Below are 57,671 nucleotides of genomic sequence, written 5' to 3'. Positions count from 1 at the left end.
CCTGGAGTGCCCGGGCCGACGCCCGACTCACCACCGCGGAACACCGCACGGATGCCGCGCTGCTCGACCTGGCCAAGCACCAGACGGCGCTGCGCGGGGCGCGAGTGGCAGGTTCTGGCTATGCACCCCTGGCATCTTCACTTGACCGACAACGTCGCCTCGGTATGTCGGCCCAGCTGGCCTCCGCCGCATCGATGATTGTCCAGAGTGTCGTGGTACAGACGGTCTTTGGCGCTGTGGTCACCGTGGCCGTATGGCGCAGTCTCGGCGGTGTGGACCCGCTCGTGATGATCGGTCTTATCCTGATCGTCACCCAGGTAATGGGCCCCCTCCGCACACTTTCTGAACTCGGCACGGCGCTGCGCCGCATGGATCGTGAACTCGACCAGGTGGTCAATTTGCTAGACGAGCCGGGGCTACCGGAACCCGAGCAGCCAGTCCCAGCACCGACGCATCCGCCGGAGATTGCGATTGACGCAGTGCGCTTCGGCTACGGAGACGCGATGGTGTTTGATGATCTCAATCTGACTGTTGCGCCGGGATCAGTTACTGCCATCGTCGGGCCATCCGGGTCGGGCAAGACCACGCTCACTCGCTTGATCGCCCGCTTCCATGACGTGGACGCAGGGGCCGTGCGGCTCGACGGCGTGGATGTTCGCGACATGGCCAGTGCCGATGTCCTCGGGGCAACGTCGTTGGTGTTCCAGGACGTCTATCTCCTTGACGACACCCTGCGCGCGAACGTGTTGCTCGGTCGTCCAGAAGCCACGGACGCCGAGGTGAACGCCGCCGCGAAAATAGCTCGGGTCGACGAGATCGTCGATCGCTTGCCACAAGGGTGGGCGACCCGCGTCGGTGAAGGTGGCAGACTGCTCTCGGGCGGCGAGCGGCAGCGTGTGTCAGTGGCCCGCGCTGTGTTGAAGCGAGCGCCTGTGTTACTGCTGGATGAGGCGACCTCATCGCTCGACGCGTCCGCCGCCGTGGCTGTGCAGGAGGCACTGCGCGAACTCAGCGGATTGGCGACAGTGCTAGTAATCGCGCATCAGGAGCACACGTTGGCGGCTGCCGATCAGGTCGTTATGTTGGACGGCGGGCGCGTGGCCGCAGCGGGGACGCATGAGGATTTGCTAGATTCGTCGCCGGCCTATGCCCGGCTGTGGGCTCGATAGTGATAGCTAACTCGGTAACCCAAGTCAGGCGTGCCGAACGCCCGCAATGGGGGACCGAGCGGTCTTCCAGGGCTCGACACATCATCGACCCAACGGCCAACTACCAAAAGAAAACCAACATAGAGCACTTCGCCCCACGCCGCTCACCACCCACCTGCCGGAGTAACCCCACCGCCTAAAAGTGTCAACAATGTCATGAGACATCTTGGCAAGCAGGTTGCGAGACAGCAGCCCCCAAAATCGGCGCTGGGAAGCGGAAACGTCCCACAGCACACTGTCAAGAATGCTGCGAGACTTCACATCGTGCCCCCAGCAGGGCTCGAACCTGCGACAAAAGGATTATGAGTCCTCTGCTCTAACCGACTGAGCTATAGGGGCAAGGATTTGGCACTGTGAAGTGGTAATTAAGCACTATGAACCAATGCCCAAAACCTCATAGCATCATAGCAATCTGCCACCGTGCGGTGATAAAAGCCCTATAGCCAGCGACTCTGGGAGCAGTTACACAGGCCCAATGAATCTGTCCCTCGTTCTCAATGACCTCATCTCCCGGGCGGGATGAAGCAAGCTGCCTCCCCATCCTCAACGAACCAAAGCCCCCGCAAAGTTACGACTTTCGGTTGATGAATCAGTGCTTGGACACTTCTAGCATTAATCCTATGAGTACAAAACCTTCCTTGAGCAGCGCCGACGTCTCAGTCGACGCACAAACCGGTGCCACAGCGAAAGCGAAGGGCACCCCCGTCATGGCAATCGCCAACGAGGATCAGATTGCTGAGTTCGGGGCCTCGCCACAGCGGTGGTGGGGGTTGCTCGTGCTCGCGGTTGGCCTCGGCATGATTGTCCTGGACGGCACCATCGTTGGTGTTTCATTGCCGACCATCATTTCGGAGCTGGGCCTTGACATCGTGGGCGCGCAGTGGATTACCACGATCTACTCGGTCGTTTTCGCCGCACTACTCCTGACCTCTGGCCGAGCTGGCGACCGCTTCGGCCGTCGAACGCTTTTTCTCGTCGGTCTGGTCATCTTCACGGTCGGCTCCGTCGTGGCCGCACTTTCCACAGCCTTGGCGCCACTGGTCATTGCCCGCGTCATCCAAGGCATTGGTGGCGCGTGCATTCTGCCATCAACACTGTCCAGCGTGAACGCACTATTCCGTGATAAAGATCGTGCCACCGCATTCGGCATCTGGGGTGCGGTCATGTCTGGTGCTGCAGCAGTCGGCCCACTCCTGGGTGGCGTGCTTACGCAGTTTGCTGGTTGGGAAGCTATCTTCTGGGTCAACGTGCCCATCGCCGTCGTGCTTTTCGTCCTTGCGCTGCGCTGGGTGCCGAACACCGCAGGCGATACCAATGGCGCGGGTCGCTTCGATGTCCTTGGCCTGGTGTTGTCTGGAATTGGCTTTGGTGCCGTGGTCTTCGGCATCATTCAAGGCGCCAAGATAGGGTTTGCTTTTCCCTCCGCACCCGTCGTCACGCTCTTAGTTGGTGCGGTGGTGCTTGTCGCTTTCGTGCTGTGGGAAAACAGTCGTCGGAAGAACGCGGATCCTGCGCTGTTGGACGTGTCGATGTTCTCCTACGCCACGTTCAGCTGGGGGAATACCACGGCGATGCTTGTCGCGGTGGGTGAGTTCGCGCTGGTCTTCGTGCTGCCGCTCTACCTGGTGTCGGCGATTGGCTTATCGACGATCGCAACCGGCCTGGTCCTGGCAGCAATGGCTCTCGGTGCGTTCTTCGCAGGTGCCATGGCGCGTCATCTGGCAGCTCGGATTACCCCGGCCGGTGTGGTGATTGTGGGCCTTGGTCTCGAGGTCTTTGGTTCGCTGCAGTTGGCGGCCGAAGAGCGCGTTGACCTGCCGCTGTGGCTGGTTGTGTTTGCATTGATTGTCTACGGTCTGGGTCTTGGTCTGGCATCGGCGCAGCTGACCTCGTTGGTGCTTGGTGATATTCCGGTGCGGCTGTCGGGGCAGGCATCGGCAACGCAGTCGACGATTCGGCAGATTGGTTCGGCGCTCGGTGCTGCGCTCGGTGGTATGGCGCTGACGATTGGGCTGGATCGTGAGATCGCGAAGCTGTCGCCGGGCCTGGAGCAGATGGGGCAGGGGCTGAAGGATTCCGCTGGCTCGATGCTGATTGGTCTGCGTGCGCAGGGTGCTCCCGACGGTGTGTTGGTGCCGCTGACAAATGCGTTTGCACATGCCACGCAGTTTGCGCTGTATTCCGCTGTCGGCGCGTTGACTATTGGCTTCCTCTGCTCGCTGAAGGTACTGCAGTTGCGCAGGCAGGCTGAGAAATCGAATTAGCGATGTGGAATATTCGGGTGAGGGGCCGTGTTGGAAATTGGTGTCACAACATCAATCGTGGCAGTCTTATCGTTTGTCTCTTAACCGGACTTGCTAGATAGAAATGACCAACATGAAAATGCTCACAAAGCGGCGTTGGCTCGATTACGGCCGAATCTCCACTTCCTCCTGTCGCTAAACACTTCGGAGCTTCCGCCTCGCTGCGCCTGTCTCTTCGAGGCTGAGCTCAGCGGCCTCGGATCCCGTCGCGCGCATTTGTCAGACGGCATAAGGCGCGGCACAAGTGTTTTCAGAGAAAGAAATATCCAGGAGGAAAAGTGAATAAATTTAAATGGGCGACCGGCTTCGGTGCCCAAGTTGTCTATGGCCTGATTATTGGTCTCATTTTGGGCTTCATGGCCCGCAGTACTGGCGATGACTCCTCGTTGCGCACAGCGCTCGACGAGGTCGGCAGTACCTACGTCACGCTGTTGAAGCTGCTCATCCCACCGCTGGTGGTCACCGCAGTCGTAGTGTCGATTGCCAACCTGCGTCAGGTCGCAGGTGCAGCCAAGCTGGCTGTTTCGACGCTGATTTGGTTTGCCATTACATCCTTTGTATCGGTGGTTATCGCCATCGTGCTGGGCTTGGTCATCAAGCCAGGCGTTAACTCTGGCGTGGATGCCTCGGCAGCTCAGGAGCCGAGTTCCGTGGGCTCCTGGTGGGGATTCCTGCAGAGCATCGTCCCGCAGAACTTCCTCGGCCTTGGCGTGAAGATCAGCGAATCTGACGGTGCTGTATCCGGCTCGCTGAACTTCAACGTCCTGCAGCTGCTGGTCATCGCGATTGTATTCGGTATCGCTGCAGTGAAGGTTGGCCCGAAGGCCGAGCCATTCATCGAGTTTTCCGGCTCGCTTCTGACTATCGTGCAGAAGGTCCTGTGGTGGGTCATCCGCCTGGCACCGATCGGTACCGCGGCTCTGATCGGCCACGCTGTCGCTGAGTACGGCTGGGAGGCCCTCGGCAGCCTCGGCAAGTTCGCCATTGCCATCTACATTGGCCTGTTCCTGGTCATCGCAGTTGTCTACCCAGTTGTGCTGAAGATTCATGGCATTAGCCCAATCGACTTCTTCCGTCGCGTCTGGCCAGTGACCTCGCTCGGCTTCTTCACCCGTTCGTCTATGGGCGTCATGCCGGTCACTGAGCGCGTTGTCTCCCGTCGTCTGGCAGTACCGGATGAGTACGCCTCCTTCGCCGTGCCGCTGGGCGCCACCACGAAGATGGATGGTTGCGCCGCCATTTACCCGGCTATCGCGGCTATCTTCGTCTCGCAGTTCTACGGTGTGCCGTTGGACTTCACGGACTACCTGCTCATCATCTTCGTCTCCGTCATCGGTTCGGCAGCAACTGCTGGCACCACCGGCGCTACTGTCATGCTGACCCTGACTCTGTCGACCCTTGGCCTGCCACTCGCCGGCGTCGGTCTCCTGCTGGCTGTCGAGCCGATCGTGGATATGGGCCGCACTGCGGTGAACGTCACCGGTCAGGCTGTGGTCCCGTTGGTCGTCGCAAAGCGTGCGGGAATCTGGGACAAGGACGAGTGGGACGCCAGCGCCAACGCCGACCTGTCGCCAGCCGACGAGTCGGACGACGAGTCTGCAGACGCGCCTGCTGAGAAGTCCGAGTCCGCCGAAAAGTCCGAGTCCGCCACGCTTGCGTAGTCTTGAGGACATGACTTCTTGGAAGCCCTCTGTTCTTGCGCAAGTTGATCAGTGGCCAGTTGACACGGTCGCGGCTGCCGTGCGTGCCGATGATGGCAGTTGGCACACCCACGGAGATAGCGGTCGCGTTTTTGAGCTCGCCAGTGTGACCAAGTTGCTAGCCGCCGTGGGTATGCTTGTGGCCGTCGAAGAGGGCGCGGTGGAGCTCGCCCAAGAGCTCACCCCACCCGGTCACGGCGCGACTGTGCGTCACCTACTGGCGCACGCCGGCGGGGTGGGGTTTGCCAGCCGTGAGCTGGAAAAAGAGCCAGGGGAGCGGCGTATTTACTCCTCCGCGGGTTTTGACATCATCGCCGATGTAATCGCCGCGGAGGCAGACATGCCGTTTAGTGAATACCTGCGCCAGGCTGTGTTTGAGCCGCTAGGGATGGCGGATTCCGTGCTGGATGGATCGGCAGGGCATGGCGCGCGTAGCAGCGTCGCTAATCTCATGGCCTTCGTCGATGAGATTCTCGCCCCGACTCTTCTGCATCCCGATACCGTGACTGAGGCGTTGACGGTGCAGTTCCCGGGGCTGAATGGTGTTGTGCCTGGCTATGGTATGCAACGTCCGGCCGATTGGGGCCTGGGTTTTGAGATCTTCGGACACCCCGATTCCAAGCAGGGGCTGTGGTTTGGCGCCTCGATGCCCAAGGATGTCGCAGGCCACTTCGGGCAGGCGGGCACGTTCCTGTGGCTGCATCGTCCAACCGGACGGGCGGCGATCGCGCTGACCGACCGAGATTTCGGCGAGTGGGCTAAGCCGCTGTGGACGGATTTCAATGATGAACTCTGGCGTGAGCTGGAAGAACACGCTGAAGATTAAGGGGATATGAGCTAAGTCGGCGTCGCTTGCGGCGCCGATTTTTCGTCTCAGCGCTAAATCACATCTGGGGGATTAAGGACAACTTGAGGGTTGCCAGCAGCCGTCTCGGAAATAACAATCATAAACACGTGCAACGCAAACCTCAGAAGTGTTGTTTTACCGCAGTGCTTTTTCTGCAGTGTGGCAAGTGTCGTTGGATGAGTTCGTAGGGGAAGACGAATCTCGTCTTACACCAATTGACCGCAACTTTTCCGAGGACCTTCGTCTATGCGCACCCAACTTTCAGGCGTTCTGTGGATTCACAGCATGCCAGGGCCGCTGCAACCACACATCACGTGGGCGCTGGCCCGACTCAGCATGCCCGATGGCACTAAGCCAGGCCGGGATATTTGGCGTGCGACCGACCAGGATGCCACTTTGTGCGCCGAGGTGCCTTTCACTGCAAGTGCTGACACCATCGCCACACTGGTGGACAACCTGGCTAGGTGGCCGCGCCTCTATTTCGAGCTGGCGCAAGACCCAGCCGTGGATGATGACGGCTACGCCATCGACGGTATGCGCTACTGCCATACCCCGCAGCTGGGGACTTTCGCCGGACAGACCGATGCCGCCGGAAACATCGTGGTCAACGAAGACGCACTGCGTTCCATCATGGCGCGCGGCGGCGATATCAAAGGTGCCCTCGACGCGGCCATCGGTGGGCCGTGGGACCGCGTGTTAGAGCCGATGCGCATGATGACGGCAGGCTACGCCCCCGAAGACTGCTTTACGACGTCCACCCCTGCCGGGACCGACAGTGCCAGCGGCAACTCGACCGCTGGCAACGCAGACCTTGGTGGGGTAGAGGCAGCTAACGTGCTGCAGCTCTACCCGCGCCGGGCGGCGATGTAGTCAACTACATCGCCGAGGGTCTTAAACGAGGAAATGTCCTCGTCCTCAACGCGGGCTCCCAGCTCTTCTTCGCAACGGACGGCCAACTCTACGACGCTTAGGCGGTCAAAACCGTAGTCGGTCAGCGGGGTGGAGAGCTCTAAGGACTCCACCTCGTCGTTAGCCATCTTTTTGACGATTGCCGCGACCTCGCCGTGAAGACCTGCGGGCAGGTCAGCGTCGGCGGAACTCTTCTTCGGGCCCCCGTTCGCTGCATTAGGTGAGGCATCGCCAGCGTCACCGGCGCCGGTGACCTGTGTGCCCAGTAGGGCGCTGAGCTGATCTCCAAGGCTTGAGGTCATTATTCAGCGTCCTGGATGGTTGCAGTTGGGTCGGTAATCTGCAGCTCTTCAGCGGCTTCCTGGGCGACATCCATGTCGAGCTTGCCAGCGCGTGCCAGTGCGGACAGGGCCGCAACAGCGACTGACTCGCCGTCGGAGTTGAAGTAGCGGCGAGCGGCCGGACGGGTATCCGAGAAGCCGTAGCCGTCGGTGCCGAGGACGGTGTAGTCACCCGGAACCCACTTGCGAATCTGCTCCGGGACCGCACGCTGGAAGTCGGTCACTGCGATGAACGGCCCATCGGTGTCGGACAGCTGGCGGGTAACGAAGGCGTCGTCGACCTCTTCAGTCGGGTTGTGTAGACGCTCAGTGTCACGCTCGTGCCCATCGCGGGCCAGCTCATTCCACGATGTCACCGAGTAAATCGAGGAAGCCACGCCGTAGTCTTCCAGGATGTCCGCGGCGCGCAGCGCCTCCTGCATGCCAATGCCGGAAGCCAGCAGGTTGACATGCTTGTCGCCCTCAGCCTTGCGGAAGCGGTAGATACCGCCAAGCAGCCCCTCGACATCGAGGTCTTCCGGGACGGCCGGCTGCGAAGTCGGCTCATTGTAGATAGTCAGGTAGTAGATGATATCTTCGCCGCGCTCTGGCCCGTACATGCGGTCGATACCGTCGCAGACGATGTAGGCAATCTCGTAGGCAAACGCCGGGTCGTAGGAGACCACAGACGGGTTCGTAGCCGCCAGCAGCTGGGAGTGACCGTCCATGTGCTGCAGGCCTTCACCGGTCAGCGTCGTGCGACCAGCTGTAGCGCCGAGCAGGAAGCCACGGGACATCTGGTCACCAGCGGCCCAAATGGAGTCAGCCGTGCGCTGGAAACCGAACATCGAGTAGAAGATGTAGAGCGGAATCATGGCCACGCCATGGGTGGCGTACGCTGAGCCGACAGCGGTAAACGAGCCCACAGAGCCCGCCTCGGAGATGCCCTCGTGCAGAATCTGGCCGTCCTTCGCTTCCTTGTAGGACAGCATCAGCTCATGGTCGACCGGAGTGTAATTCTGGCCGTGCGGGTTGTAAATCTTCAGCGTCGGGAACCAGGAGTCCATGCCGAAAGTACGGGCCTCATCAGGGATGATGGGCACGAAGCGGTCCTTGAGTTCTTTATCGCGCATCAGGTCCCTGAAAACACGCACCGTCGCCATAGTGGTGGCAACCTTCTGCTTACCTGATCCCTTGAGCAGGTTCTTCAGGCTCTCAGGCTTTGGCACTGTCAGAGGCTCGTAGCTAGTGCGGCGCTCCGGCACGAAACCGCCGAGCTCCTTACGCCGCTCCAGCATGTACTGCACTTCCTCGGACTCCGGGCCCGGGTTGTAGTACGGCGGCAGGTAGGGATCCTTCTCCAGCTCCTCGTCGGAGATTGGAATGCGCTGGTTATCGCGGAAAAGCTTCAGGTCGTCGAGTGCTAGCTTCTTCATCTGGTGGGTCGCGTTGCGGCCCTCGAAGTTGTGGCCAAGGCCATAGCCCTTAACCGTGTGCGCCAGGATGACAGTCGGCTGATCCTTGGTCTCCAAGGCCTTCTTGTAGGCAGCGTAAATCTTGCGGTAGTCGTGGCCACCGCGACGGAGGTTCCAAATCTCCTCGTCGGTCATGTCCTCGACCAGCTTGGCAGTGCGCGGGTCACGGCCGAAGAAGTGCTCTCGCACCCAAGCGCCGTTGTTAGCCTTCAGCGTCTGGTAATCGCCATCGCAGAACTTATTCATCAGGTCGACTAGTGCGCCGTCCTTGTCCTTGGCGAAGAGCTCGTCCCATTCGCGGCCCCAAACGACCTTGATGACATTCCAACCAGCGCCGCGGAAGAACGACTCCAACTCTTGGATGATGCTGGTGTTACCGCGCACCGGACCGTCGAGACGTTGCAGGTTGCAGTTAATGACGAATGTCAGGTTGTCCAGGTTGTTCAGCGCCGCATGCTGAATGGCACCACGGGATTCCGGCTCGTCCATTTCGCCGTCACCGAGGAAGGCCCAAACGTGCTGCTGGGAAGTGTCCTTGATGCCGCGGTCGTGGAGATAGCGGTTAAAACGGGCCTGGTAGATAGCGTTAATTGGTCCCAGCCCCATAGACACCGTCGGGAACTCCCAGAACTCCGGCATGCCATGCGGGTGCGGGTAGGAGGGAAGGCCATTGCCCTCACCGAGGGAGACTTCCTGACGGAAACCGTCGAGGTCCTCTTCGGTCAGGCGCCCCTCTAGGAATGCACGGGCGTACATGCCCGGCGAAGCGTGGCCCTGGAAGAAGACGTGGTCACCGCCGCCTGGGTGGTCCTTGCCGCGGAAGAAGTGGTTAAAGCCGACCTCGTAAAGCGGTGCGGCACCCGCATAGGTGGAGATATGTCCGCCCACGCCGATACCTGGACGCTGTGCGCGATGGACCATAATTGCCGCATTCCAGCGGATCCACTTGCGGTAGCGGCGCTCAATGTCCTCATCGCCTGGGAATTCTGGCTCCATCTCAGTCGGGATGGTGTTGACGAGGTCTGTCGAGGTCAGCGGCGGTAGGGCCACGCGCTTTGCCGTGGCACGTTCCAGCAGCCGCAGCATGAGGAAGCGTGCGCGTTCCGGACCTGCCTCTTCCAGCAGGCCGTCGAGAGACTCAAGCCACTCCTTGGTCTCTTCAGGATCTGCATCCGTGAGATAGGAGGCGACCCCATCACGGATAAGGGCAAAATTTGACTCATCAGAGTGGGCTTGTGGCGTACCTGACGATGTATCGGACATTGTGAGCTCCTTTCAGTCCCTGAAGGAAAGGCAAAGGTTATTTTTCTCCACTCTACTTCTGAATCGTTTGTTGTGCCCCCAGCCGTTTCTTACACACGCTTTCACTGAATAATCCGCTTGGCTTTACGACGAACATTGCGAAGAACACTGCGAAAACTGCACCTTTTTGGGGAAATTCTTATTTTGCAGCTGTGAAAAATGTATTTGAGCGGTAAAATTCCTGCACATAGTTCGAAAAATCGAGCTGAATAGTTTTTCTAGAGGAGGAAAAGGGAAGTGGTCAACGCCACAGGCGCTGCTCATGAATATGCGAGCAGGCTCGGCATCAAGGAAGGTCAGCTAGTCCAGGAGGTTGGCTGGGATACAGACTGTGACTCAGCAATCAGTGAGTCGGTCGAGAATTTCCTGGATGCAGACCTGCTCGACGAAGACACGGATGAAGTTGTCGACGTCGTATTGCTGTGGTGGCGTGAAGAAGACGGCGACTTGGTCGATGGTCTTGTGGATGCTTCCCGCCCTTTGGAGGATGAAGGTCGCGTTTGGCTACTCACGCCGGGCGCTGGTCAGCCGGGTGCCATTGATCCTGGCGTGATTGACGAGTCCGCACAGCTGGCAGGTTTCTCCAACACCTCGGCGCTCCGGCTGGGGGATTGGCAGGGCAATTGCCTGGTGCAGCGCTCTAGTTAGCCGGCTTTAGCTGTCTCGTTTGAATCGGCTACTAGCTGAGCTGTTGAAACAATCTACATAAACGCTGTTTGTAGTGCGCAATTGGCAATCTATGTTTGCCGTGTGTTAGAGTTTCGCAGCAGCGCGGCGATAGCTCAGCGGTAGAGCTCTGGTTTTACACACCAGCGGTCGGGGGTTCGAAACCCTCTCGCCGCACAGACATAATCCGCCCGGATTCTTGTAATGGAGAATCCGGGCGGATTTTGTTTGTGCTAAACTTCCGGTCTGTGCGTTTTACAAAATCGCTTGCCACCATTGTTTTTGTCGGATCTCTGCTCGCGGGCGCTCCCGCCTACGCAATCGGCGGGGATGGTAAACCGATAATCGATTCGGCCACCTGTAAAGCAATGGTCAAGGCTGCAGATGCGGGAGAGCCGGTGGATAATCCGTCGATTCTCCATCTCTCGGATCAGATGCCTTCCTACATTGCCGACGGCACTTTGGATTACGTTGTTGCCCCGGATTTTCCGTACCGCGCACAGCTAGATGCTGCTACTCAAGAGTGGAATGAAAAGCTCGGTGGCAAGGTAGTGCTTCGGGAAGTGACCAAGGACAAGGCTGATTCGGATACTGTGAACGTTCGCTATGTGCCAAGGCCGGACTCGCGAGTCTTAGCTTCTGCATCGGAAATTAGTAAGGAGATGACGGTTTTCGTTACTTCCACTCTCTATCCCGATGCAATTCGCAGCACTCTTGCCCACGAGTTTGGGCACTTGCTCGGTATCCGGCACACTTGTGATTACACCTTGATGGCTGCATCGCAGCACCGCCATCCGGCAGCGCATGTCACTCCGCTCGATGTCGCAGCCGTTCTGCAGGGACAGTTTGATTAGATTGCGTACACATGCCAGAAGTCGACACCTCTGGCGGCGTGGTGCGGCTATCGCAGTGGGGTATGCACTTGACCGCATTTTCGCAGACCCCACCAATCACCATCCGGTGGCCCTCTACGGGCAGGCCGTCAGCAAACTTGAGCGCCGAATCTACGCCGACTCCAAAGCGCGCGGAGTGGCGTTCACCGCAATCGCCGTGGCCACACCGGTAGCGCTTACCGCCGCAGTCAGCACAGTCGCACCGAGTCTCACGCTGGCTGCCGCCACGTGGGCTTCGCTCGGCGGCACCACTCTCCGCCGTACTGGCGAGCGCATGACTGACCGACTCACCTCCGGCGACATCGATGCCGCCCGCGAACTTGTGCCGTGGTTGTGTTCGCGTGATCCGGAAGCTCTCGACGCTGATGGCATCGCCCGAGCGACCGTCGAATCGCTCGCTGAAAATACCTCCGACGCAGTCACCGGCACTCTCATGTGGGGTGCCATTGCAGGCGCTCCTGGTGTGGTCGCTCATCGAGCGGCTAATACCCTCGACGCGATGGTGGGGTACCGCAACGCTCGCTATCGACAGTTCGGGTGGGCCAGTGCACGGCTTGACGACGTCGCCGGGTTCTTCCCCGCGAGACTTACAGCTGTCGCAACTGTGGTTGCAGGTCCGGACCGTCGTCAAGCATTGGTAGCGTGGCGACGAGACGCCGGCAACCACCCAAGTCCAAACGCGGGCGTCGTGGAGGCAAGCGCTGCAGGCGCGCTGGGGCTGCAGCTGGGCGGCGCGACGGTGTATCCCAGCGGAGTGGAGATGCGCCCGGTGCTTGGCAGTGGTCGGAGGCCTGCGGTGGCCGATGTGCGGCGTGCCGCAGGGCTGAGCAAGCGAGTGCAAAACATTGTTGCGCTCAGCTGCGCCGGAGCAGCAGTAATTGCCGGATGTATCCGACGCGTGAAAGCGCGAGCTGAGAGTTAGAAACGCTCGTCGTATCGGTTATCGCGATAACCTGCGGCGCGGTGGCCAGTGTTGCCGTAGCGTTGCGCCATGCGCTGACGGTGCAGCTCGGCGGCGCGATCCTCGTCGGACTTAGCCGGCGGAGGCGTCGGAGTGGCGTCGTCGTCCGATTCGGGTGTTGCGGCCTCGGTGGCATCAGCGTCATCTACTGGTTCCGCGGCTTCGGCGTCGCGGAGGTTCTTGGCCATCTCCTCCTGCTCCGCGCGGTCTCGTCTGCGCTCGACGATTTCAGCGCGAATGAACCAGACGACGGCAAGCGGCACGAGAGCGCCGAAGAAAATCCATTGAATGCCGTAGGAGAGGTAGGGGCCGGACTCCAGAGTGGGCAGCGGAATGGCCTCGATGACGGCATCGGATTTGTCCGAGAGCTGAAGCCAATCGGGGTTGAGTTCGGTGTCGACTAGCTCGGACACTTCCTTGGTATTGATTCCGTAGACCTGCGGCGGGGTGCCGGCGATTGGAGCGGTCTCGGCGGGAATCTCGTTTCGGCGGGTAAAGGCCGAGATAGTCAAGGTGCCCTTCGGGGCTGGCTCAACATTGGGGGTGCTGGAGTCTGTAGGGCGTACAAAGCCACGGTTGACCAGGTAGTTTTCGCCATTGTTAGCGACGAAGACATCGAGTACCTGGACAGCGGGTGCGCCATTTACTGGGCGGTTACGCAATAGTACGCGGGTATCCGGCAGGAAGGACCCGGTGGCGGTAACGCGACGCCATTCGTTGCCCTCGACGAAGCCTTTGCCCTTGGGCATTAGCTCATTGACATCTACGGGGTCGAGCTCGAATGAGTGCTCAAGCTGCTGATTGCGATGCTGCGTCGCGGTGTTCTTACCCAACTGCCACGGAGCCAGAACAGTAAATGCGAGATAGGAAAACGCAATGGCGACAATCGCAGTGAGAACCCATCCAGGGGTCAGAAACTGGCGCACATTCTTAAACACATTCATTGAGCTTACCCGGTGCTGTGGCTGGCACTAGAGCGGATGGCACTGTTGCGGCGGGTGGGCAGTGGCACCTGTTTTAAAAGTGCATACCAAATGAGCACAGTGCTGATGAGGCGATGAGGGGGAGGAAAAGGCTGATTGCCGTGAGGGAAATCTCGCTTTCACAACGATTCACCTGCGCGGAGATTGAGTGAACTTCGGGTAAAGTTGTTTGAGCGTATTTGACGGGGAATCTACCCGGGATAGATGGAAAGAGAGGTGTCGTGGTGGGCACGCAAACAGCGAAATCTTCGCCTTCACGCCGCTTCAGCACAGTCTCGCGCCAGTTCATCAAGTTCGGTCTGGTCGGCGGCACAGGTGTGGTTGTCAACCTGATTGTCGTGATTATTGCCCGCAAGTTGGGTCTCAGTCTGGGCACCAATGAGCACGACGTGTTTATGAACTTGTTCGGAACGCGGTGGAATATCCGTTACTCCCACGTCTATGCAACTCTGGCGTTTGTCGTGGCTAACATCTGGAACTTCCAGCTCAACCGGTCCTGGACTTTCCGAACTGACAATCGCCCGAACTGGTTTAGGCAGTTCTTCCCATTTTTATTTGCAGGTATCTCAGCGCTGATTGTGAACCTGGTAGTCATCACGCTGCTGACTAACCCCACCTCGCCGCTGGCACTGCCGGTGGATATTTTCGACGACTCCACCGGCTTTAGAAACCGCCTCTACTGGGCAAACCTTATCGGCGTTATTTTGGGCACGCCCGCTAACTTCATCTTGAATAAGATTTGGGCGTTTCGAAACCGGGGCAATGCCAGCAAAACAAAAGAAAAGGTTGTTTTGAAACCTTAGCGCTCAGAGGCCAGCGCCAGAGTCTCACGCAACCATGCGATGATTCCCGGCGTCGCGGCCTCAATTTCGTTTCGAGTGCGGACGAATCCCTCCGGACCTCCGTAGTAAGGATCGGCCACGACGGCCCCCTTCGGGGATGCCGGGTCGAAGGAGCGCATCAGGCGAATCTTCTCTTTTGGCACGCCAGCGTGGAGTAGACCATTGATGTGCGATTCATCCATGGCGATGAAAAGCGTTGCATCCATGTGCTCATCGCCCAGCTGTGCCGCGGTGTGGTTCGGATCGTAGCCAGCATTTTCCAGCTCGGCTTGTGCTCGCTCGTCGGCGGGTTCGCCGACATGCCAGCCGCCGATTCCGCAGGAGGCGAGCAGGACATCGTCGGCAAGCGCATTGGCTTCAACCGCGTCACGGACGATGATTTCAGCCATGGGGGAGCGGCAGATATTTCCGGAGCAGACAAACACGACGTACACGGACTCAGTACGATGCGACGAGTTCATAAGCATAATAGGCAAAACCAAACTTCTCGGAAAATAAAAATAGGATTGTCACTAATCGTTGACGAGTCTTAAAGATACAACATTTCCCGCACAACACGATTCAGGTCCTCAGGCGAGGACGCCACCGCCGCTGCCGATGCCCACTCAGATTCCGAGCCGTAGCCCCATTTAACAGCGATGGCGGGGATGCCGAACTGTGCGGCGCCCTCAAAATCATGGATGCGATCGCCAACCATTACGACCGAACCGTGCGGACGCACTGCTTCATCGGTTTCAATGCCCAACTCCTTGAGCGTGTACTCAATGACCTCAGTCTTTGTCTGTCGTGAGCCGTCGTCGCTGGCGGCGCCGATGAAGTCAAGGGCGTCGAGAACTCCGAAATTGTCCAAGGTTTTACGGGCGAAGTACTCGCCCTTGGACGTCGCAGTGGCTAGTTGGACACCAGCTGCCCGCCAATCGCGCAGGAGCTCCGGCCAGCCGGGGAACATCTCGGCACGCTGCCAAGCACCGGCGTGTTGATGCTCCATGTACACAGCGAAGGCTCGGTCGACTTGTTCGTCGGAAAGTCCGAGGGATGCGAGTGTCTCCACCATTGGCGGGCCGGGGATCGTGTTGATAAAGCTCTCGGGCGGAAGTGGGTGGTCAATTGCCTTCAATGCAAGGCGGAACCCATGTGCGATTGCGGGGAGAGAATCGGCGATGGTGCCGTCGACATCAATAAGGACAGTGGGGCGATGGCCAGTGGACATATTGTTCATCCTAAAAGGTCATTAGGCTGGATGGCATGTTAGACGACCCGCTGCGCTATCACGGCGATCAGGCCGCCCATGGCGCTGACCTGGACTTTGCCGTCAATGTTCACGGCACCACACCGCAGTGGCTGCAGGACTCGCTTGCCACGTCCCTCGGAGAACTTGCCGCGTATCCGTCTGCGCAGCTCGATGCCGACGTCCGCGCTGCCATTGCCGCCAACCACAATCGCAGCGCCGACGAGGTACTGCTTCTCCACGGCGTCGCCGAGGGCTTTTCGCTCTTGCCGCACCTGGGCTTGTCCGCCACCATTGTCCAGCCGCAGTTCACCGAACCTGAAGCCGCGTTCCACGCCGCGGGAGTCGGGGTGGATTCGCTGGTACTGCCGTCGCCGTACACGCTCACGCCTACGCTTGCCGACGTCCACGAGAACGCCTCCTCCCCGCATTCCCAGCAGCTTGACGGTCGGATGGTCATCATCGGCAATCCGACTAACCCCACCGGTGTTGCTCATTCAGCGGATGACCTGCGGGGGCTCGCCAGCCGTTGTGGGATCTTGGTCGTGGATGAGGCATTTATGGACGTCGCCGATGGTGAGATTATTCGGCGGTGCTCACTAGCTGATTGCAGGCCGGGGGAAGCGAACAGCATCCCCGATAATGTCATCGTTTTCCGCAGCATGACTAAGACCTGGGCAATCGCAGGCCTGCGCTGTGGTTACGCACTGGGAACCCCTGAGCTCCTGGCGAAGTTGGGGCGACTGCGTCCGCACTGGCCACTGGGCACGCTGCAACTTACCGCTATGGCGGCAATCGCGTGTCGCGAGGCAGAGCTGTTGCCACAAATCCGCGCTGAGATTGGTCAGCAGCGCGAGGCTATGACACAGCTGTTAGTAGCCGCCGGCTGGCAGGTGTTGGATTCCAAGGCTCCCTTTGTGCTGGCACGCCCGGGGGTTGCCCTGAGCACGCATGATGGTCCGGGCGCTGCGGAGGTTGACGTCGTCAAGCACGAGCGCCTGAGACAGCGGCTCGCTGCGCGCGGAGTAGCCGTGCGGCGTTGCGACACCTTCGCCGGTTTGGACGGTTCGTGGTGGCGGCTGGCTGTGCGGGACGAGACGAGTGTGCGGCGGCTTATTGCGGAAGTATCGGATTTGCTGTCGCAGAACTGATGGGGCGGGGCAGAGTTCACTACGCTGGAAGAGAAGCTGGAGAGAAATGCATGTTGAAGGGATGGATGTATGACGGACTCTGCGCAGACCCGTGCCGAGGGCAATAACACGGTGGTGACCGTTGCCGACGTGCGCGCGGCGATGGATGCGGCCTACCCGCCGGCACTGGCGGAGAGCTGGGATAAAGTTGGCCTGATTTGCGGTGACCCGCAGGATGAGGTGCGTCGTATCGCGTTGGCGCTGGACTGCACTGACGAGGTTGCAGATCGCGCGATTGCCTCCGGTGCTCAGATGCTTGTTGTGCACCATCCGCTACTTCTGCGTGGTGTGAATTCCGTGGCGGCGGATACACCGAAGGGTCGGATTATTCATAAGCTGATCCGGGCAGGTGTAGCTCTTTTTGCAGCGCACACCAACGCTGACAGCGCCCGACCGGGTGTCAACGACCAGTTGGCCACGGTGCTCGGAGTTGAACCGGGTGCGCCGCTGGCTCCGCAGCCGGCTCCCGGCTTGGATACCTGGACGGTGAAGGTTCCGGCAGATCACGTCGATAAGGTCGCGCAAGCCATGTTTGAGGCGGGCGCGGGCACTATCGGCGACTACGACAGCTGTGCGTTTCGCATTAACGGCCGCGGCCAGTTCCGCCCGCTGAGCGGGGCGAATCCCTTCATCGGTGCCGAGGGGCAGATTGAGTATGTCGAGGAAGTGCGCCTGGAGATGGTCGCGCCACGGTCCGTGCGCGCGGCGATTGTCAAGGCTCTCGTTGCAGCGCATCCGTATGAGGAGCCGGCCTTCGATATCGTGGACAATCAGGCTACCGGCTTGGATCCGCAGCAGGCTGTGGGCATTGGGCGAGTGGGCACGCTGGATACGCCGATGCCATTTAAAGACTTCGTCGCCCGTGTGGCTGAGCGCCTGCCTGCAACGGCATGGGGCGTGCGTGGCGCAGGCGATCCGGAGCGGATGATTCGCACGGTTGCCGTCGCATCGGGTTCAGGTGACTCTTTCCTGGACACTGTGGCAAAGATGGGCGTCGATGCGTTCGTTACCTCTGACCTGCGGCATCATCCTGTCGATGAGACACTGCGGACCGCGGACTTCTGCGTGGTGGACACGGCTCACTGGGCCAGCGAGTTCCCCTGGTGCTACCAGGCCGCAGACATGCTGGCCGAGAGGCTCGGGGTCGCGACCGAGGTCCTTGAGGTGCGCACCGATCCCTGGACAGTGGCAGAATCGTCGACACAGGCAAGGAAGTGAAGACCATGAGGCTTAGTCCACAAATCCAAGTTGCGATGTTGGAAAAGGCGGAAAACCAAACTCTGTTGGATGGGCTCACCGCCCGCCAGAACGTTCTGCCCGAGCGTGCCGAGTTGCAGGAGCTGCGCAAAAAGCACAGCCGTCAGGCCAGTGAGGCAGCGCGCTCCAAGCTCAGCGCCTCCGATATCGGCCGCGATATTGCCAAGCTGGAATCGGACATCAACAAGCTGAAGGCTCGCGAAAAGGCTGATCGTCTGTCGCTCGGTGCCGCAGAAGACGCATCCACGCGCCGTGACCTCGAGCACGACCTGCGCTCCACCAAGCGCCGCCGCGAACGCGCTGAACAGGAACTCCAGCAGTACGAGCGCATGCAGGAGGCCTATCAGGTCGACGCTGAGCACGAATACGACGCCGACGAGGCGCACGATGACATCGTCGCCGCCAAGCAAAGGCTTAACGACGCCGAGGTTGACCTCATTGCGCGCATTTCCATCGCTGAGACCCGAATCGAAGAGGCTGACAAACTTATTGATGGTTCGGCAGCCAAGCTGTACCGTCGTCTAGCGCTTGCTAACGGCATCCCCGTTGCCCGCTTAAACGGACGCACCTGCGGTTCCTGCTTCATGGAGCTCGATGTAGGAACCGTGCATGAATTCACCACGCTTGCGCCGGAAGAAGTGACGTTTTGTCCTGAATGTGGCGCGATGATTGTGCGTGCGGAAACGCTGGGAGCGGTGAAAGGCGCGTAAATGAGCCAGGCTGCAGACAAGCGCGATAGCGCGCCGGGCTGGACGGGTGCGACTACAGATCCCACGCGGTTGGTGCTGCTGCGCCATGGGCAGTCGCCAATGTCGATTCGCCGGGAGTACTCGGGAAGCCGTTCGAACCCCGACCTGACAGAGGTGGGCAGACAGCAAGCGGAAGCGGCAGCACGTCACCTGGCGGCGTTGGTCGATAGCGGCAACATGAGTTTCTCGGCGATTGTGGCCTCTCCACAGCGTCGTGCACAGCAGACAGCAGAGGCGGCAGCCAAAGCGCTCGGGCTGGACATCCACGTTGAAGAGGATCTGCGCGAGACCGACTTTGGGCAGTGGGAGGGCATGACTTTCTCCGAGGCTCACAACGCCACCCCTGAGCTGCACAGTTCCTGGCTTGCGGATCCGGCCGTGGCGCCACCGGAGGGGGAGGATTTCCGCACGGTCGATAGCCGAGTGAGCGCCGCGCGTGAGCGCATCGCTCAACAATTCGGTGCCTCGGATGTGCTGGTAGTCAGCCATGTCACGCCAATCAAGTCGCTGCTGCGCCAGGGGCTCGGCTGCGGCTTTGAAATCTTCACTCGCCTGCACTTGGACCTGGCCAGCCTCTCCATCGCGGAGTTCTACGCAGATGGGCCGACATCAGTGCGGCTGATTAACGACACCAGCTACCTGCGTGGTTAGCAGCCGAGCACGGCGGGTTATTTGAATTGCGGTTGTGGCGGGTACACTAACCATTCGAGCGAGCCGGCCGGGTGATCGCGGCAGTTAACGGAACCGGACGCCTCTTTTACAGAGTGTGTCCAGGCCGCTGTCGAGGAAAGTCCGGACTCCACTGGGCATGGTGGTTGCTAACAGCAACCCAGGGTGACCTGCGGGAATAGTGCCACAGAAAATAGACCGCCGGGCGCACAGCCGATGTCTTTGACGTAAAGCTGTGGAGATCCGGTGAGGGTGAAAAGGTGCGGTAAGAGCGCACCAGCGGGGCAAGTGATTGCACCGGCTAGGTAAACCCCACCAGGAGCAAGGCAAAATCGCGCATGCTTCGTCGTGCGCGTGCGCGAGTGTTTGAGGGCTGCCCGTCCGATACTCGCGGGTGTGCTGCTTCAGGCTGTCAGCAATGGCAGACCGAGATGGATGATCGCCACCCGGCGCTTTCCGAAAGGAGCGCCGAGGGACAGAATCCGGCTCATAGGCCGACTCGTTCACACAAGCTTTATTACTCGACCACCGCGCCGGCCGCAGTGTTCTCCACGCGGATGGTCTCGGAACCGCCGTCGTTAAGCGCGGAGGCAATCCGATCGGCGTCGTCGACGTGGGACCACATCACCAGCGACGCACCCGGGCATGGCGCACAACGGGCAATCTTCTCGCAGTCGATGGTGTCGGTCAGCTCGGAAATCTGCCCCAGCACAGAGCTTGCCGACGGCGCGGAGCCACGCTCACTGACATCGCGCGAAACCCCTGCGATGGCTGCTTGAATATCGCTGTGACGGATGTGGCCGATAACTGCGCGGGCACGGTCGGAGGATGCGTCGGCTTCGTCAAGCCACTGAATGGCACGGCCGATGGTGGGGATGTCTTCGTCGTCCGGGTGCACCTCGTGACGAGCACGCACCCAGTCCGCGACCCGCTCCTGTGAGTCGGGGAGGCTAGCGAGAGTCGGCACGCCAAAAGCGGCGCAGGCTTGCTGGAAGAACTCGTAGCGCTCCTCGTCGGGCGAACCGCCGGTGACATCGGGGGAGTAAGCGACGGTCAGTGCCAACGACTGCGGGAACGCCGTCTGCGTGACTGCCTCATCGGAGTGGTTGATGCATAGCAGGCTGTCCGGGCGGCTGCGCAGTGCCGTGGTGTAGGGGTACAGCGGCCACGACTGTCCCTTAATCTGCACCATGGTCTCGTGGAGAGCGGTGGCAATACGCGTGCGGGTAGGCACATCATCGCGGTCGCCAAAACGCGCATTGAGAGCCAGTGCGAGGGCACACTGAATTGCCGGAATTTCTCCAAAACCGCGACCTGGCGCGATAGTGGAGGCAATGGTGACTTTCAGGCCGTTGCTATTGCGCGGAACGAGATGCAGCGAGTGCTGCAATGCGACGATGGCAGCCGCGACAGCGGTCGGCACCTGGGAAAAAGCGGCGGGGACGCTATCCGGGAAATCCATCTTGGTAGTTTCGCGCTTGTACACGACAATGAGCTGCTGCTCGTCGATTTCCTCGATACCGACCGCAGCATAGGCCGGAATGGCGGTGGCTAGGAGCATGCCGCCGGAGGACGCGCAGTCCTCACCCAACAGGTTGATGGAACCCGGGGCGTATGCAACTGAAGCATTAGAACCGACGGCATCGAAGACGTCGTTTACGACAGCGGGTGCGGCGGGCATGGGTGAAACCTCTCCAGAGATCGGACTCATAGTGCTGGTGTGCAGTGTTCGCGTTCAACGCTTGTGTTCTAAGGTGAACAATTCCGTCGATAATACCCGGCTCGGGGGACAGTGACAAACCTATATACTGGGATTTTATGTCGCCGCAGCGCACATGGCAGGCAAATGGTTGCCTCTCTGCAAGTTTGCTTATGTGTGGAGTTGGCGGTGGCAGAACCGCTTGATAACTCGACATGTTCTCGATGTGGAAGAGGAGAAAAATCGTGAGCGACAACAGCAGTAAGTGGTACTACCAGCCGTCGACGGGCACGGTATTTCAGGGGAAGAAAACCGGTTGGGACGACCGAATGGGCCCCTACGATTCCGAGGAGGAAGCCCGCGCTGCCATGGAAAAAGTCGCCGAGCGCAACAAGGCGGCCGACGACTGGGATGAAGAAGATGACGACTGGGGCGTAGCTGAGAAATAAGGCTTTGCCTTTAGGCCTTCTTGCCCTTCTTAATCTTCTTTTCCATCTTGCGGAAGGCCTTGAAAACCTTTGCCACGGCATCGTCGTACTCAGTCAGGGCCTTCAGACCGTCGTAGTACTCCATCTGGTAAAGCACGCCGTAGCCGAAGGTGTCCCTGCCCGCACGGGAGGCACGCTTCGCGCGAGCCAGCACGAAGTCACGCGCAGTACAGGTGTCCTGGAAGTCACCGAGAACCGACTGCAGGTTCTTGCAGGCAGCATAGAGCTTCTCGGTCGGCAGGTCCGCGTTCTGAGCAGCTTCCGCGCTGTAGCGGAGCTTCTTCGCAGCCTTGCGGACATCGTGGTAACGCTCGTCCAAATCTGCCTCTGGCAGGTCAGCATCCTCGCGGCCATCGAGTACCAGGTTGTGGCGACGACGGAACTTCGAAAACGCGCTGCGCAGGTGATCGAGCAGCACCGCAGTGGTGTCGAGTTCCTTCGGTGCCGCTACCTTCTCCGGTGCGGCCTTGTCTGAGGTCGTGGAAGCTGCTGCATCGGCGGCTGCAGTATCAGCCTCAGCCGCGACCTCGGAGTCGGCTGCCGAAGAATCCTCTGCGGCTGCGTTCTCCGCGCCGTCGACAAGCGATTCGTCCTTCTTCTTAGACTTCTTTTCCCCAGCCTCGGCCTCGTCCGCATTTGCGGCAATTGGCGGATTGGCGAGGAACTCATCGAGATCGTCGAGAAGTTGCAGGTACTCGCTTGAATTGAGTGCGAAAATGACGCGCTGATGAGCGCGGTCGTAGTCCTTCTGGACATCCTCGACGAGATTCGCACGCAGCTCCTCGCCCAAAGCGGCGCTTTCGCGATTGGCCAGCAGCTCCTCCCAGCGCATAGCGACGACCTCAGCGTCACGAGCCACGCCGAGAACACCCGCCAGCTGCTTGAGGTTGCCCTCCAGTTCAGCGACCTTATCGCCCACAACAATGCCGTGGAAGGTCTGCATATGACTGCGCAGCTCACGAGTGGCGACGCGCATCTGATGCACCGAGTCAAACTCATCGCGGCGTACCTTCGGGTCGTACTCGACCATCTTGGCCACGTTAGCGGCCAGCGCATCGACCACAGTGCGCCCCGGAGTACCCTTCGGCAGCTTCGCTGGAACCGGCGGCAGGGGAGCGGAGTCGATGGAGTCACCCAACGCCGTCGCCAACTTCGAAGGGCTTTCCGACGGCACGGCGCCAGCCACCTCAGCGACCTTGGACATCGCTGCCATTACGGCCTTACCGTCCGGGTGATTTGCCCAATCCCCGAGCAGCTCAATCTCCCACTCACGCCAAGTAGTGGTTTCGCCGCCATCGAGGAAGGAAGTCGCCGTGACGTGATCATCCGCAAACTCCGCCATGGGCGTGCCATCGAGGGCAAACACCGTGGTGACGTGGCGCTCATTGTCTACCTGCGCGATTGGTTGCAGCGGGTGATTGCGCACAATTGCGCGGACGGGGGCAAGCAACTCGGTAGGCACGATGTAGTCAGCATCGCGGCCTTCACCGTTAACAGAGCCCTCTTCCAGGCCAACGCCATATTCGAGGCGACCGCCGGTACCCGGTGCCTTCAGATGCCACCCCTCATCGGGGCCGCCCGTTCGGCGACGCAGAGTGTGCTTGGACCGGGTCAGACGCAGGTCCGCCGTGTCCAGGTAAATCGCGGAGAGATTTCGCACCTCAGTGGTGGTGGAGCCAACCTGTGGAACGAAATCGAACGATGGGGCTACCACTTCTGGGGTAGCTGAGAACTTAGATTCCACCTCCAACGCCGCAGTTGGAGTTTTGGACTTAGAACCAGACTTAGATGCCATAACCACTAATTCTACCCCCGAATCGAAGAGCTAACCCGAAAAGTTCTGCGCCTCAGTAGGGAACTCGCGGGAGTGCACCTGGTCGACATACTGCTTCGCTCCCTTGGTCAGCATCTCGCCGACCTCTTTGAACACCGAACTAAACGACGGCCTGCGGCCATCGGCCGGAACTGCAAAGGCATCCTGCCAGACGAGAACCTGGCCATCGCACTGGTTACCAGCGCCAATGCCACAGGTTGGGATGGATAGCTCACGGGTAATCTCGGTGGCCAGATCCGCAGGCACCATCTCAAGGACCACGGCCGCGGCACCAGCATCGGCTACCGCATGGGCGTCGGCACGCAGCTGGTCCGCCCCCGCACCGCGCCCCTGGACCTTGAAACCGGACAGCGCGTTGACGGACTGCGGGGTGAAACCGATGTGCGCCATGACCGGAATGCCGGCGTTGACCAGCGCACGGATGCGCGGAGCGATGCGCACGCCACCTTCAATCTTAATCATGTGTGCGCCGGTTTCGCGCATCATCTTCGCGGCGGACAGCACGGCCTGCTCATCGGAGGCCTCGTAAGTGCCGAAGGGTAGATCGGCAACAACAAGTGCGTTGCCAGCGCCCCGGACGACACCGCGCGCAAGCGGGATCATTTCTTCCAGCGAGATCTCGGTGGTGGTGTCGTAGCCGTAGACAACGTTTGCTGCAGAGTCGCCGACCAACAGTAGCTCGACACCGGCGGCGGAAAAAGCGCGCGCGGTGGAGTAGTCGTAGCAAGTCAGCATTGCCCAGGGGCGAGACTCAGCCTTCCATTCGGCCAGATTATTCAGACGAATCTTTTTTCCGCTCATGTCAATAGAGCATGCCATAGTCACCCGCAATTCGAGGCCACGAGGGCAGCGGTTATGGCACGGGTGCGGCAGTTGGCTAGCCACGCCGGATGGTCAAAATGTGTACCGCGAATCCGGGCACCTGGGTAACGTTGAAAAGTATGAACAGTCAGCAGGAATTCGTCCTCCGCGCAATCGAAGAGCAAGATATCCGTTATATCCGTCTGTGGTTTACCGACATTTTGGGGTATCTGAAGTCCGTTGCCGTCGCACCGGCTGAGCTCGAGGGCTCCTTTGAAGAGGGCATTGGTTTCGATGGCTCCGCGGTGGAGGGCTTTTCCCGCGTCTCCGAGGCTGACACTATCGCGCAACCGGATCCTTCGACGTTCCAGGTCATGCCGCGTCTGCATAAAGAAGACACAATCACGTCCGCGCGCATGTTCTGCGACATCGTCATGCCCGACGGTCAGCCGTCGTGGGCAGATCCACGCCAGGTGCTGCGCCGCCAAATTAAGGCGCTTGCCGACGAGGGCTTCCACGCGTTCATCCACCCGGAGATTGAGTTTTTCCTAGTAGAGAGCCTGGCTACTGATGGAAAGCCGCCGGTGCCAACGGACAATGGCGGTTACTTTGACCAGGCGGTCTACGACCGCGCACCGCGCTTTCGCCAAGAAGCGATCACGGTGTTGGAAGACATGGGAATCCCTGTGGAGTTCTCCCATCACGAAAACGCGCCGGGCCAGCAGGAAATCGATCTGCGCTACGCCGACCCGCTGACTATGGCGGATAACGTGATGTCTTTCCGCTACATCATTAAGCAGATTGCAATGAAAAATGGTGTGCAGGCGACATTCATGCCGAAACCTTTCCAGGACTTGCCGGGCAACGGCATGCACACGCACATTTCCCTTTTTGAAGGGGACACCAATGCATTCCATGACCCGGATGATGAAAACCAGCTCTCGGACACAGCAAAGGGTTTCATTGCCGGCATTCTGACCCACGCCAGCGAAATTTCCGCTGTGACCAATCAGTGGGTCAACTCCTACAAGCGCACGGCATTTGGCGATGAGGCTCCGACGTCCGCGACATGGGGCATGGCCAACCGCTCGGCTCTCGTGCGTGTGCCCATGTACTCACCGGGTAAGGCACATTCGCGCCGGGTGGAAATTCGTTCCTTGGACTCGGCCTGTAACCCGTATCTTGCTTACTCGGTGATTTTGGCCGCCGGTTTGAAGGGAATTAAGGAGGGTTACCAGCTTCCGGAGCAGGCAGAGGACAACATCTCCGAGTTGACCAAGCGGGAACGACGTGCGATGGGCTACCGCGATTTGCCGACATCCCTGGAGGTGGCGCTGCAGGAGATGGAACGCTCCGATCTGGTGGCCGATGCTCTCGGTGACCATGTCTACGAGTTCTTCCTGCTCAATAAGTGGCGCGAGTGGCGCGAGTTCCAGCGTCAGGTGACGCAGTGGGAGCTGCGCACAACTCTGGATTACTAGTTTCCCCGTACCGCCCCCTTCCTTTTTCGTCTTTAATTTGTTTTTTTGGGTGACCAGTTTCAATGGTGATGAATCGACCTCGCACATCTCGCCAATCAGTGCCGCGGCCCGCAGCGCTGGGCTTGCGTAACGACGATCGGACGCGGGCTGACCTGGAAGATTTGGGGTGGTACAACGAGGAGTCCCTACATCTGTTGTGGGGTCTTGCCGGAACCAGCGACCCCAAGCTGGCGCTCATGGCGCTAGTGCGGCTGAAAGGCGCTCTCGACGAGCTGGAGCAGCAGGGAAAGCTGGAGGACTGGGCCACCTGGTCCGGTCTAGATGAGGCCATGCGCGAGCAGGTGCCGCTGCGTACGCGTATGTTTGCGCTGCTCGGAGGCTCGAGTGCACTGGGCGATCACCTGGTCGCACACCCAAAAAAGTGGGTTTTGCTCCAAGCCGAGCTTCCAACTGAGGCAGACATGTTCCGCGAGATGCTCTCCAGCGTCGGGGCTGTGCCAGAGGTCATTGAACTCACTGATGAGGCCAGTCTGGAAAAGAAGGAGGATCCGGAGTATCGCAAGCCCGTCGTTGCGCCCGCCACGCTTGAAGGCCCCGGTTTGTACCGTGCGAAGCTTACCGGCCGTGAGGCCGAAGTTGCGATGCAGTGCGCCTACCGCGACTTGATTATGCGTATTGCGTGCTACGACTTGGCTGGCACGTACCCACGGGGTCCTCGCCGTCCGGGACAGCCACAAGTCCCATTCCGTCAGGTCTCGGAGGCACTCAGTGATCTGGCTGATGCAGCGTTGACGGCTGCACTGTCTGTGGCTGTTCAGCAGGTCTTTCCTTCGTCGCCGGTCTCAACACGCCTGGCCGTAATCGCCATGGGTAAGTGCGGTGCGGAAGAGCTGAACTACATCTCCGATGTGGATGTCATATTCGTCGCAGAGCCGGCGGATGCCCGAGCGACTCGTTTGGCCAGTGAATTTATCCGGATTTCTTGTCACTGCTTCTTTGAGGTCGACGCGAATCTCCGCCCGGAGGGCAAGTCGGGTGCACTTGTACGCACCGTGGATTCCCACGTCGCTTACTACAAGCGTTGGGCCGAAACTTGGGAGTTCCAGGCGTTACTGAAGGCGCGTCCGATGACGGGCGATGTCGAGCTGGGCCGTGAATACATCGATGCTCTGGCCCCGATGGTGTGGACCGCCTCTCAGCGGGAATCCTTCGTCGATGATGTTCAGCGCATGCGCGCCCGCGTGGTCCAAAACGTCCCCGAAGAGCTTCGCTACCGAGAGCTCAAACTCGGTCGCGGTGGTCTGCGGGATGTCGAGTTCGCGGTGCAGCTGCTGCAGCTGGTTCACGGTCGCTATGACGATAGCCTCCGCGTGCTGCCAACTGTGATGGCACTCGACGCACTTGTCGAGGCTGGTTATATCGGTCGCGAAGACGGTGCCGCGCTGATTAACGCCTACGAGTTCGTCCGTCTGCTGGAGCACCGCCTGCAGCTGCAAAAGATGCGGCGGACGCATTTGTTGCCTGCCGACGACGACACCGAAGCTCTTCAGTGGCTCGGTCGCGCCTCTGGCATCGTCGGTGAGGGCGGCACTGATGCCAGCAAACCGCTGGCCAAGCAGGTTCGACTGGCCAGCTCACAGATCCGCTCCCTGCACAACAAGCTTTTCTACCGTCCACTGCTGAACTCCGTGGTGGAGCAGGACATTGGAACCCTGCAGCTTTCGGCCGATGCGGCAAAGCGCCAGCTGGCCGCGCTGGGCTATCAGTACCCGGATCGCGCCTACGAGCATCTTTCTGCGCTGGCGGCGGGCACCTCGCGCAAGTCGCGTATTCAGGCGATGCTGCTACCGACGCTGATGGAGTGGCTATCGTCGACGCCAGACCCCGACGCGGGTCTGCTCAATTATCGCAAGCTCTCTGAGAAGCTCCACGACGAAACGTGGTTCCTGCGTACGCTGCGCGATGAGGGCGTCGTCGGCCAACGGCTGATGCGTGTGCTCGGTTCTTCGCCGTACGCGTCTGATCTGATTATGAGTGCGCCGGACGTAATTAAACGGTTCGGCGACGGTGCATCTGGGCCGAAGCTTCTGAATACCGACTCCGATGCAGTCGGGCGTGCGCTGGTCGCAGCGGCTGCCCGACACAACAGTCCAGCTAAGGCCATTGGTGTGGCACGTGCGTTGCGCCGTGCAGAGCTCGCGCGCATTGCCTCCGCAGATCTCTTCGGACTGATGGATGTGCAAGAGGTCTGTCACTCTCTGTCGATGGTGTGGGACAACGTGCTCGAAGCTGCCCTTGCCGCCGAAATCCGTGCATGGTCGCTGGAGCATCCTGACTCGGAGGTCCCGGGCGTTATCTCCGTGATTGGTATGGGGCGACTCGGCGGTGCTGAACTGGGGTACGGCTCCGATGCCGACGTGATGTTCATCTGTGAACCCCGCAAGGACGCCGATGGAGCGCCGCTTGTCGACGATTCCGAGGCGGTCAAGTGGGCAACCAGGATTTGTGACTCGTTGCGTCGTCGGCTGGCAAAGCCAAGCCAGGACCCGCCATTGGAGGTCGACGTGGACCTGCGCCCAGAAGGACGCTCGGGCCCGATTGTCAGGACCCTGGATTCCTATGTGACCTACTACGAGCGCTGGGGTGAAACCTGGGAGATTCAGGCACTGCTACGGGCTACCTGGATTGCCGGCGACAAAGACCTGGGCACCCGCTTCCTTAAGGCCATCGATCCGCTGAGGTACCCACAGGGCGGAGCTGATGCCAAGATGGTCCGCGATGTCCGTCGTATGAAGGCGCGTGTTGATTCCGAGCGGCTGCCTCGCGGAGCTGATCGGCGTACCCACACCAAACTCGGTTCCGGTGCACTGACCGATATTGAATGGACTGTGCAGCTGCTAACCATGCTGCATGCCCACGAGGTGCCGGAGTTGCACAACACTTCGACGTTGGAGTGTCTGGAAGTGCTGAAAGACCGCGGAATTCTAGATGCGGAGGATACCGACGCACTTCGGGATGCCTGGCTGATGGCGACGAATGCTCGTAACGCGCTGGTGCTCACCCGTGGTAAGCGCACGGATCAGCTGCCCCAGCCGGGGCGTCAGCTGACTCAGGTCGCCGGTGCGGCGGGGTGGGAGGCATCGGATTCCAACGGTTTTATTGAGCACTATTTGCGTCTAACTCGTCACTCCAGCCGTGTCGTCAATCGTGTGTTTTGGGGTGAGGAGAACCCCGACCACGAGTAGACCGGGCAGAGGTCTGCCGAACCTCGCTGCGAGGCTCAATATGTGGCAGCGGGGTGCAGCCTTTGTCTTAGCACGGCGACCGGGCATAATGGTGGGCTATGGAACGCAACGTCGATTACTCGGTACGCCCTAGGTATGAGGATTTCATTCTCAACCTCGATGGCACCGACCTGCGTTTTTTATTGAGCCGCACGTGCCCAGCCGCTGATACCTCAGCTGCTGGGCAAGAGGCGGTGGAATTGCTGATGTCACAGGATTCAGCGCATACAGCGCTGTCTTTTTGTGATCCCGATGTTCTCGATGTGGCCCACTTAGTTCATATTCTGGAGGATTCCGCATCGCTGGATACCCTCACAGAAGTGGCTTATTGGGCATCGGATGCGGACGTGATGGCGCACGATACGCCGAAGGGTGTTGACCGCAAGCGTCGTCGCGTCGGCAAGCAGCAGCTTGAGCATGTGCTACGCCGTGGCCAGCGCCAGGGGCTCGTGTGGGAGGAACCGGCGGGCGTGTGGCATGTGCCGCCACATATTTCGGAGGTGTTCCCGGCGGAACCGAGCCTCAGCTTCCGCGTCGCCGACTTGGTGGCGAATATGCCAGCGGATGTGCTGAGTCGCCGTATGGAGCGCATGGGGCTGGAGCCGGATAACGCGCCGGGAGAGGGCACATCGCGAGCTCTGAACGCCAGCGATTTAACGGTGCGAAATTTGCAGGCTCGCCAGGTGGAGCACATTGCAGGCTTCCTCTGCGATCCGGTGAAGGTGCGGGCTCTGGTGATGACAGCTCCGGTGGATATTCGCAATGAGCTGCGCTGGATGGCAACCGACGAGAAGTACTTGCCCTCCTATATGTGGTCTGAACTACGTGCCGACGCGGTGCGCTGGGCCGAAGAGCGTCTGCTGCTGACTGTGCTAGAAGAACCGGCGATGCCGACATTTGAGCAAGAATCGGAAGCACGCAACGAATCGACAGTGGTTGCCCGCCTGGTGGGCGCAGTCGCGTTGGCGCTCAAGGGCGACATGTGGTCGATTCGTAAGCCGCATCCGACGGAGTCTTTCCCGGCAACGCTGGAGTCAAAGGAATTGACCGAAGCTTCGGTGGCTGCGGTGGCGTTTGCTTCGGCGTTTATGGATGCTGCGGGCAGCGGCGACGGGCGCCTGAAGGATCCGTTGCACATGTATGAGGAATCGAGCCTGCTGTGGATTCAGGACTTCGCAGCGTCAATAGGGGCGAGTGCTTTCGCAGCACCCTGGATTGTGGAGATGCTGGTCAACGCGGGATTGATTCACGCTGACAGCGGGCATCCGACGCCGCGCGCACTGCAGTACTGGTACAACGCCGATGCTTCGACCCGATGGGCGTATCTCGCGGCGGGTTTCCTCGTTGGTCGCGGTCCGTGGCACGGCGAGTTTCCGTGGGTGACCATGGGGGTCGATGATCTGTCGCATGCCACCCTTGCCTACGGCTACCCGTATGCCGCGCGTGAAGTAGTGTCACTGGCCGCGCAGCTGGAGGAAGATCAGAAGTTCTATGGCTGCTGCGTCGAAGGGCATATGGCTTGGAATGTCGACAACCTCTGCGCTCGCAATGGCGCCGATGGGGAAGCGATGGTCGGTTGGCTGCTGGAGCAGGCCGGCATCTTGGGCATTCTCTATCATGGGCACGCCTCCTGGCAAGCCATGGCCATCATGTATGCCTTGCACGACATCTGGCTGACTGATCAGCACGTCGGTGCTCAGCGCATGGCCGAACTCATCGCTGAGTATGCCGCTGGCCAGGTGCCGACGGCGGAGGCAGTCCAGATTGCCCGCCTGTTCAAGGATGCCGCACCTAACGAGCGCCTGGCTGCCACATTGGATGGCGTCGCCAGCAACCAGGTTGCCCTCGCGTTGGACTTCATCGGCGACCGCGAAACCTGCGCGGAAACTTCTCGCTGGATTATTTCCGAGGAGAGCCTGCGTCGCGCTTGCCTCGCGGTTGACGGCGACGTCGATGTCCTGTTTTCCCAGCTGGGGCCACTGGTCAATAGTTCTATGAAGCTGGTCATCTACGCCGAGCTAGTCCGTATTACCAAGACCGAGAAGCTGCAGGAAATGTATGAGCGTGAGGCCGTAGCAGCAACGCCTTCGCTTGACGACGTCCCGGAGAACTCAGCCCCCGAAACTGACACCGGTGAGCGCGTTTCCCATGGTGCTCAGACTGATGGCAGCGAACGCACGGAGGATAGCGGCCACGCAGACTCCTCCGAGCAAGCGGAGGACTCGGATGACTCGGAGGGACTGGAAGGACCAGAGCAGCTTTCGCTGTTCTAGCCGCTCCGTCTCTCGACTTCCTGTAGTTCCTACTCCGTAGGTTCCAGCTCAAAACGGCTCTGCTGGGCGGCAAAGCGTGCCGCCGCACGCTTTGCCACCAGCAGGCCAACGAAACCAATCACCCACACACCGACGACAGCCAACCAGCCAATGCGGAAGGTCTCCCAGGTGTAATTTCCATCGGGAGCTGCAATATCCAGCAGGAAGCCGACACCTTGTGCAGCGAGCATGGTGGCCACAAAACCGCCCATATTCGCCAACCCAGTGCCGGTGGCGAGTACCTTGCGATCGACCTCTTCGCGCACTGAGTCAAAGCCGAAGTTGGACATTGCACCAAGACCGGCCATTAGGATGTTGACTACAATAATTGCCCAGTACGCTGGTGGGTTGCTCGGTGCCAGGAACACAATCCAGACGGCCATGTTGATAAACGCGATTGCGACAACAACCTTGATACGGTCGCGGCCGGTGCGTGCCGAGACCATGCCCATCAACGGCCCGGCGATAATTACTGACAGCGTGTTAACGACCAGCACCACACTGGCCTCGGAGGGCTTAAGACCCATACCCAGCATCATCAGAGGCATGCCCCACAGCAATGTGAAGATGCACTGATGCATCAAACCAGTCCAGTGAGTGAAGAAACCCTGCCAGCACACCGGGTGAGTGGTCACAATCTTCAGAGTCTGGCCGATAGTTAGTTTCTCATCGGCTGCGGCAGAGGCTCCGCCATCGGCAGCCGTTTTCGCGGCCTTCTTGGCGGCGCGGCGTTTACGAAGTGACATCTTGGCTGTGGAGGAGTTCTCCGGGACGTCGGCAAGCGCGATCATGCCTACGATAGCGATGAGAAGACCCGCGGTGCTCAGCGACAAGAACGCGGGCACCCACCCCGCGGCGTGCAGAATCGCGAGGAACGGGACCGCAGAGATGAACTGGCCGAGCTGGCCAAGACCAGCCGTGAGCTGCGTGAACAGCGGAGTGACGCGCAGTGGGAACCACGCGGGAAGCAGTCGCATCGCACCGAGGAATGCGGTGGCATCGCCGGCGCCGATGAACACACGAGCGATGACAGCCAGCGGATACGATGTCGTAAACGCGATGATGACCTGGCCCAGCGCCATGATCAGTGCGCCCACGACCATCGTTTTCTTGGCGCCGACGCGGTCAATGATGATGCCCGTCGGAATCTGCGCCAGGGCGTAGACGCCAACCTGCACGGCGGTGAACAGCGCGAGTTGGGAGGCGTTGATATGGAAGCGATCGAGCGCCTCGACGCCAGCGACACCCATGGAGGTGCGGCCGACGATGGCAACGATGTAGGTAATCAGCGCCGCCAGCCAGACGGCAATCGCGCGGCCAGTGACGTGCTCGCGCGGGTCCTTTGCCACCGCTGTGGCGGGCTGATCTGTTGATGAAATTTGATCTTTACCGTTACGCTGCTTTACCACTCGCCACATTGTAGACCCCATCAACCAACCGGCCTGAAGTTGGGTCGCACCGGGGTTCTAGGCAGCCCGATTATGCCTGCGGCAAACTACCTTTGTGCCTTAGCCAGAACTTCCTTCACGAAGTCCGCAACCACCAGCCGTGAGACCTTGAAATCAATTACGGCAACGGAGGCCTCATCGGAGTTGGAAACGTCATGGAAATAGGCGTCGAGCTGGGCAAAGTCCTCAGGTGTGCCGACACTGAAACCGTGAGCGCCATAGGCACGTCCGACTGCGGCGAAGTCGTAGTCGGCAATCTCCATGGACGAGGTGTCCAACCCGACATCGCCAAACTGGTGCAGCTCCGCGCCGTAGGCAGCATCGTTAATGAACACCACGCAACCGCCACGACCACGTCGCAGCTGCTCAATCGCCGCAGGTAAATCCGCAATACCCATCGTGCCGCCACCGTCACCGGCGACTAGCACGCAATAGTCCTCGGGCCGCGCTGCCGCGAGGCCGACAAGCGACCCCATCCCCAAACCAATTGACTGAATCGCCGTGCCCACAATCACTTGCTGCTGCGGACCAGGCACATCGAGATACTTCGGTACCCACCCCAGGAAATGGCCACCGTCAGTACACACAGCGCGCTGATTGGGCAGGATACGATTCAGATACTGCAGGCACGCCCGCGGATCCAACCGGCCATCCGCGCACGTCAGCGACTCGACCTCCGCTGTCGTCGGCAGTGTCTTCAACTCCGCACGCCATGTGCTTGACGACGCCCGGGGCTTCTCCAGCTGCTCTGCCAGTACGGGCAGAAGTTCCTCCAACTTAGCCAATAGCGGTGTCACGGACGGCTGAGCGGCGGGATGGGGCTCGTCGACAACCTGGATAATCTTCGCGTCCGGTGCAAACATGTTGCCGCCACGGTTTTGGAAAGCGTTAAAGCTTGCTCCCAGGAACAGCACCACATCGGCCTGTCGAGCTAGTTCTACCTGCCACGCATGCGCAAAACCGCCCACGGTACCAATCTGCCACGGGCTGGAAAGCACATGACGAGCCATCGCTGAGTGCATAAACAGTGCCCCTACACTGTCCCCGATGCGGCGGACTAGCTCGGCGGTATCGGAGAGTAGCACACCTCTACCAGCAATAATGAGAGGGCGGCGGGCAGCCTGCAGTTCCTCTGCCAGCGACGTGACAGTTGACTCTAACCATTCTGGTCTGCTGGTGTGTAGATGCTCCTGGTTAGCTGACTGTGTTTCAGACGCAGATGCCGTTATCGGTGCTTCTTGGAGGTCATAGGGGAGCAGCAGCACGACAGGCTGCCGAGAGCTCAGCGCGTGCTGGACTGCAAAGTTTGCGTCGTCAAGCGCGGACTCGGGAGTAACAGTGCGATGGCAGACGTCGAGGGCGTCGAGGAGCGCCGCCTGATTGAGGTCAAAGGGGCGGGGGCGTTCCGGGTGCGTGCCGACGACAAAAATAAGCGGGATACGGGCTACGCGAGCCTCCGCCAGAGTGGTTAGCGCATTGGTGAATCCTGCGCCACAAGTGGCGGTCGCGATAGCAAGCCCTCCGCCTGCGCGGTGGAAGGCATCGGCGGCCCCAACAGCAGCCGATTCGTGTCGGACGGAGGAGTAGCCGAATCCCGATTCAGTAAGGGCTGATGTGAAGTGGGAGTTCGCATTGCCGACGAGACCGAAGCAGTGGTCGCAGTGTTGGGCCAGTGTGTCGGCCAGCGCCCGCGAGACCGTTGTGGTCTTTTGGGAACCTTCCTGCGGGGAAGACGCGGGCGCGTGGGGCATAGGACGGCTATTAACTCGAGTGAAACTCATGTGAACAATTGTGAGGTAATCACGGGGGTAATAACAGCCCTATAGTCCAAGATAATGCTGTTTGCCCTTAAAAAAGAGGGCACTATTCCACATTGCCGCTGCGCGGATGGGGGTGACGTTGGGCTTTGCCAGGTTTTAAGCCACGTTGTCGTCGATGAACTTCTTCACCACATCGACATCGTTCGGAAGCTCGGTAACGCGGCGTGGGGCATTCATGATGTCCGCGAAACGCTCCGGGCAGTCCGGCTCGCGGCCGGTGGCTTCCAGGATGGTCTCCGAGAATTTCACCGGCAGGGCGGTCTCCAGGCAGACAATTGGGGTGGACACCTGGTCTACCAGGCCGCGGGCGACGTGGATACCGTCAGCGGTGTGCGGATCGACCATGACCTCCAGGCGCTCCCAGCAGTCCTTGATGGTCTCGACGCGGTCAGCGTGGGTGGAACGACCGGAGAGGAACCCGTACTGGGCAGAAGCCTCCGGGAAGATTGGATCAGCAGTAAGAGAGAAGCCGCCCTCCTTGACCTTGACACCAAAGAGGTCTGCAGTCCGCTCAGCATCGCGCCCCAGCAGATCGAAGATGAAACGCTCGAAGTTAGACGCGCGGGAGATATCCATCGATGGGGAAGAGGTCGCCTGTGTCTCCGCAGCGCTGCGCACGCGGTAGGCGCCCGTGTGGAAGAACTCATCCAAGACATCGTTTTCATTGGTAGCCACAATCAGGCGGTCAATTGGCACACCCATCTGACGTGCAATATGACCAGCGCAGATATCACCGAAATTGCCGGTCGGCACACTGAAGCTGACCTTCTGCGAGTTATCGGCCTCAGCACCGTTGCCGCCAGTGACGCGAATCCACGAGGAGACGTAGTACACAATCTGAGCCATCAGGCGAGCCCAGTTGATGGAGTTAACTGCGCCAATGTGGCGGTTGGCCTTGTAATCCAAGTCACCGGAGACAGCCTTAACGATGTCCTGGCAATCATCGAAGACACCGTCGAGGGCGACGTTGTGAATGTTGGCATCCTGCAGACCAAACATCTGAGCCTGCTGGAAAGCGGTCATTCGACCAGCTGGCGTTAGCATGAACACGCTGATTCCCTCACGGCCACGCATTGCGTACTCGGCCGAGGAACCCGTGTCACCAGAGGTGGCGCCGAGGATATTCAGGGTCTCGCCACGACGAGCCAGCTCATACTCGAAGAACTCACCGAGCAGCTGCATCGCCATATCCTTGAATGCCGCTGTGGGGCCCATGGACAAGTGACCGATGTAGAGCTGATCTTCCAGCTTCGTCACCGGCACAATATCCGGATCGGAAAACTTCGGGTAGGTGTACGCCCGTGTACAGATACCGCGCAAATCCTCCAGCGGAATGTCGTCCACAAAAAGGCTGACGACCTCTGCAGCCAAGGCTGCGTAACCGTCGTCGACAAGCACGGAGCGCCAACGCGTCAAAGTGGCATCGTCAACCTGTGGGTACTCGACCGGCAGGTAGAGGCCGCCGTCGTTAGCGAGACCTCCCAGGAGAATGTCTGAGAACTTGTGCGGCGTGCGCTCTGGGTCGCGAGTCGAAATGAAGTCCAAGGCGGGCCCCTTACATGTATGCCAACACCCGCCGCATCGGCCTATAAGAAGGCCTTGTGAAAGATTGCGACGGGGTTGACCGGTGGATGTTTTCTTTAATTTTTACATATGCACTGAAGCCAGTCAGGCCTCGGCTGCGGAAGATACGGAATTGGCCTCTTCAGCGTCGAAGCTGAGCTCTTCGGAACGGTCGACGACGTCATCCTTGGCGAAGCGGTTAACGATCATGGCAATTGCGCCGTCACCAGTGACATTGCATGCGGTACCGAAGGAGTCGATGGCGATGTAGGCGGCAATCATCAAAGCGACCTGCTCCTGATCGAAGCCGAGCATGGACTGCAGCACACCGACCGCGGCCATAATTGCGCCACCCGGAACGCCCGGAGCCGCAATCATGGTGATACCCAAAGTGAGAATGAAGCCGATGGCCATACCCGGCGAAACCGGCTTGTCCGCCATGAACATCACCGCAAACGCGAACAGGATGATCTTCATCATCGAACCGGCCAGGTGAATGGTCGCGCACAGCGGCACGGTAAAGCCAGCGACCTTCTCCGAGACACCATTCTTCAGCGCGGCCTTGTAAGTCACCGGAATGGTGGCGGCCGAGGACGAGGTGCCGAGCGCGGTGGCGTAGGCCGGCAGCATGTTCTTCAGGGATTGCCACGGGCTGCGGCCAGCGATGGCACCCGCGATGGAGAACTGGATTGCCAACAGAAGCACGGTGCCGATGACTGCCAGAACGAGCACCTTGAAGAACATCGACAGCGTCGTGGTCAGGTTGCCGTTCATGCCCATAGACAGGAACATGCCGAAGATGTAAATCGGCAGCAGCGGGATGATAAACGCCGAGATGATCTTCATAATCACATCGCGCAGCTGTGTCGCACCGCGGTAGAGCGAGTCCGACTTCACGGTGGTCATCGCCACACCGACCGTGAAAGCCAGTAGCAGGGCGGTCATGACGTCAAACGGCGGTGGCATCTCTACATTGAAGAAGCTCTCCAGCGCGCCCTCATCAATATCCACCGATGCACCGGCCTGATCAGCGCCGAGCAGCCAAGGGTAGAGCCCCTGGGTAGCGGCGTAGGCCAATAGGCCCGAAAACACCGTCGAGCCGTAGGCAATAGCAGTGGTAATACCCAACCACTTTCCGGCACCACGGCCCAGGCTGGCAATCGCCGGCGTGATGAGGGCAAAAATCAGCACCGGAATAAAGAAGCCCAGAAAGTTACCAAAGAGGCCATTGAAAGTGACAAAAATTCGAGCCAGCCATTCCGGGAAGAAAAAGCTGCAGACAATGCCCAGAATAATCGCGACAATAACGCGGAATAGGAGCGTTTGCGTAAAACGCATTCGGGTACTCATAGTCAATCCTTGTTCGGATGGAATTTACTTCTCTAGCGTGCGGTATTTACGTTAAGCAACGCAAATGACCGGGTGTGGTTTTACGCCTTTTCGGCTACCTCTTCTGTAACGGCCTCGTCGGCAAGCACACTCGCCGGGCGGTTTGCGCGCTGCTTTCGCGTGACGACGTCAATTGCGTAACCAATCACCACCGCTGCCAGAGTCGGCAGGAACCATCCGAACTCGATGGTCTGACCAGGCACGAGACTAAGGAAGTCCGCCAAAGCAGAACCACCGACACCCAAACCGGAGAGTACTGAGATACCCGACCAGATGGTGGCAACCCAGACGCCCAGGCGGTAGGTGTAATACAGCTTGAAGGAGTAAGAAATGACTGGGTCGAGAAGTGTCAGTGCAATCAGCGTGATTGCCGGCGGGTAAATAAAGGTGATAATCGGCGCGGCAATCGCCAGTACCTGAGACAGCCCCTGTGTTGCCATTACGAAGGACATGACCGTGAAGACAATCGCCCAGGCCTTGTAACTGATACCCGGAAGCAGCAGATTGAAGAACTCACTGGTTGCGGCAATCAGACCGACGGCTGTGGTCATGCATGCCAGCAGAACGATGAGACCGAAGACAATCTGACCGCCCTGACCCATGGCCTGTTTGGAAGCCTCTGCGAGGATGCCCGAGCCGTTATCGAAGGAGGCAGCATTCGGCAGCACCTGGCCGACATAGCCCAATCCCAAGTAGATGATGGCCAGCAAAATGCCGGCGAACAGGCCTGAGATCATTGTGCCGCGAACCATACGCTTGCCCTCTGGGACACCGCTGACGCGGAGGGCAGAAATGACAATGATGCCGAATGCAAGGCCGGCGATGGAGTCCATGGTGAGGTAGCCCTCGACTAGGCCGGAGGCAAATGGGGTAGAGGAGTACTTTTCAATTGGCGCAGCCGGAGCGGCATCGAATTTGAATGCCGACATTCCAACCAATACAACCAAGAGAATCAGCAGAGCCGGGGTGAGAATCTTGCCCAGTTTGGACACAATTTCATTCGGATTCCACGCCAATGCCAAGGCGATACCGAAGAAAACAAAGTAGAAGGCCGCAGCGGCGGCCAGCGAATCACTGCCGAAAACCGGCTGGACACCGGTTTCGTATGACACGGCACCGGTACGCGGCAGAGCGTAGAAAGCACCGATGGAAAGGTATGCGATTACCGGGAAGCTCAGGGAAAAGATGCGGCCCGCGCGGAACGCTAGGTCACGTAAATTGCTGCCTGAAATGGCGATGGCGATGATGGCCAGAACTGGCAACGCCACACCGGTGAGCAGGAAGCCGGTGATTGAGGGGCCAAAGTTGGTACCGGAATCCACTCCGAGCTTCGGCGGGAAGATGAGGTTGCCCGCGCCGAAGAACATCGAAAACAGCATGAGCGCTGTAACAACGATTATGGAAGCGAAAGACTTCGGGGACTCCACTCCGCTCGACTTGGTCATGAGAATTGTGTTCTTTCTAAATTAGTGTCGCCCGTAAGGTCAAGGGCGATGCTGCATGCTGCTGTGGCGACGCCGTTGTCGCTGGTGCTGCGGTGGCGCAAACGCCCGTTACAGCAGCGCAATTGCAGTTCGTGTGCCCATGTAGATGACAGGCCACGATGCCGAAAAACTGACACTTTAATGTGAAATTGTGAATTGTCACGGGCTGGGTGGAGCCTGATGCGTGAATTAAGTTGCGGCTTGTATGAGCCGTCTTTATTTGAACTATTAAGGGGCTTCGACGGCGTTGGTGGTGCCGACGAAGGCACTCTATTTATCCTAATGGGGCGTTCGAGAGAGGGAAAATCAAGAAAATTCCCAGAAAGTTTGCTGCTCGTGATCGATCGATGCGCCAATAAAGAAAGAGCCTGGCACACACTTTTACGCTGACCGTGTGTGCGCCGGGCTCAGTAATAATTCCGTCGCTCTACAGCAGATCCTTCACCTTCGGATCCACAAGCGCGGTCACTGCGGCCTTCGCATCGGCCGCAGTCTCGGCATCGACAGCGTACGCTGCCATCTGCTGGCAGGTAGCGCGGTCGTGGAGGCGGAGAGCGGCGCGGACGGCCGGTACCTTCTTGGAAGCCATGGACAGCGAGCTCACGCCGAGACCCACCAGGACCAGTGCCAGCAGCGGGTCACCGCCGGCTTCACCGCAGACACTAATGGGCTTGCCGGTAGCATTGCCGCCCTTGCATGCGGACTTAATCATTTGCAGTACCGCTGGTTGCCACGGAGAAAGCAGATCCGCCAGAGCCCCCTGCATGCGGTCGGCCGCCATAGTGTACTGCGACAAGTCGTTAGTACCAATGGAGGCAAAGTCCACAATGGACAGCAGCTGCTTCGCGCGAATTGCTGCTGCGGGGACCTCAATCATGATGCCGACCTTCGGCAGGCCACGCTCACGCGCCCTGTCCGCAAACCACTTTGTTTCTTCGACCGTTGCTATCATCGGAGCCATAACCCGCAGGTCAGCCTTGCGGCCGGTGGCATCAAACGCAGCGGCGAGTGCATCCAGCTGCGTATCCAGCAAATCTTCCCGAGCCTGCGACAGGCGCAGTCCGCGGCGACCCAGCGCCGGGTTTTCTTCCTCGCCTAGGTCGGCAAAGCTCAGCGGCTTATCCGCACCCGCATCCAGTGTGCGCACAACCACGCGTCGCTCACCGAATGCCTTCAGCACACGAGTGTAGGTTTCCGTTTGTTCTTCCAAACTCGGAGCCTTGTCGCGGTCGAGGAAAAGGAACTCAGTACGGAACAGGCCGGTGCCCTCATTATCCTGCGCTGCTGCAGACTCACCATCTTCCGCCGTACCAATGTTGGCCAGCAGATTCACGGGGTACCCATCAGCGGTCTTGCCTGCGCCCACAGACTGCGCCAGGGCTGCTTCCCGGCGTCGAGCACGCTCTTCCAACGCGGCGACCTCATCGGCGGTCGGATTCGCAATTACCTCACCGGCGCCGCCGTCAATGGCGACGAAGGTACCGGCCTCGAGTTCCATGATGCCCTTCGCCTTAACGACGGCTGGAATGCCCAGCTGTGCTGCGAGGATAGCCGTGTGACTGGTCGGCCCGCCTCCAGCGGTGGCAATGCCTACGACCAACTCGGGGTCAAGACCCACGGTTTCAGCGGGCGCGAGATCGTCGGCAAGCAGGATAGTTGGGGTGGAAACATCCGGGACGCCCGGTTTTGGCAGGCCACGCAGCTCGCAAATTGTGCGGTCGCGAACATCGTAGAGGTCGGTGACACGTTCAGCCATGTAGCCACCGAGACTGGTTAGGAGCTGCGCGTAGTCCTCAACGGCATCGTGAACGGCCTGGGTGATGCCGGAGCCTGCCTTGAGTTTCTTCACCACGGCCCTGGCGAGCGCCCTATCGGAAGCCAGTTGCGCAGTGGCCTCCAGAATCGGGCGTGCCTGCGGGCTGGAGTGCTCAGCCTGCTTCTTCAGCGACTCTGCGACGTTGGCCATCGCCGCGCGGACGCGCTCACCATCGGCGACGGGATCGGTCGACGACGGTTCTTGAGTATCAACTCCCGGGGCGGGGAGTACCTTTACTACTTCAGCGCTGGCCGTACCGGTCGAGACACCGATGCCATAGATGACAGTGTGCTGCTCGTTCATTGCTTCCGATCTCCTTTTCGGGACCTCTGCGGGGATACTCGTCGGTCGTGGTGTGCCGTGGTGTTATCCAGGAGTGTTTTAGCTGGGCTTACTCGGCATCCAGGTCGCGCTCGAGCATGGCTGCAAGCTCGTCCAGAGCTGCAGCTGCGGAGTCGTCCTCGCAGCTCAGCGTGACTTCGTCGCCGTGCTTAGCGCCGAGGGTCATGACCTCCAGGATCGAGGCGGCATCGGCCTCTTCGTCGTCAAGGGAAATGACAATGTCGTAGTCGTACTCAGCAGCAGCCTGAGTGAACAGGGAAGCCGGGCGAGCGTGCAGGCCTACGGAGGAACCGATGGTAGCGGTACGAGTAATCATGGTTGAATCCTTTCGGGGCGAATATGTGAAATTTTCTGACTCAGGCACAGTGCCTGTACATCCCACCGCGGGTGCGCCGCCCGCTGGTGCTTGCTTAGCATCAACGTCGCGCACGCTCCGGGAAACCCTGGAGGCGGTGGGAGATACAGCCGCTGCCTGCACAATGCGTGCAATGTGCAGGGTGAGGTAGGAAACTTCGTCTTCCGTCAACCCCGACCCCAGACGCAGTTCAATGACTGCGGAGATACGCTGTGCGCAGCGAAACGCCTCTGGGGCGGAGTCACGGATGGCCTGGCCAATAGCGGAGGAGTGATCTTTCAACTGCTCATGCTTGGCAATCCGGACGAACAGGTAGCGCAGGTGTGTGATGAAGCGCCCCACATTGACAGTCTCTGGCTCCAGCGTGATGCCAAAATCACTTTCAATGATTGTGAGCAGCTGCTGCAGGACGCCCGTCATGGTGTAGGTGAAGCTCAAATCACCCGTAGAAAAACCAGCATTGACTAGGTGTAACGTAATCGCCACCGCTTCTGAGCGGGGTAATGGCGCTATACGACGGTCATTGAGAGCGCGATTGATATGCGACAAAATCGCCTGCGCCTGCGCGTATTCTTCACTATAAAGTTGGCTGACTTCCGCGAGCAGCGGGTAATCTGCTCGCTGCCCGTTAGCTGCCCTCATGATGGCGAAACCAATGTGATCGGCTAACGCCACAAGGAGGGAAGCGTTCTTCGTCATCGATTCCGGCAGGCCGGCTGCGGTTACCGCATCGGTCACAAGAGTCATGTGAGCCAGCGGAATTTCTGTGAGCATCGTGGCAATATGGTCCGGATCGCGGCCTTCCGCTGGGACAAAGATGCGAACAACTTTGCTCGAATCAACCGGCTGCCCCGGGCGGGCCTTGAAGCCAATGCCGCGGCCGGTGATGATTTTCTCGCCGGTCGCGTCCTTGGCCAGGACCACGTTGTTATTGAATACTCTCAGGATTTCCATGTCGGTAACCGTGAACTCCTCCATAAGTTGAGGGATTTCAGGCCGGTATGCCTTCTAGAAATCAATTATGGCTGAACTTCGATGACCATGTCGCCGGCTTGGACGGAGATGCCGGTGACCGGGGAAACCTTGGTCAGCTTCTTGGTATTGGTGATGGTCATCAGTGTCGTGGTTGGGTAGCCAGCTTCCTTGACCTTGTCGAAATCGACTTCGGCAAGAACATCGCCGGCCTCGACGTGCTGCTTCTTGGAAACCTGGACATCGAAGCCTTCACCGGCCATCTTGACCGTGTCGATACCGACGTGGACGAGTACCTCTACACCGTCATCGGTCTTAATACCGAAGGCGTGACCGGTCTTTGCCACAGTCATCAACGTGCCCGATACGGGTGCGACCACGGTAGAACTGGTCGGCTTGATACCGACACCGTCACCGAGAGCACCGGAGGCAAAGACCGCGTCGCCGGCCTCAGCAAGGCTGACAACCTCACCGGCAACCGGGGCCTGCACCTGTACAGGCTTGGTATCAACGGCAGTTGCGACACCACCGGCGCCAGCTGCCGCAGCAGCCGGTGCGGCAGCCTCGGCGTTGGTACCAGCGTCACCGGAAGCCTCAGCTGGAGCCGAATCGGAGCCACTGGTGGCAGCGTGTGGGGTGGCGTCGCTGGGTTCGTCGTCAAGCTCTGCGGCGCGTGCGGCCTCGGCCTCAGCCTTCTCTTCCGGCGTGCGGTAGTCGGTGAGAATGATGGCGAACATGGCGACGAAGAATGCCACGGCGACGGAAATCAGGTAGACCCACATCGGTTTGAACACGACAGTGGTGATGAGGGAGGTGAAGACGAAGGCGTTGGTTGTCACACCACCGAACGGAGCCGACAGGATGGCGATAGTCAGACCGCCGGCGAAACAGCCGAGCAGCATGCGCGGGTAAATCCGCTTGAAGCGCAGGTGAATACCGTAGAGGGACGGCTCGGAGATACCACCGAAGAGACCTGCGGCGAGTGCACCGGTTGCCGTCTGGCGCATCTGTGTGTCGCGGTCGCGCATGGAAAGAACCAGCACACCGGCAGTTGCACCGAAGCAGGCGAAGTTCCAGGCACCCATCGGGCCTTGGATGAAGTCGTAGCCGAGAGTCTGGATATTGACCAGCATCAAGGCATTCAGCGGCCAGTGCAGACCCAGCGGTACCAGGAACGGGTAGAGCATCGGGATGAGAATTGCGAACACAAACGGTGCGTTCGAGTTCATCCATGCAAGGCCGGAGCCAATTCCGTTACCCAGCCAGATACCCAGCGGGCCAATGAGGAAAGCCGTCAGCGGAATCATGATCAGCATGGAGATAAACGGTACGAAGACCATCTGGACATTCTCCGGGAAGATTTTCTTCAACCCGTGGTAGACCACTGCCAGAATGGCGACCATGATCAGCGGTACAAAGACCTGTCCGCCGTAGTCATTGAGCTGCATTGGCAGGCCGAAGATGTTGGCGGTGAAAGTTTCGGTACCGAGTTCCTCGTTGACTGTCTTGATGGTGTCCGAGAAGCGATCGGTATCCTGCAGACTCATAAACTCCGGCGTCATTAGGGCAGCCATGATGGCTGCGCCCAGCCATGGATCTACCCGCAGCTTCTTCGCTGCGTTGTAGGCGACCATGATCGGCAGGAAGTAGAAGACGCTGCGCCACATGGCGTCAACAAAGATCCAAGTAGCGGACTTATCCTCAGCGCGGAAGTCGACGATGTTCAGACCGTCGAGAACCGCGGCAATAGCGATAATCAGCGATGCGCCCAACAGCACGCCCAGGATTGGGCGGAACGAATCGGAGAGGTACTCGAAGAAGTTGTCCAACCAGGAGTACTTGCCGCGTGCCTTCGAGCGAGCTTCTGCCTTAACGTCTGCGTCGGACTTAGTGGCGACTGCGCCGGCGCCCTTCATTTCCGGTAGATGCTTAATTGCCGTGTACATCGATTCGACGCCACCGCCACAGATGACCTGGTAGCGGTTATCGCCCTGGTGAACGACACCGAGTACGCCCGGCACCTTGTCAATCTTGTCCTCGTTGATCTTGGAGACATCACCGAGTTCAAAACGCAGACGCGTCGCACAGTGCGTCATGCTTGTGATGTTTCCGGGTCCACCGAGGTTTTCAACTATTGCCCTCGCGCTGGAATCTTTTGACGACCCCATCGTGACCTTCCTTCACAGTAAGCAGGGCCGTTAAACGCAAAAAGACCCGAGGCGCCACAAACTGTGGGCCTCAGGTCTTGCCTCAAAAGAGTAACAACCCTGGGTTGATATCTATTAATTTCGACCCTACTCCGCTTTACATAGTTTTGACAAGGTAGTAAATCAAGCTCAAATTTCACATTTGGGGATAGCCTGGATTGCCTGTGGACAACCGCATGCAACCTATTTCGCGCTCAGTGCGGAAGTCGTAAGGTGGCAGCTATGAGGATTGGAGTTTTAGGTGTAGGAGCTGTCGGCGGCTGGTTTGGCGGTCGCCTCGTGCAAGCGGGTTATGATGTCGTCTTTCTCGCCCGCGGCGAGACCCTGACACGTCTTCGTGAGGTGGGGCTCACGCTTATCGACGAGCACGGGGAACGCAGCATTATCCCCGTCAAAGCAGCCGACAATTGGGGTGAACTCACTGCCGATGGCGTCGACGTCGATGTTGTGATTGCAGCAACCAAGGCGCTGCCGGGCAACGATCCTTTCCCGCAAGTTCCGGCTGGTGCAGCAGTGGTGACCACCCATAACTCGGTGGAAATCCCTTATTTGGCAGCGGGGCGGTTCGGTGAGGACAAGGTGTTCCCGGGTGTTATCCGCGGTTTCTTTATCCACACTGGCCCGGCAGAAGTCACCTTCCGACCAGGACCGATGAGCCTGAACATCGGCACATTCGATGACTCCACTAATGACCTGGTCGGGGCAGTTATCGAGGCATTGCACATGGCTGGGCTCGGTGGCGAACAGCTCCCGGATATCTGGGTCGATATCTGGGCAAAAGCGATGTTCGTGGCTAACCTCGGTGCCCTAGGTGCCCTGGCTGATAGTCCGATTGGTTACTTGCGTTCGGAAATGCGCGACAGCTTGACGCGGATGTTTGAAGAAACCGAGGCAGTCGGTCGAGCCTGCGGCGTTGCGCTGCCAGAGGACATCGTGTCGCGGACCTTGGCCTTTACTGATGCTCAAGGGTACGACAACACCTCGTCGATGCAGCGCGACTACACCGCGGGACTTACCAATGAGCTCGATGCCCAGATTGGCGCAATCCGCCGGATGGGGCAGAAGGCGAAAGTGGAAACGCCGACGCTGGATCTGGTGTATGGCGCTCTGGTTGGGCGTCAACACAAGCATAAGAATTAAGAGCTGCGGTGCTCAGCTAAGTCAAACCGGAATTGGGGGATTGGAAAGACTGATGAAAATTGGATCGGACTACACGGAAAACAATGGGCTCATCATCGGTGAGGATGGATTGGCTCGACCGGCATGGGCTGCTCACAGTGAGCTGCTGAGAGAGTACTACGACACCGAGTGGGGGATGCCGGTGCGCGATGAGCAAGGACTATTCGAACGGCTCAGCCTGGAGGTATTTCAGGCGGGGTTGTCGTGGGAGACAGTGCTGAAGAAGCGGCCCGCGTTTCAGGAAGCCTTCGCGAACTTCGACCCCGATGCGGTTGCTGATTTCGATGACGAAGATGTCGAAAGATTGATGAATGATGAACGAATCATTCGGAATCACAGGAAGATTACCGCGGTAATCAATAACGCCGCGGCGACGATTGCTCTGCGTGAAAACGGCGGCTTAGCCGAGTTGATGTGGTCGTTTAAACCGGAGAAGTCTCCCGAGCCACGTTCAATCGAAGAGGTGCCCAGCTACTCCGAGGAGTCCAAGGCGCTTGCCAAGGCATTGAAGAAAGCTGGTTTTAAGTTCGTAGGCCCCACCACGGTCTTTGCATCAATGGCTGCCGTGGGGATTGTCGATATCAACATTGTTGGCGCACATCGGCGCGGTGCCTCTGGCGTTTTTGGCTAGGGGAAAGGGGGATTTAACTAGCTAGGGGGAAAGAAAAGAGCGTGCCACCCGGCACGCTCAAAATCTTTCGGTTCGTGTAGAACTACTTGTTCTCGTAGGAGTCGGAGTAGTTCTGGCCGGCCTCAGAGGTCCACTTCATGGTGTCCTTAGTGAACGGCTGCTCCCAGCCGTTTTCAATCTCGGACTCCGGAGCGGTCGGCAGACCAATCTCGTTTTCCAGTGCGCCGTTGGCAACCCAGGTCTCGCGAATCTTACCAATCAGCGGCTGTGCACCGTTGGTCTCCGGGGACTCAACGAAGGTGACGTTCTCGTATTCAGCGGCAACTGCGTCGCCGACCTTCTTAGCGGACTTGAACTCGCCAGCCTCAGAATCGTACGGGGAGGTGAAGGAAGAAGCTGCCTCGGTGATGGACTCAGGCAGGTCAGCCTCTGCCACATCCTCGCCAGCAGCGTCGCCCAGACCCAGACCGTTCATAGCCTCGCCGGCCTTGTCCTTAGCGCCATCAGCAGCCTCGCCAGCCTTGTCCTTAGCGCCATCAGCAGCCTCGCCGGCCTTGTCCTTAGCGCCGTCCATAGCGTCGCCAGCCTTATCAGTGGCGTCGGTTGCTACCTGGCCAGCCTGATCCTTGGCGTTGTTAGCAGCATCCTGTGCATCATCGGAAGAACATGCAGCCAGGCCGCCGAGTAGGGCGGCGGAGCCAACGATTGCGGTAGCGATACGGGTCATCTTCTTGTTCTGCATTTCAAAACCACTTTCTTGAGAGCTAACTAAGTTACCTATTCAATTATTGGCATCTTCCACTATTTGTCCGAATTAAATTCAAAGAGAAATTGACAATTCTTTTGAATATCGGACATTCGAAGATGGTGTGGCTTCAAAGCCGTACAGAAAGAACACTAGGTAATTCTGAGGCTTGCGCAAGTCAAATGGCGCGAGTCTGTGCACTCTATGCTCTATTTGTTACCGAATTTGCGTGATTGCGAAATTGGAATAGTGCTGGTGAGGGCGTTGCGAGTAACGGAAAGGTATCAATCTTATTAAGCTTGACGTTTATTGCTTATTTTCTTTCTCTGCGTGGTTGGAGCCGCGGGCATCGTCGTCAAGCGTGTACTCGCCATCTGGCAGGACGAACCAGGCTAAGAGGTAAAGAGCTAGGAATCCAGCGCCAATCTTCCAGCCAATCATCGATCCAACGCAGGGAAGGATGATGTAGACCATTCGTGTGAAAGTGATATCCCAGCCTTGGCTTTCCGCGATTCCTGCGAGGACGCCACCGAGGAGGCGGTCATTACGCGAGCGGTAAATTTTCTTGGTGGACTTTTCGGGAGCGGCGTCGCTCATTAGATAAAAACTCCAAGGTATGGCTATTTAGGCATTTTTCGGTCGACCGCGCTTATACGTAAGTTTCCTTCGGCATGATAATCCATGCTGCGAGGTAGAGAAGAAACTGCGGACCAGGCATCAGGAAAGACGCGACAAATATAACGCGCAGCAAAGTCGCATCCCAGTTGAAATACTCAGCGAATCCACCGAGCACACCTGCAACCATTTTGTTATTGGTGGAACGGGTCAGTGACTTGTTGTTCATACTTATCAAGGTTAGCCCCGATTCGTTTAGTTCGCAGTGGTGCTAGCTCTACTAAATGTGTCGACTAAAACAGCATGTCCCAGCTAAAAACACCGCTACCCCAAGACGGTTAGGTGGGGTAGCGGTGTGGGCGTCGTCAAGCGAGCTTTACGGGGCGAATGCTAGCAGTCGTAGTAGAGCTCGAACTCCTGCGTCGTCGGGCGCAGACGTGCCGGCATAATCTCCTGATCGAACTTGTAGCGGATATGCGCGTCGATGAGATCCTGTGTGAAGACATCGCCGGCAAGCAGGAACTCGTGGTCCTCCTCCAGCGCCTTCAGCGCACCCTCCAGCGAATGCGGGACGGTAGGGACGTCCTTGAGTTCCTCTGGTGGCAGCTCGTAGAGATCCTTGTCAATCGGCTTGCCAGGCTCGATACGGTTCTTGATGCCGTCGAGACCAGCCATCATTGCGGCGGTGAAAGCCAAGTACGGGTTGCCCGACGGGTCCGGAGCGCGGAACTCGATGCGCTTGGCCTTCGGGTTTGCGCCGGTAATCGGGATTCGGATGGCGGCCGAGCGGTTCTCCTGGCTGTAGACCAAGTTGACGGGAGCCTCGAATCCCGGAACCAGGCGGTGGTAGCTGTTCATTGTCGGGTTGGTGAAAGCCAGGACTGCACCGGCGTGCTTCAAGATGCCGCCAATGTAGTAGCGCGCCATGTCGGACAGGCCGCCGTAACCGTTTTCATCGTGGAATAGTGGCTTGCCATCCTTCCACAGTGACTGGTGGATGTGCATACCAGAGCCGCCATCGCCGGCCAACGGCTTCGGCATGAAGGTAGCGGACTTCTGGTTGAACTTGGCGGTGTTCTTCACCACGTACTTGAAAGTCTGCATGTCATCGGCGGCGTGCAGCAGGGTATTGAAACGATAGTTAATCTCCTGCTGACCGCCGGAGCCCATCTCGTGGTGGGAGCGCTCAACATGGAAGCCAACATCCTGCAGGTGCTCGCCGATTTCGTCACGAAGATCCTGCATGTGGTCATACGGAGCAGTAGGGAAGTAGCCGCCTTTGGTGCGCACCTTGTGGCCGAGGTTGCGCGATCCGTCCGGGTTTACCTTCACCCCGGAGTTCCACCAGCCCTCAACCGAATCCACCTCGTGGAATGACTTGTTTGAACTGGAGTCGTAGCGGACGGAGTCGAAGATGTAGAACTCTGCCTCAGCGCCAAAATTACAGGTATCGGCGAAGCCCAGTTCGTTCAGGTAGTTCTCGGCCTTACGGGCAATATTGCGCGGGTCGCGACTAAACGGCTCGCGGGTGTGCGGGTCATGGACGAAGAACTTCATGTTCAGCGTCTTCGACTTACGGAACGGGTCGATGAAAGCCGTGTCCAGGTCTGGCAGCAGCATCATGTCGGAATTATCCACCGAGGTGTAACCCGCAATGGATGAACCGTCGAAGGCGAGGCCTTCGTAGGCTGAGTCCTCATCAAACTCGGATACCGGAACGGTTAGGTGCTGTTCGATGCCGGGAACGTCGGTGAACTGGACGTCTACCCAGCGAATGTCATTGTCCCGGATGTATCGTTGGATTCCTTCCGGAGTTGTCTGGTCACTGCTGGGTTTGAACTTACCCATTGGTAAAACTCGCCTACTTCGCGTCTAGCTTGTTGAGCTTACTAATCGTGGTGTTGAAATTACTGGTCACTACTACTTCAGCAGCGGAACATCCCACAGGTTCAGCTTGGTGCCGATGCCCTTTGCCAGGGCGTTGTCGTAGACATCGGTGGCCCAGGCGACGTCCTCGACTGGCATGCCTCCGATGGAGTAGCAGAAGATTTCCTCGTCGTTCTGGCGACCCGGGGCCTTACCGGAAGCGATATCGCCGATGTTGACAAGCTTCTCGGCGGGAAGAGTGCCCTCTTCCTTCATGTCCCACCAGCGGTTACCCGGAATACCGAGCAAGCGCTCATAGGTCACGTCTGGGCCGTTCTCGTTGAACCACTCTTCGTACAGGCCGGTGTAGTCAACGACGAGGTTGCAGTCGTCGGAACGCACGAAGTCGTCGTCGAGGCGTGCAGCGGCCGGCATGAGCAGCAGCGCGCCGGGCTTCAGATACTCCTTCTTGAAGTACGGGAAACCGGCCGGACCATCGGAGGAAGTCGAGGTGCCGGCGATGAGGATGTCGGAGTCGCGGATGGCCTCTTCTTCGGTCTCGACGATACGGACCTCTTCCAGCTGCGGGAACTCGTCCTTAATCCAATCGACAGCCTTCTGAGTCGAAGCCTGGGAGCGGCCCTTGACCTTGACCTTCTTAATGCCCGGACGCTGCGACATGGCAGAGCCGAGAATGGTGCGGCTCATAACACCCGGGCCAATGATGCCAACGACCTCGGCGTCTTCGACGGCAAGGTGCTTGACGCCGACACCCGGAACAGCGCCAGTGCGGTATGCCGACAGGAGGTTTGCCGACATGACAGCCTTCGGGGCACCCGTAATTGCATCGTTGAGAATGAACAGGTGGATCGAACGTGGCAGGTCGTTCTGGCGGTTATCGGCATTGGAGCCGTACCACTTCACACCTGCGCCGTTGAAGCGACCACCGAGGTAAGCGGGCATTGCCATGAAACGACGGTCAGGGCCATTTGCCGGCATACCCTCATGGATTGGGTTATCCGGGAAGTTGATCTGGGCACCGTGGGAGTTAGCGGAAGCGCCGGCCATCCGGTAGTCGCCGTCGGCCAGCAGAATCAGGGTTTCTTCCATGGTCTCAACACACTTGGCGAAATCCGTGACACCAGCTTCAACCATGTCAGGTTCGCTGAGGTAGAGAAAATCAATGCGAGTTGAGTTTTCTGGGTTGGCAGCGTTTTCGTTAGTCAAGAATGCTCAAATCCTTCTTAATGTTCATCGGCCACCCTATGCGGCGGCTGGGCTTAAGTTATTCCAGATGCATGCTCTCCAGAATCAATCAAAACGCCTCGGCGCGGGCTCTCGAGGCGCCATTTCCGAGGGGTATGTCGTACCACCATACGGAAAAACCACAGCGTAGGGGGCGTTTACGCAGTTTTCAGCACGCCATTTCTGCTTTACGACGGTCACAGCGACAGAGCCCAATTTCCGTCAATAAGTTGCCCGTAATAACTACTTCGACATGCACAATTGATACTTTTTGAGAACGATTACAGATGAGTGAATTATCCTCCCACGCATCAATGTTTATGAACTTTGTCACATGTCATTAAGTTGCGACACATTTCTGGTTCAACGGGCGTGATTGCCTGGCATCCTACCTTCGCAGCATGCCCCATCCGCTCTTGGTGTCCGCCCCCCCCTTGCGGTGTCCCTCGCATCCGTCCCTCGTGTTGTCCCTAGCGACACCCTCGCACTTATGGCCACTTTTCTGGCACTTATCGATGATTTTCCTTCACTCATCGACGATTTTTCATCACTTATCGACGGCTGTCCGGCACTTATGCGCACGGTATCCTCCCCACCCTGTCACTTGTCGATGCGCTGTTCACTTATGGCCACGCTATAGCGCATCGACAAGTGAATATTGCATCGATAAGACTGGGGCGGAGAGTGTGCGACTCTACTCGTGCGGGAGGTTCGGCCCTTTTTGCAGTGGTGTATGGCCCTGTTCAGGGGAGTGGCCCGCAACCGCGCACAAATTCGTGCTCACATACGCGCGCGTATGAGGGCCCAGGCACCCGCAGCCAGCATGGCCGCAACGAAAAACCGCCTGGCCACATTTACTGTGGTCAGACGGTTTTGGCTATTGACTTCAAGCAGCTAGGCGGCCACTAGGAGCAATGGGTGCTGCTTGCTGTGGCCGTCGTGAAGCGAAAACTTTAGCAGTCGTAGTACATTTCGTATTCCTGCGGAGTGGGGCGCAGGCGAACCGGCTCGATCTCGTTTTCGTACTTGTAGTCGATGTAGGTCTGGATGAGGTCCTCGGTGAAGACATCGCCCTCGAGCAGGAACTCGTGGTCATTGCGCAGGGCCTCGAGTGCGGCCTCGAGAGAGGTCGGAGCCTGCGGGATGTCGGCAGCTTCCTCCGGCGGGAGCTCGTAGAGATCCTTGTCGACCGGAGCGTGCGGCTCGATGCGGTTCTTCACGCCGTCCAGTCCGGCCATCATCATGGCAGCGAAGCCAAGGTACGGGTTGCCCGACGGGTCCGGGGCGCGGAACTCGATGCGCTTTGCCTTCGGGTTGGAGCCGGTGATCGGAATGCGAACAGCGGCGGAGCGATTGCGCTGTGAGTAGACCAGGTTGATCGGAGCCTCGAAGCCCTTGACCAGGCGGTGGTAGGAGTTCAGGGTCGGGTTGGTGAAGGCCAGTACCGCACCTGCGTGGTGCAGGATGCCGCCGATGTACCAGCGAGCGATGTCCGACAGTCCTGCGTAACCGGCCTCATCGTGGAACAGCGGCTTGCCGTCCTTCCATAGCGACTGGTGAGCGTGCATGCCCGAGCCGTTGTCGCCAGCCAGCGGCTTCGGCATAAAGGTGACGGACTTGCCCTCTTCCCAGGCGGTGTTCTTGATGATGTACTTGAAGGTCTGCAGGTCGTCTGCAGCGTGCAACATCGTGTTGAACTTGTAGTTGATCTCCTGCTGGCCACCAGTGCCGACCTCGTGGTGGGCGCGCTCCAGGTCGAAGCCGGCGTCAGCGAGCTTCAGGCACATCTTGTCGCGCAGGTCCTGGTAGTGGTCGTACGGAGCGGTAGGGAAGTAGCCGCCCTTCAGACGGGTCTTGTAACCCAGGTTTGCAGAGCCGTCCGGGTTCTGGTCCTTGCCGCGGTTCCACCAGCCTTCGATGGAATCAACTTCGTAGAAGCCGCGGTTGGTGTCGGTCTCGAACTTGACGTTGTCGAAGATGTAAAACTCCGCCTCAGCGCCGAAGAAGCAGGTGTCGGCGATGCCGGTAGAGATGAGGTATTCCTCCGCCTTCTTCGCGACGTTACGCGGGTCGCGGGAGAACGGCTCGAGGGTAAACGGATCGTGGACGAAGAACTTGACGTTCAGAGTCTTTGCCTTGCGGAACGGGTCAATGCGCGCGGTGCTCAGGTCGGGCAGCAGTGCCATGTCGGACTCGTCGATGGAAGTGAAACCACGAATCGAGGAACCGTCGAATGCCAGGCCTTCGGCCATCGCGTCCTCGTCAAATGCGGATGCCGGGATGGTGAAGTGCTGCTCGATGCCGGGAACATCCGTGAAGCGGACGTCTACGAACTCGACGCCCTCTTCCTTGATATACGCGACTACTTCCTCGGGAGTTTTGAAGGACATGTGCGGTCTCCTTAGTTGGCCTTGTTTAGTACGCAGCAGGGAATTCTTGCACGCTGTTTCGTGCACCTGCCGCGCTGTCAAGGACTGGCCGGTTGACGCCTTCAAGCTTAACGAACCACGCATTCATTCTGGAATTAGAACCACGAATTTCTGGCATGGCGCGTGAGGAATTCGCCAATACGGAATGGGTTACGCAAATAGGGAGCGGATTATCTGTTTATGGAAACACGGCAATATACTGCGCATTCATGTCACACACGCTTTACGACGAGCCTTTAGCTCCCATGCTGATAAGAAAATGGAAAAGGCGACGCAACATCGCCCCCGGATTACCCCCGCACGCGCTGAATGGCTGTCCCAGCCCGTGATTTGATAGCCGGATTGCTGCACTAGACTATGAACCCATGGAAGAAAAGCACAGTTGGCTAGATGGCCCTCAGATTCCGGGAGAGTTCGATAATCCGGACAAGCTCTCGGACTATCCCGGCCAGGCATTGGGTCTTGCCCCCGATGGCCCAGGATCGCAAGCGACGTTGATGCGTCGCGTCGGCGGCATTCTCATTGACTGGATTATTTCCTTGATGATTGCCGGCGCTTTTTCGATGTTCTTCGGCCCGAGCGAGGCGCAGATTGACCAGTTCGGAGATTCGTTTATCGCCTGGCAGTCATTCCTTGCGACCTATTCGCCAGTTGTCTTCCTCATTATTGGCACGGTGTCGGTTTGGCTGTTCGCCCGCACTCCGGGCCAGTGGATGATGAAGATGGGTGTCGCTCGCGTGGACAAGCCCGGCGAGCGAGTTGGCTTTGTTCGTGCCTTCTTCCGCAGCTTGCTTACTCTTTTCTTGCTGCCGCCAGCAATCACCGACTCGGATATGCGCGGCATGCACGACCGTGCCACTGGCACGGCCGTCATTTTGGGTTAGCGCTATAGCACCAACACGACCAGGACCTGGGCGAGAATAATCTTCATGATCATGGCCATTGGATACACCGTTGTGTATCCCATTGCCGGCAACTCGTTCTTGGCCTGGTCGTTGACGTATGAGAGCACTGCCGGGTGAGTCTGCAAGCCCGAGAGGATACCCGCAGTTTGGCCGAATGGAATCTTCAGCACACGGTGACCGACAATGAGGGTCAACAGTGCGGAGCTAAACGCGATGATGGCGGCAAGACCCAGAACTGTCAGTGATGCCGGGTCAGACAACGCAGCCTGGAATCCCTTACCGGCAGTGGTGCCGATACCAGCCAGGAACAGTGCTAGACCCATGGTGCGGAACGCCAGGTTGGCCGAGTAGGGGATAGGCCAAACCAACGGGCCAGTGCGACCGACAGCACCCAGAATCAGCGCCACAACCAGTGGACCACCAGCGGATCCCAGGGCTAGCGAGCTGCCGCCCGGAAGCGGAATCTTGATGAGACCCACCAAGACACCCAGCGTAAGCCCAAGGGTGAGCGGCAAGAGGTTGACGTCGGAAAGCTTCTTGTAAGAGTCGCCGAAGAACTTTGTTGCGTCCTTGATTTTCTCTGGCGGTGCAACTACGCGGACGCGATCACCAAGCTCTAGGCGCATGTTTGGCTCTGCGACGATGTCGTGGTCGCCGCGGCGAATACGCGTAATGATTATGCCGTCCATGCGAGTCTGAAGTTCCGCAATGGGTACACCGACCACGTCAGATGCAGAGACGAAGATGCGACGGAAGTCCAGGCGACCGTCGTGTGTCGGATCACCCGGCATAAGCTCGCCAATGTACTCGGCGGCACGAGCAATTTCTTCCTCTGTACCGACGACGGAAATAATATCGCCGACGGAGACAGTGTCACCCGGAGACGGAATGTAGAGGTGGCCCTTGTACTCAATGCGCGAAACCGTGATGTCCAAACCGAACTTCGACGGAAGGTCAGTGATGGAAGGCAGGTCGTCCTTGAGAATCTTGATGTCCCGAGTATGTAGCGGAAGCGCGGCGACACCTGCGTCAATAGCTTCCTGGTCGTGATCGACGCGGAAGACCTTCGACATAATACCGATAGAGGCAATCACTGCCAGCACGCCGATTGGGTAGGCCAGGGAGTAACCAATCACCGGCATATCGTGGGCAGCGGCCAGCTCGCCCTTATCCGAAATGAGGCTAGGAAGAGCATCGACGATTGCGGCCATAGCCGGGGTGTTGGTCAGGGCGCCTGTGAAGGCGCCTGCGCCCTCCACCGGGTCGATAGGCAAAAACTTGATCAGCAAGAAAGACTCGATAGTGACAACTGCGAGCACACCAATGCCGAACAGGTTGTGCTTGATACCGCGCGAGCGTAACGAGCTGAAGAACTCGGGGCCCGCCTCCAACCCGATGGTGTAGACGAATAATGCCAGGCCCACGATGTAAATCAACGGGGAGATTTGAATTTCCGGCTCAATAGTCGCGAGGATAAGGCCGACGAAGAGGACGGCAGCCACGCCAAGCTTGAAGCCGAAGATCTTGATCTGGCCAATTGCCAGGCCAAGAAACAAAATCACTAGAAGCGCTAAGAGTTCATTTTCAGCCAAGAGTTGCACATATCCCATGGTGGCACAACTAGCAGTAATCTTCATTAAGCATTGTTTCCAGCAAGGATACGACCTTTGCTGACAGCGTGATAAGTGAGAGCAATCACTTCAACAAGACATCAATAACTGTGTGTGAAGACATGGCTTTAGGCATCGTTTTAAAGCTTTAAAGCACAAAAAAAAGGGGGCCCGAAAGCCCCTTTTTTCTGCTTCAACCTAGATTGCCCCTCGGCGGGTTGCCCGAGCAACCGACCCTGGTGAAACCTAGCTAAAACCTCTAGTGCTTCTTGCCGCGATTGGCGGCACGGCGCGCACGACGGTTCATGCCGGCCTGTGGGTTAGCGCCCTTCGGCATTGGACCCTTGGGCATGTTCGCGCGCGCATCGCGAATACGGTCCATCGACTGGATGCGCTCATTCAGAGCGTTGGCCTGATCCTTATTCAGGTTGCGCGGCAAACGCATGAGTTCGCGCTGCAGCTTCTTCGGCGGGACCTGGCCCTCGTCGCTACCAGCAATCATGTCGTAAATCGGCGCTTCGCCCGCAATGCGTGCCAGCGACTTCTTCTCACGAGCAATCATCTGCTTGACGCGGTTCGGATCACCTTCACCGACCAGCACAACACCGGCGTTACCAATAACACGGTGAACAGCATCCATGTGCTGATTAGCGACAACACCGGTCTTGACGTGCCAGACATAGCCAACGCCCTGACGCATATTGTCCAGCGTCCACGCCGCAGCGCCGGCCTGGCCTTCCGCCTCTGTGTAGAAGGACGCCTCAAGACGCTTAGAGAAGATGTACATCGCGACCATAAAGCCGATCGAGATACCAATAATCGTCAGAACCCAGGGCCAGACTCCACCAATGAGCAGACCAAGCAGTAACAGCAGGATAATTGGACCGAAGAAGCCCAGCGCCATGTAAGGCACGAGCTTGTTGTCCCGCGAGCGCTGCAGCTTAAACGCCTGCCACATCTGGCTACGAGTCTGCTTACGCTGAGCGCGCTTGGCGGCGCGGTTCGCCTTCTTCATTTCTTTCGCATCATTGGTCGCCATAATCACCAACTTTAGGGCATGCGATGTAGTTTTAGGCAATAGACCGCGCCGTAGCGCCGTTTCGCTTTACGACGGCGCTGCGGCCGTCGGCCTCTAGGAAGCCGGAATAGTCGAAGTGACTGGCGTATCCTCCGATGCGCCATAGCGGTCGAGCAGAGTCGAGGCTTCCTGAAGCGCGAGGTTGTTGTCGTTGTCGTCGGCAAGCGCGGACAGATGCGCAGGCAGTTCCTGACCGCGGTGCGCCAGTGCACGGGCGTAGAGCCGTCCAGCGCGGTAGGAAGAGCGGACCAGCGGGCCGGACATGACGCCGGCAAAGCCCATCTCTTCAGCGGTCTTGGAGAGTTTGACGAACTCCTCCGGCTTAACCCAACGTTCAATTGGATGGTGCAGTGGAGTGGGGCGGAGGTACTGAGTGATCGTCAGAATATCGCAGCCGGCATCGTGCAAATCCTGCATAGCGGAGATGATCTCGTCGTAGGATTCGCCCATGCCCAGGATGAGGTTGGACTTGGTAACTAGCCCAGCTTCGCGAGCGCGAGTGATGAGTTCCAAGGAACGCTCGTAGCGGAATGCGGGGCGGATGCGCTTGAAGATGCGCGGCACCGTTTCC

Annotated in this window: 45 protein-coding genes, 2 tRNA genes and 1 other RNA gene (2 of these 48 running past the window's edge); 22 read left to right on the top strand and 26 right to left on the bottom strand. The window is 58.8% G+C overall.

Going from position 1 to position 57,671, the window contains the following annotated elements:
• On the top strand, nt 1-1,169 hold the 3' portion of the coding sequence (locus EGX79_07810) for an ABC transporter ATP-binding protein (GenBank protein AYX82098.1). Its footprint begins 562 nt before the window's first position; the window shows 1,169 of its 1,731 coding nt (coding positions 563-1,731); the start codon falls outside the window, past its left edge; the stop codon is at nt 1,167-1,169.
• Nucleotides 1,170-1,470: 301 nt separating this feature from the next.
• Here the strand turns inward: EGX79_07810 and EGX79_07805 are convergent.
• Nucleotides 1,471-1,547, bottom strand: a tRNA-Met gene (locus EGX79_07805).
• Nucleotides 1,548-1,828: 281 nt separating this feature from the next.
• Here EGX79_07805 and EGX79_07800 point away from each other — a divergent pair.
• The 4 genes from EGX79_07800 (at nt 1,829) to EGX79_07785 (ending at nt 6,928) form a co-directional block, all read left to right on the top strand.
• Nucleotides 1,829-3,472, top strand: coding sequence for a DHA2 family efflux MFS transporter permease subunit (locus tag EGX79_07800; GenBank protein ID AYX82097.1), 1,644 nt, complete (start codon nt 1,829-1,831; stop codon nt 3,470-3,472).
• A gap of 317 nt (nt 3,473-3,789) precedes the next feature.
• On the top strand, nt 3,790-5,172 hold the full coding sequence (locus EGX79_07795) for a dicarboxylate/amino acid:cation symporter (GenBank protein AYX82096.1): 1,383 nt from the start codon (nt 3,790-3,792) through the stop codon (nt 5,170-5,172).
• Between the two features lie 10 nt (nt 5,173-5,182).
• Nucleotides 5,183-6,037 carry a class A beta-lactamase-related serine hydrolase gene (locus EGX79_07790; protein AYX82095.1) on the top strand — a complete coding sequence of 285 codons (855 nt, stop codon included), beginning with the start codon at nt 5,183-5,185 and terminating at the stop codon, nt 6,035-6,037.
• A 267-nt stretch (nt 6,038-6,304) separates the two neighbouring features.
• On the top strand, nt 6,305-6,928 hold the full coding sequence (locus EGX79_07785) for a DUF3145 family protein (protein ID AYX82094.1): 624 nt from the start codon (nt 6,305-6,307) through the stop codon (nt 6,926-6,928).
• Here the strand turns inward: EGX79_07785 and EGX79_07780 are convergent.
• Together EGX79_07780 and aceE are read right to left on the bottom strand one after the other, a co-directional pair.
• Entirely contained in the window at nt 6,904-7,269 is a 366-nt protein-coding gene (locus EGX79_07780; protein AYX82093.1) for an acyl carrier protein, read from the bottom strand. The two genes, EGX79_07785 and EGX79_07780, sit on opposite strands and share 25 nt — an antisense overlap.
• Entirely contained in the window at nt 7,269-10,025 is a 2,757-nt protein-coding gene (gene aceE, locus EGX79_07775; GenBank protein AYX82092.1) for a pyruvate dehydrogenase (acetyl-transferring), homodimeric type, read from the bottom strand. The genes EGX79_07780 and aceE overlap by 1 nt, the downstream gene beginning before the upstream one ends.
• 276 nt (nt 10,026-10,301) lie before the next feature.
• Here aceE and EGX79_07770 point away from each other — a divergent pair, with 276 nt between their 5' ends.
• From EGX79_07770 to EGX79_07755, 4 genes are all read left to right on the top strand, one after another.
• Entirely contained in the window at nt 10,302-10,712 is a 411-nt protein-coding gene (locus EGX79_07770) for a DUF3052 domain-containing protein (GenBank protein AYX82091.1), read from the top strand.
• 123 nt (nt 10,713-10,835) lie between these two features.
• Nucleotides 10,836-10,907 (top strand) — tRNA-Val (locus tag EGX79_07765).
• A 47-nt stretch (nt 10,908-10,954) separates the two neighbouring features.
• On the top strand, nt 10,955-11,584 hold the full coding sequence (locus EGX79_07760; GenBank protein ID AYX82090.1) for a hypothetical protein: 630 nt from the start codon (nt 10,955-10,957) through the stop codon (nt 11,582-11,584).
• A gap of 49 nt (nt 11,585-11,633) precedes the next feature.
• Nucleotides 11,634-12,545: a cobalamin biosynthesis protein gene (locus EGX79_07755; protein ID AYX82769.1), complete on the top strand. Its 912-nt coding sequence runs from the start codon at nt 11,634-11,636 to the stop codon at nt 12,543-12,545.
• Here the strand turns inward: EGX79_07755 and EGX79_07750 are convergent.
• Nucleotides 12,542-13,528, bottom strand: coding sequence for a hypothetical protein (locus tag EGX79_07750; GenBank protein ID AYX82089.1), 987 nt, complete (start codon nt 13,526-13,528; stop codon nt 12,542-12,544). The two genes, EGX79_07755 and EGX79_07750, sit on opposite strands and share 4 nt — an antisense overlap.
• Before the next feature lie 260 nt (nt 13,529-13,788).
• On the opposite strand from EGX79_07750, the gene EGX79_07745 reads away from it, so the two are divergent.
• Entirely contained in the window at nt 13,789-14,370 is a 582-nt protein-coding gene (locus EGX79_07745; protein ID AYX82088.1) for a GtrA family protein, read from the top strand.
• On the opposite strand, the gene EGX79_07740 is transcribed toward EGX79_07745, so the two are convergent.
• Both EGX79_07740 and EGX79_07735 read right to left on the bottom strand, forming a co-directional pair.
• Nucleotides 14,367-14,876 carry a low molecular weight phosphotyrosine protein phosphatase gene (locus EGX79_07740; GenBank protein ID AYX82087.1) on the bottom strand — a complete coding sequence of 170 codons (510 nt, stop codon included), beginning with the start codon at nt 14,874-14,876 and terminating at the stop codon, nt 14,367-14,369. The two genes, EGX79_07745 and EGX79_07740, sit on opposite strands and share 4 nt — an antisense overlap.
• A 62-nt stretch (nt 14,877-14,938) precedes the next feature.
• Nucleotides 14,939-15,619, bottom strand: coding sequence for an HAD family hydrolase (locus EGX79_07735; GenBank protein AYX82086.1), 681 nt, complete (start codon nt 15,617-15,619; stop codon nt 14,939-14,941).
• 35 nt (nt 15,620-15,654) lie between these two features.
• Between EGX79_07735 and EGX79_07730 the strand changes: the two genes are divergently transcribed.
• The 5 genes from EGX79_07730 to rnpB all read left to right on the top strand — a co-directional run bounded on the left by EGX79_07730 (nt 15,655) and on the right by rnpB (nt 20,008).
• Entirely contained in the window at nt 15,655-16,788 is a 1,134-nt protein-coding gene (locus EGX79_07730; GenBank protein AYX82085.1) for a threonine-phosphate decarboxylase, read from the top strand.
• Nucleotides 16,789-16,857: 69 nt separating this feature from the next.
• Nucleotides 16,858-18,045, top strand: a complete 1,188-nt coding sequence (locus EGX79_07725; protein ID AYX82084.1) for a Nif3-like dinuclear metal center hexameric protein — start codon at nt 16,858-16,860, stop codon at nt 18,043-18,045.
• Nucleotides 18,046-18,050: 5 nt separating this feature from the next.
• Nucleotides 18,051-18,794 carry a hypothetical protein gene (locus EGX79_07720; GenBank protein AYX82083.1) on the top strand — a complete coding sequence of 248 codons (744 nt, stop codon included), beginning with the start codon at nt 18,051-18,053 and terminating at the stop codon, nt 18,792-18,794.
• Nucleotides 18,795-19,484, top strand: a complete 690-nt coding sequence (locus EGX79_07715; protein ID AYX82082.1) for a histidine phosphatase family protein — start codon at nt 18,795-18,797, stop codon at nt 19,482-19,484.
• A 59-nt stretch (nt 19,485-19,543) separates the two neighbouring features.
• Nucleotides 19,544-20,008, top strand: an RNA gene (rnpB, locus tag EGX79_07710) — RNase P RNA component class A.
• An 11-nt stretch (nt 20,009-20,019) separates the two neighbouring features.
• Here rnpB and EGX79_07705 read toward each other — a convergent pair.
• On the bottom strand, nt 20,020-21,183 hold the full coding sequence (locus EGX79_07705) for a hypothetical protein (GenBank protein AYX82081.1): 1,164 nt from the start codon (nt 21,181-21,183) through the stop codon (nt 20,020-20,022).
• A gap of 263 nt (nt 21,184-21,446) precedes the next feature.
• Here EGX79_07705 and EGX79_07700 point away from each other — a divergent pair, with 263 nt between their 5' ends.
• Complete coding sequence (locus EGX79_07700; protein AYX82768.1) at nt 21,447-21,650, top strand: SPOR domain-containing protein; 204 nt, start codon at nt 21,447-21,449, stop codon at nt 21,648-21,650.
• A gap of 10 nt (nt 21,651-21,660) precedes the next feature.
• Here the strand turns inward: EGX79_07700 and EGX79_07695 are convergent, their stop codons facing one another.
• Both EGX79_07695 and panB read right to left on the bottom strand, forming a co-directional pair.
• On the bottom strand, nt 21,661-23,484 hold the full coding sequence (locus EGX79_07695; protein ID AYX82080.1) for a CHAD domain-containing protein: 1,824 nt from the start codon (nt 23,482-23,484) through the stop codon (nt 21,661-21,663).
• 30 nt (nt 23,485-23,514) lie between these two features.
• Nucleotides 23,515-24,342, bottom strand: a complete 828-nt coding sequence (panB, locus tag EGX79_07690; GenBank protein AYX82079.1) for a 3-methyl-2-oxobutanoate hydroxymethyltransferase — start codon at nt 24,340-24,342, stop codon at nt 23,515-23,517.
• Between the two features lie 122 nt (nt 24,343-24,464).
• On the opposite strand from panB, the gene EGX79_07685 reads away from it, so the two are divergent.
• From EGX79_07685 to EGX79_07675, 3 genes are all read left to right on the top strand, one after another.
• Nucleotides 24,465-25,805 carry a glutamine synthetase gene (locus EGX79_07685; GenBank protein AYX82078.1) on the top strand — a complete coding sequence of 447 codons (1,341 nt, stop codon included), beginning with the start codon at nt 24,465-24,467 and terminating at the stop codon, nt 25,803-25,805.
• Nucleotides 25,806-25,867: 62 nt separating this feature from the next.
• Nucleotides 25,868-29,050, top strand: a complete 3,183-nt coding sequence (locus EGX79_07680) for a bifunctional [glutamine synthetase] adenylyltransferase/[glutamine synthetase]-adenylyl-L-tyrosine phosphorylase (protein ID AYX82077.1) — start codon at nt 25,868-25,870, stop codon at nt 29,048-29,050.
• Between the two features lie 98 nt (nt 29,051-29,148).
• A complete protein-coding gene (locus tag EGX79_07675; protein ID AYX82076.1) occupies nt 29,149-31,362 on the top strand; it encodes a hypothetical protein in 2,214 nt (737 codons plus the stop codon).
• A gap of 29 nt (nt 31,363-31,391) precedes the next feature.
• On the opposite strand, the gene EGX79_07670 is transcribed toward EGX79_07675, so the two are convergent.
• From EGX79_07670 to EGX79_07635, 8 genes are all read right to left on the bottom strand, one after another.
• Nucleotides 31,392-32,831, bottom strand: a complete 1,440-nt coding sequence (locus EGX79_07670) for an MFS transporter (GenBank protein AYX82075.1) — start codon at nt 32,829-32,831, stop codon at nt 31,392-31,394.
• A 65-nt stretch (nt 32,832-32,896) separates the two neighbouring features.
• Nucleotides 32,897-34,600, bottom strand: a complete 1,704-nt coding sequence (locus EGX79_07665; GenBank protein AYX82074.1) for a thiamine pyrophosphate-binding protein — start codon at nt 34,598-34,600, stop codon at nt 32,897-32,899.
• A gap of 165 nt (nt 34,601-34,765) precedes the next feature.
• The gene (locus EGX79_07660) at nt 34,766-36,214 is read right to left on the bottom strand and encodes a threonine synthase (GenBank protein AYX82073.1); all 1,449 of its coding nucleotides are present in this window, start codon (nt 36,212-36,214) and stop codon (nt 34,766-34,768) included.
• A gap of 123 nt (nt 36,215-36,337) precedes the next feature.
• Nucleotides 36,338-37,582: a dicarboxylate/amino acid:cation symporter gene (locus tag EGX79_07655; protein ID AYX82072.1), complete on the bottom strand. Its 1,245-nt coding sequence runs from the start codon at nt 37,580-37,582 to the stop codon at nt 36,338-36,340.
• A gap of 80 nt (nt 37,583-37,662) precedes the next feature.
• The gene (gene brnQ / locus EGX79_07650) at nt 37,663-39,066 is read right to left on the bottom strand and encodes a branched-chain amino acid transport system II carrier protein (GenBank protein AYX82071.1); all 1,404 of its coding nucleotides are present in this window, start codon (nt 39,064-39,066) and stop codon (nt 37,663-37,665) included.
• A gap of 466 nt (nt 39,067-39,532) precedes the next feature.
• Entirely contained in the window at nt 39,533-41,224 is a 1,692-nt protein-coding gene (gene ptsP / locus EGX79_07645) for a phosphoenolpyruvate--protein phosphotransferase (GenBank protein AYX82070.1), read from the bottom strand.
• Nucleotides 41,225-41,312: 88 nt separating this feature from the next.
• Complete coding sequence (locus EGX79_07640; GenBank protein AYX82069.1) at nt 41,313-42,596, bottom strand: HPr family phosphocarrier protein; 1,284 nt, start codon at nt 42,594-42,596, stop codon at nt 41,313-41,315.
• Nucleotides 42,597-42,637: 41 nt separating this feature from the next.
• Entirely contained in the window at nt 42,638-44,758 is a 2,121-nt protein-coding gene (locus tag EGX79_07635) for a PTS beta-glucoside transporter subunit EIIBCA (protein AYX82068.1), read from the bottom strand.
• 261 nt (nt 44,759-45,019) lie between these two features.
• Here EGX79_07635 and EGX79_07630 point away from each other — a divergent pair, with 261 nt between their 5' ends.
• A complete protein-coding gene (locus tag EGX79_07630; protein ID AYX82067.1) occupies nt 45,020-45,937 on the top strand; it encodes a 2-dehydropantoate 2-reductase in 918 nt (305 codons plus the stop codon).
• Between the two features lie 52 nt (nt 45,938-45,989).
• The gene (locus EGX79_07625; protein AYX82066.1) at nt 45,990-46,607 is read left to right on the top strand and encodes a DNA-3-methyladenine glycosylase I; all 618 of its coding nucleotides are present in this window, start codon (nt 45,990-45,992) and stop codon (nt 46,605-46,607) included.
• A gap of 82 nt (nt 46,608-46,689) precedes the next feature.
• Here the strand turns inward: EGX79_07625 and EGX79_07620 are convergent, their stop codons facing one another.
• The 6 genes from EGX79_07620 to glnA (EGX79_07595) form a co-directional block, all read right to left on the bottom strand.
• Nucleotides 46,690-47,349: a YtxH domain-containing protein gene (locus tag EGX79_07620; protein AYX82065.1), complete on the bottom strand. Its 660-nt coding sequence runs from the start codon at nt 47,347-47,349 to the stop codon at nt 46,690-46,692.
• 309 nt (nt 47,350-47,658) lie between these two features.
• On the bottom strand, nt 47,659-47,949 hold the full coding sequence (locus EGX79_07615; protein ID AYX82064.1) for a PspC domain-containing protein: 291 nt from the start codon (nt 47,947-47,949) through the stop codon (nt 47,659-47,661).
• Between the two features lie 52 nt (nt 47,950-48,001).
• Nucleotides 48,002-48,196, bottom strand: coding sequence for a PspC domain-containing protein (locus tag EGX79_07610; GenBank protein AYX82063.1), 195 nt, complete (start codon nt 48,194-48,196; stop codon nt 48,002-48,004).
• Between the two features lie 161 nt (nt 48,197-48,357).
• Entirely contained in the window at nt 48,358-49,815 is a 1,458-nt protein-coding gene (gene glnA / locus EGX79_07605; GenBank protein AYX82062.1) for a type I glutamate--ammonia ligase, read from the bottom strand.
• Between the two features lie 72 nt (nt 49,816-49,887).
• Nucleotides 49,888-51,060, bottom strand: coding sequence for an ornithine cyclodeaminase (locus tag EGX79_07600; protein AYX82061.1), 1,173 nt, complete (start codon nt 51,058-51,060; stop codon nt 49,888-49,890).
• Between the two features lie 971 nt (nt 51,061-52,031).
• A complete protein-coding gene (gene glnA / locus EGX79_07595; protein ID AYX82060.1) occupies nt 52,032-53,468 on the bottom strand; it encodes a type I glutamate--ammonia ligase in 1,437 nt (478 codons plus the stop codon).
• 404 nt (nt 53,469-53,872) lie between these two features.
• Here glnA (EGX79_07595) and EGX79_07590 point away from each other — a divergent pair, with 404 nt between their 5' ends.
• The gene (locus tag EGX79_07590; GenBank protein ID AYX82059.1) at nt 53,873-54,391 is read left to right on the top strand and encodes an RDD family protein; all 519 of its coding nucleotides are present in this window, start codon (nt 53,873-53,875) and stop codon (nt 54,389-54,391) included.
• A 2-nt stretch (nt 54,392-54,393) separates the two neighbouring features.
• On the opposite strand, the gene EGX79_07585 is transcribed toward EGX79_07590, so the two are convergent.
• The 3 genes from EGX79_07585 to lipA form a co-directional block, all read right to left on the bottom strand.
• Complete coding sequence (locus EGX79_07585) at nt 54,394-56,049, bottom strand: transporter (protein AYX82058.1); 1,656 nt, start codon at nt 56,047-56,049, stop codon at nt 54,394-54,396.
• A 232-nt stretch (nt 56,050-56,281) separates the two neighbouring features.
• Nucleotides 56,282-57,061, bottom strand: coding sequence for a DUF4191 domain-containing protein (locus EGX79_07580; protein ID AYX82057.1), 780 nt, complete (start codon nt 57,059-57,061; stop codon nt 56,282-56,284).
• A gap of 93 nt (nt 57,062-57,154) precedes the next feature.
• A protein-coding gene (gene lipA / locus EGX79_07575) for a lipoyl synthase (protein AYX82056.1) crosses the window boundary here: on the bottom strand, nt 57,155-57,671 show its 3' portion. It continues 542 nt past the right edge of the window; the window shows 517 of its 1,059 coding nt (coding positions 543-1,059); its start codon lies beyond the right edge, outside the window; its stop codon occupies nt 57,155-57,157.

The sequence above is a fragment of the Corynebacterium jeikeium genome (assembly GCA_003955985.1).
GTDB lineage: Bacteria > Actinomycetota > Actinomycetes > Mycobacteriales > Mycobacteriaceae > Corynebacterium > Corynebacterium jeikeium_D.
The sequence above is the reverse complement of the archived record's forward strand: the minus strand, read 5'-3'. Positions and strand labels throughout refer to the sequence as shown.

Excerpts from the sequence above, each read along its gene's own strand:
- EGX79_07585 (AYX82058.1), bottom strand. The coding sequence starts at position 56,049 with ATGAAGATTACTGCTAGTTGTGCCACCATGGGATATGTGCAACTCTTG.
- EGX79_07615 (AYX82064.1), bottom strand. The coding sequence starts at position 47,949 with ATGAGCGACGCCGCTCCCGAAAAGTCCACCAAGAAAATTTACCGCTCG.
- EGX79_07675 (AYX82076.1), top strand. The coding sequence starts at position 29,149 with ATGGAACGCAACGTCGATTACTCGGTACGCCCTAGGTATGAGGATTTC.
- EGX79_07780 (AYX82093.1), bottom strand. The coding sequence starts at position 7,269 with ATGACCTCAAGCCTTGGAGATCAGCTCAGCGCCCTACTGGGCACACAG.
- EGX79_07625 (AYX82066.1), top strand. The coding sequence starts at position 45,990 with ATGAAAATTGGATCGGACTACACGGAAAACAATGGGCTCATCATCGGT.
- ptsP (AYX82070.1), bottom strand. The coding sequence starts at position 41,224 with ATGAACGAGCAGCACACTGTCATCTATGGCATCGGTGTCTCGACCGGT.
- EGX79_07790 (AYX82095.1), top strand. The coding sequence starts at position 5,183 with ATGACTTCTTGGAAGCCCTCTGTTCTTGCGCAAGTTGATCAGTGGCCA.
- glnA (AYX82060.1), bottom strand. The coding sequence starts at position 53,468 with ATGTCCTTCAAAACTCCCGAGGAAGTAGTCGCGTATATCAAGGAAGAG.
- EGX79_07715 (AYX82082.1), top strand. The coding sequence starts at position 18,795 with ATGAGCCAGGCTGCAGACAAGCGCGATAGCGCGCCGGGCTGGACGGGT.
- EGX79_07640 (AYX82069.1), bottom strand. The coding sequence starts at position 42,596 with ATGGAGGAGTTCACGGTTACCGACATGGAAATCCTGAGAGTATTCAAT.
- EGX79_07800 (AYX82097.1), top strand. The coding sequence starts at position 1,829 with ATGAGTACAAAACCTTCCTTGAGCAGCGCCGACGTCTCAGTCGACGCA.
- EGX79_07785 (AYX82094.1), top strand. The coding sequence starts at position 6,305 with ATGCGCACCCAACTTTCAGGCGTTCTGTGGATTCACAGCATGCCAGGG.
- EGX79_07590 (AYX82059.1), top strand. The coding sequence starts at position 53,873 with ATGGAAGAAAAGCACAGTTGGCTAGATGGCCCTCAGATTCCGGGAGAG.
- EGX79_07720 (AYX82083.1), top strand. The coding sequence starts at position 18,051 with ATGAGGCTTAGTCCACAAATCCAAGTTGCGATGTTGGAAAAGGCGGAA.
- EGX79_07680 (AYX82077.1), top strand. The coding sequence starts at position 25,868 with ATGGTGATGAATCGACCTCGCACATCTCGCCAATCAGTGCCGCGGCCC.
- panB (AYX82079.1), bottom strand. The coding sequence starts at position 24,342 with ATGGCATGCTCTATTGACATGAGCGGAAAAAAGATTCGTCTGAATAAT.
- EGX79_07630 (AYX82067.1), top strand. The coding sequence starts at position 45,020 with ATGAGGATTGGAGTTTTAGGTGTAGGAGCTGTCGGCGGCTGGTTTGGC.
- EGX79_07750 (AYX82089.1), bottom strand. The coding sequence starts at position 13,528 with ATGAATGTGTTTAAGAATGTGCGCCAGTTTCTGACCCCTGGATGGGTT.
- aceE (AYX82092.1), bottom strand. The coding sequence starts at position 10,025 with ATGTCCGATACATCGTCAGGTACGCCACAAGCCCACTCTGATGAGTCA.
- EGX79_07655 (AYX82072.1), bottom strand. The coding sequence starts at position 37,582 with ATGAGTACCCGAATGCGTTTTACGCAAACGCTCCTATTCCGCGTTATT.
- EGX79_07740 (AYX82087.1), bottom strand. The coding sequence starts at position 14,876 with ATGCTTATGAACTCGTCGCATCGTACTGAGTCCGTGTACGTCGTGTTT.
- EGX79_07730 (AYX82085.1), top strand. The coding sequence starts at position 15,655 with ATGTTAGACGACCCGCTGCGCTATCACGGCGATCAGGCCGCCCATGGC.
- EGX79_07620 (AYX82065.1), bottom strand. The coding sequence starts at position 47,349 with ATGCAGAACAAGAAGATGACCCGTATCGCTACCGCAATCGTTGGCTCC.
- EGX79_07695 (AYX82080.1), bottom strand. The coding sequence starts at position 23,484 with ATGGCATCTAAGTCTGGTTCTAAGTCCAAAACTCCAACTGCGGCGTTG.
- brnQ (AYX82071.1), bottom strand. The coding sequence starts at position 39,066 with ATGACCAAGTCGAGCGGAGTGGAGTCCCCGAAGTCTTTCGCTTCCATA.
- EGX79_07735 (AYX82086.1), bottom strand. The coding sequence starts at position 15,619 with ATGTCCACTGGCCATCGCCCCACTGTCCTTATTGATGTCGACGGCACC.
- EGX79_07610 (AYX82063.1), bottom strand. The coding sequence starts at position 48,196 with ATGAACAACAAGTCACTGACCCGTTCCACCAATAACAAAATGGTTGCA.
- EGX79_07665 (AYX82074.1), bottom strand. The coding sequence starts at position 34,600 with ATGCCCCACGCGCCCGCGTCTTCCCCGCAGGAAGGTTCCCAAAAGACC.
- EGX79_07705 (AYX82081.1), bottom strand. The coding sequence starts at position 21,183 with ATGCCCGCCGCACCCGCTGTCGTAAACGACGTCTTCGATGCCGTCGGT.
- EGX79_07685 (AYX82078.1), top strand. The coding sequence starts at position 24,465 with ATGAACAGTCAGCAGGAATTCGTCCTCCGCGCAATCGAAGAGCAAGAT.
- EGX79_07580 (AYX82057.1), bottom strand. The coding sequence starts at position 57,061 with ATGGCGACCAATGATGCGAAAGAAATGAAGAAGGCGAACCGCGCCGCC.
- EGX79_07725 (AYX82084.1), top strand. The coding sequence starts at position 16,858 with ATGACGGACTCTGCGCAGACCCGTGCCGAGGGCAATAACACGGTGGTG.
- EGX79_07670 (AYX82075.1), bottom strand. The coding sequence starts at position 32,831 with ATGGGGTCTACAATGTGGCGAGTGGTAAAGCAGCGTAACGGTAAAGAT.
- EGX79_07635 (AYX82068.1), bottom strand. The coding sequence starts at position 44,758 with ATGGGGTCGTCAAAAGATTCCAGCGCGAGGGCAATAGTTGAAAACCTC.
- glnA (AYX82062.1), bottom strand. The coding sequence starts at position 49,815 with ATGGGTAAGTTCAAACCCAGCAGTGACCAGACAACTCCGGAAGGAATC.